Origin of the sequence: Nocardia araoensis NBRC 100135 (assembly GCF_000308435.1) — a bacterium.
GTDB lineage: Bacteria > Actinomycetota > Actinomycetes > Mycobacteriales > Mycobacteriaceae > Nocardia > Nocardia araoensis.
On record NZ_BAFR01000168.1, the window covers coordinates 1 to 57,671 of the forward strand.

The 57,671-nt window shown below is 69.2% G+C and carries 42 protein-coding genes (1 of these 42 running past the window's edge); 22 read left to right on the top strand and 20 right to left on the bottom strand.

The genetic code is table 11. From position 1 onward, the window contains the following. The coding region (locus tag ON21_RS23350) for a hypothetical protein (protein WP_218004136.1) at positions 1-1,247 on the top strand (1,247 nt) is incomplete at its 5' end. Further along, positions 1,244-1,984, top strand: a complete 741-nt coding sequence (locus tag ON21_RS36025) for an ESX secretion-associated protein EspG (RefSeq protein ID WP_051021254.1) — start codon at positions 1,244-1,246, stop codon at positions 1,982-1,984. The genes ON21_RS23350 and ON21_RS36025, both read left to right, overlap by 4 nt. 13 nt (positions 1,985-1,997) lie before the next feature. Here the strand turns inward: ON21_RS36025 and ON21_RS23360 are convergent, their stop codons facing one another. Beyond that, entirely contained in the window at positions 1,998-2,588 is a 591-nt protein-coding gene (locus ON21_RS23360) for a TetR/AcrR family transcriptional regulator (protein WP_051021255.1), read from the bottom strand. 69 nt (positions 2,589-2,657) lie between these two features. Here ON21_RS23360 and ON21_RS23365 point away from each other — a divergent pair, with 69 nt between their 5' ends. Continuing rightward, entirely contained in the window at positions 2,658-3,410 is a 753-nt protein-coding gene (locus ON21_RS23365; protein WP_039800774.1) for an MBL fold metallo-hydrolase, read from the top strand. Between the two features lie 46 nt (positions 3,411-3,456). Here ON21_RS23365 and glyA read toward each other — a convergent pair whose 3' ends face one another. Then, entirely contained in the window at positions 3,457-4,752 is a 1,296-nt protein-coding gene (gene glyA / locus ON21_RS23370) for a serine hydroxymethyltransferase (RefSeq protein ID WP_039800776.1), read from the bottom strand. Positions 4,753-4,867: 115 nt separating this feature from the next. Beyond that, entirely contained in the window at positions 4,868-5,446 is a 579-nt protein-coding gene (locus tag ON21_RS23375) for a TetR/AcrR family transcriptional regulator (RefSeq protein ID WP_051021256.1), read from the bottom strand. A gap of 93 nt (positions 5,447-5,539) precedes the next feature. Between ON21_RS23375 and ON21_RS23380 the strand changes: the two genes are divergently transcribed. Together ON21_RS23380 and ON21_RS23385 are read left to right on the top strand one after the other, a co-directional pair. Then, a complete protein-coding gene (locus tag ON21_RS23380) occupies positions 5,540-5,998 on the top strand; it encodes a PaaI family thioesterase (protein WP_039800778.1) in 459 nt (152 codons plus the stop codon). An 11-nt stretch (positions 5,999-6,009) separates the two neighbouring features. After that, positions 6,010-6,459, top strand: coding sequence for a nitroreductase family deazaflavin-dependent oxidoreductase (locus ON21_RS23385; RefSeq protein ID WP_039800779.1), 450 nt, complete (start codon positions 6,010-6,012; stop codon positions 6,457-6,459). Between the two features lie 122 nt (positions 6,460-6,581). On the opposite strand, the gene ON21_RS23390 is transcribed toward ON21_RS23385, so the two are convergent. From ON21_RS23390 to ON21_RS23405, 4 genes are all read right to left on the bottom strand, one after another. Then, complete coding sequence (locus tag ON21_RS23390; protein WP_039800872.1) at positions 6,582-7,781, bottom strand: hypothetical protein; 1,200 nt, start codon at positions 7,779-7,781, stop codon at positions 6,582-6,584. A gap of 49 nt (positions 7,782-7,830) precedes the next feature. After that, positions 7,831-9,201 (bottom strand): wax ester/triacylglycerol synthase domain-containing protein, encoded by a 1,371-nt coding sequence (locus ON21_RS23395; RefSeq protein ID WP_039800781.1) that lies wholly within the window; start codon positions 9,199-9,201, stop codon positions 7,831-7,833. 79 nt (positions 9,202-9,280) lie between these two features. Next, positions 9,281-10,210 carry an aldo/keto reductase gene (locus tag ON21_RS23400; RefSeq protein WP_039800783.1) on the bottom strand — a complete coding sequence of 310 codons (930 nt, stop codon included), beginning with the start codon at positions 10,208-10,210 and terminating at the stop codon, positions 9,281-9,283. 26 nt (positions 10,211-10,236) lie between these two features. Then, positions 10,237-24,399 (bottom strand): non-ribosomal peptide synthetase, encoded by a 14,163-nt coding sequence (locus ON21_RS23405; RefSeq protein WP_169332725.1) that lies wholly within the window; start codon positions 24,397-24,399, stop codon positions 10,237-10,239. An 809-nt stretch (positions 24,400-25,208) separates the two neighbouring features. On the opposite strand from ON21_RS23405, the gene coaA reads away from it, so the two are divergent. Then, the gene (gene coaA / locus ON21_RS23410; RefSeq protein ID WP_039800785.1) at positions 25,209-26,141 is read left to right on the top strand and encodes a type I pantothenate kinase; all 933 of its coding nucleotides are present in this window, start codon (positions 25,209-25,211) and stop codon (positions 26,139-26,141) included. Between the two features lie 6 nt (positions 26,142-26,147). Here the strand turns inward: coaA and ON21_RS23415 are convergent, their stop codons facing one another. Next, positions 26,148-26,747, bottom strand: coding sequence for a hypothetical protein (locus tag ON21_RS23415; RefSeq protein WP_051021258.1), 600 nt, complete (start codon positions 26,745-26,747; stop codon positions 26,148-26,150). A gap of 61 nt (positions 26,748-26,808) precedes the next feature. Continuing rightward, positions 26,809-27,588, bottom strand: a complete 780-nt coding sequence (locus ON21_RS23420; RefSeq protein ID WP_039800787.1) for an isoprenyl transferase — start codon at positions 27,586-27,588, stop codon at positions 26,809-26,811. A 248-nt stretch (positions 27,589-27,836) separates the two neighbouring features. Between ON21_RS23420 and trhA the strand changes: the two genes are divergently transcribed. Both trhA and ON21_RS23430 read left to right on the top strand, forming a co-directional pair. After that, the gene (gene trhA, locus ON21_RS23425) at positions 27,837-28,487 is read left to right on the top strand and encodes a PAQR family membrane homeostasis protein TrhA (RefSeq protein ID WP_039800878.1); all 651 of its coding nucleotides are present in this window, start codon (positions 27,837-27,839) and stop codon (positions 28,485-28,487) included. Positions 28,488-28,599: 112 nt separating this feature from the next. Beyond that, positions 28,600-30,237 (top strand): adenylate/guanylate cyclase domain-containing protein, encoded by a 1,638-nt coding sequence (locus ON21_RS23430; RefSeq protein ID WP_051021259.1) that lies wholly within the window; start codon positions 28,600-28,602, stop codon positions 30,235-30,237. 17 nt (positions 30,238-30,254) lie between these two features. Here ON21_RS23430 and ON21_RS23435 read toward each other — a convergent pair whose 3' ends face one another. After that, positions 30,255-32,306 (bottom strand): thioredoxin domain-containing protein, encoded by a 2,052-nt coding sequence (locus ON21_RS23435; protein WP_039800789.1) that lies wholly within the window; start codon positions 32,304-32,306, stop codon positions 30,255-30,257. Positions 32,307-33,438: 1,132 nt separating this feature from the next. Between ON21_RS23435 and ON21_RS23440 the strand changes: the two genes are divergently transcribed. Continuing rightward, positions 33,439-33,894: a hypothetical protein gene (locus tag ON21_RS23440; RefSeq protein ID WP_157170933.1), complete on the top strand. Its 456-nt coding sequence runs from the start codon at positions 33,439-33,441 to the stop codon at positions 33,892-33,894. A 96-nt stretch (positions 33,895-33,990) separates the two neighbouring features. Here ON21_RS23440 and ON21_RS23445 read toward each other — a convergent pair whose 3' ends face one another. The 3 genes from ON21_RS23445 to ON21_RS23455 form a co-directional block, all read right to left on the bottom strand. Beyond that, positions 33,991-34,737 carry a hypothetical protein gene (locus tag ON21_RS23445; RefSeq protein ID WP_157170934.1) on the bottom strand — a complete coding sequence of 249 codons (747 nt, stop codon included), beginning with the start codon at positions 34,735-34,737 and terminating at the stop codon, positions 33,991-33,993. Positions 34,738-34,778: 41 nt separating this feature from the next. After that, positions 34,779-35,138, bottom strand: a complete 360-nt coding sequence (locus ON21_RS23450) for an ester cyclase (protein ID WP_039800795.1) — start codon at positions 35,136-35,138, stop codon at positions 34,779-34,781. Between the two features lie 600 nt (positions 35,139-35,738). Further along, a complete protein-coding gene (locus ON21_RS23455) occupies positions 35,739-36,314 on the bottom strand; it encodes a TIGR03086 family metal-binding protein (protein ID WP_039800798.1) in 576 nt (191 codons plus the stop codon). Positions 36,315-37,222: 908 nt separating this feature from the next. Between ON21_RS23455 and ON21_RS23465 the strand changes: the two genes are divergently transcribed. Continuing rightward, positions 37,223-38,827, top strand: coding sequence for a TROVE domain-containing protein (locus ON21_RS23465; protein ID WP_039800799.1), 1,605 nt, complete (start codon positions 37,223-37,225; stop codon positions 38,825-38,827). Between the two features lie 140 nt (positions 38,828-38,967). Here ON21_RS23465 and ON21_RS23470 read toward each other — a convergent pair whose 3' ends face one another. The 3 genes from ON21_RS23470 to mca form a co-directional block, all read right to left on the bottom strand. Then, positions 38,968-40,278 carry an FAD-binding oxidoreductase gene (locus tag ON21_RS23470; protein ID WP_039800801.1) on the bottom strand — a complete coding sequence of 437 codons (1,311 nt, stop codon included), beginning with the start codon at positions 40,276-40,278 and terminating at the stop codon, positions 38,968-38,970. 156 nt (positions 40,279-40,434) lie between these two features. Beyond that, positions 40,435-40,713, bottom strand: coding sequence for a hypothetical protein (locus ON21_RS23475; RefSeq protein ID WP_039800802.1), 279 nt, complete (start codon positions 40,711-40,713; stop codon positions 40,435-40,437). After that, positions 40,710-41,594: a mycothiol conjugate amidase Mca gene (gene mca, locus ON21_RS23480; protein WP_245562698.1), complete on the bottom strand. Its 885-nt coding sequence runs from the start codon at positions 41,592-41,594 to the stop codon at positions 40,710-40,712. The genes ON21_RS23475 and mca overlap by 4 nt, the downstream gene beginning before the upstream one ends. A 102-nt stretch (positions 41,595-41,696) precedes the next feature. On the opposite strand from mca, the gene ON21_RS23485 reads away from it, so the two are divergent. Then, on the top strand, positions 41,697-42,161 hold the full coding sequence (locus ON21_RS23485; protein WP_039800885.1) for a DUF4307 domain-containing protein: 465 nt from the start codon (positions 41,697-41,699) through the stop codon (positions 42,159-42,161). Between the two features lie 297 nt (positions 42,162-42,458). After that, positions 42,459-42,953: a transcription elongation factor GreA gene (gene greA, locus ON21_RS23490; RefSeq protein WP_028477722.1), complete on the top strand. Its 495-nt coding sequence runs from the start codon at positions 42,459-42,461 to the stop codon at positions 42,951-42,953. Positions 42,954-43,050: 97 nt separating this feature from the next. On the opposite strand, the gene ON21_RS23495 is transcribed toward greA, so the two are convergent. Then, entirely contained in the window at positions 43,051-44,193 is a 1,143-nt protein-coding gene (locus ON21_RS23495) for a cystathionine gamma-synthase (protein WP_039800806.1), read from the bottom strand. A gap of 228 nt (positions 44,194-44,421) precedes the next feature. On the opposite strand from ON21_RS23495, the gene ON21_RS23500 reads away from it, so the two are divergent. The 3 genes from ON21_RS23500 to ON21_RS23510 all read left to right on the top strand — a co-directional run bounded on the left by ON21_RS23500 (position 44,422) and on the right by ON21_RS23510 (position 48,245). Next, on the top strand, positions 44,422-45,597 hold the full coding sequence (locus tag ON21_RS23500; RefSeq protein WP_039800808.1) for an acyl-CoA dehydrogenase family protein: 1,176 nt from the start codon (positions 44,422-44,424) through the stop codon (positions 45,595-45,597). 277 nt (positions 45,598-45,874) lie between these two features. Further along, positions 45,875-47,491, top strand: a complete 1,617-nt coding sequence (locus tag ON21_RS23505; RefSeq protein WP_039800888.1) for an HD domain-containing phosphohydrolase — start codon at positions 45,875-45,877, stop codon at positions 47,489-47,491. Positions 47,492-47,765: 274 nt separating this feature from the next. Continuing rightward, positions 47,766-48,245, top strand: a complete 480-nt coding sequence (locus ON21_RS23510; protein WP_039800812.1) for a DUF4254 domain-containing protein — start codon at positions 47,766-47,768, stop codon at positions 48,243-48,245. Positions 48,246-48,332: 87 nt separating this feature from the next. On the opposite strand, the gene ON21_RS23515 is transcribed toward ON21_RS23510, so the two are convergent. Next, positions 48,333-49,721 carry a cystathionine beta-synthase gene (locus tag ON21_RS23515; protein WP_039800814.1) on the bottom strand — a complete coding sequence of 463 codons (1,389 nt, stop codon included), beginning with the start codon at positions 49,719-49,721 and terminating at the stop codon, positions 48,333-48,335. A gap of 103 nt (positions 49,722-49,824) precedes the next feature. Here ON21_RS23515 and ON21_RS23520 point away from each other — a divergent pair, with 103 nt between their 5' ends. The 3 genes from ON21_RS23520 to ON21_RS23530 all read left to right on the top strand — a co-directional run bounded on the left by ON21_RS23520 (position 49,825) and on the right by ON21_RS23530 (position 52,545). Continuing rightward, positions 49,825-50,286, top strand: a complete 462-nt coding sequence (locus ON21_RS23520) for a hypothetical protein (protein ID WP_039800817.1) — start codon at positions 49,825-49,827, stop codon at positions 50,284-50,286. A 109-nt stretch (positions 50,287-50,395) separates the two neighbouring features. Next, entirely contained in the window at positions 50,396-51,283 is an 888-nt protein-coding gene (locus tag ON21_RS23525; RefSeq protein ID WP_051021262.1) for an SGNH/GDSL hydrolase family protein, read from the top strand. A 41-nt stretch (positions 51,284-51,324) separates the two neighbouring features. Then, a complete protein-coding gene (locus tag ON21_RS23530; protein WP_039800819.1) occupies positions 51,325-52,545 on the top strand; it encodes an acetyl-CoA C-acetyltransferase in 1,221 nt (406 codons plus the stop codon). Between the two features lie 56 nt (positions 52,546-52,601). Here ON21_RS23530 and ON21_RS23535 read toward each other — a convergent pair whose 3' ends face one another. Together ON21_RS23535 and ON21_RS23540 are read right to left on the bottom strand one after the other, a co-directional pair. Continuing rightward, a complete protein-coding gene (locus ON21_RS23535) occupies positions 52,602-53,465 on the bottom strand; it encodes a Bax inhibitor-1/YccA family protein (RefSeq protein WP_039800820.1) in 864 nt (287 codons plus the stop codon). A 134-nt stretch (positions 53,466-53,599) separates the two neighbouring features. After that, positions 53,600-54,751, bottom strand: coding sequence for a class I SAM-dependent methyltransferase (locus tag ON21_RS23540; RefSeq protein WP_039800823.1), 1,152 nt, complete (start codon positions 54,749-54,751; stop codon positions 53,600-53,602). 309 nt (positions 54,752-55,060) lie between these two features. Here ON21_RS23540 and ON21_RS23545 point away from each other — a divergent pair, with 309 nt between their 5' ends. The 4 genes from ON21_RS23545 to ON21_RS23565 all read left to right on the top strand — a co-directional run. Continuing rightward, positions 55,061-55,636 carry an AMIN-like domain-containing (lipo)protein gene (locus ON21_RS23545; protein ID WP_039800825.1) on the top strand — a complete coding sequence of 192 codons (576 nt, stop codon included), beginning with the start codon at positions 55,061-55,063 and terminating at the stop codon, positions 55,634-55,636. A gap of 53 nt (positions 55,637-55,689) precedes the next feature. Beyond that, the gene (locus tag ON21_RS38640; RefSeq protein ID WP_157170935.1) at positions 55,690-56,361 is read left to right on the top strand and encodes a hypothetical protein; all 672 of its coding nucleotides are present in this window, start codon (positions 55,690-55,692) and stop codon (positions 56,359-56,361) included. Positions 56,362-56,448: 87 nt separating this feature from the next. Then, on the top strand, positions 56,449-57,060 hold the full coding sequence (locus ON21_RS23560) for a DUF305 domain-containing protein (protein WP_039800828.1): 612 nt from the start codon (positions 56,449-56,451) through the stop codon (positions 57,058-57,060). A 167-nt stretch (positions 57,061-57,227) separates the two neighbouring features. Beyond that, a protein-coding gene (locus tag ON21_RS23565) for a non-ribosomal peptide synthetase (protein WP_083880832.1) crosses the window boundary here: on the top strand, positions 57,228-57,671 show its 5' end (the start). Its footprint extends 5,724 nt past the window's final position; only the first 444 of its 6,168 coding nucleotides appear in the window; it begins with the start codon at positions 57,228-57,230; its stop codon lies beyond the right edge, outside the window.

The window sequence follows — 57,671 nt, forward strand, 5'->3', positions numbered from 1 at the left end:
AGACAATCATGAGACAGACCGACGGCCGCGCGATCACGAATCCGGAGAACGCGCAGAGTTTCTCGCACGCGGAGATCAAACAGGCCGCCGACGCGATGAATCCGGCCGCGCTCGACGGCGCGTTCGCCGCCTGGTCGGCCATCGCGGCGGCGGTGACGAACGCGGGCCAGCGATTCGAGGACGCGATCAAGAACGCGGTGGAGCAGCACTGGGAAGGGGCGGCCGCCGACAGCGCGGTCCGCGGCGTGCGAGAGTACGCGGCGCGGGTGGGCGAACTCGGCGAGGCCATCGGCGCGCAGAGTCTGCCGCTGTCGGCGGCGGCGGACGCGGCGGCCAAGTTCAAGATGTCGGTGCCGGAGCTGCTGGACGCCGCGGGCGCCACGGCCGATCCGGCACAGCGCAACTCGCGGGAGGAGCAGGCCCGCGACGAGATGAACACCCAGTACATCCAGCCGTACGGGGCCACGGCGCCGGGTATTCCGACATTGCCGCCCCCGGTCGCTCCGGCCGCCGCGGTCCCGACCGGTGTAGAGCCTGGCACGGGTTCGGGAACCGACCCCGGCTCGGGAACCGGTTCGGGCACCGGCACGGGCGTGGAAACCGGCACGACCGTGGACTCCCAGGCCGTGGCGGCCACCCGCTCCACGGACAACTCCTCCTCCGGCGACGCACCTTCCACTGCGGACACCACCTCCCCTGCCGGTTCGGCGGACGACGGGGAGCCGGAGGACCAAGCGCAGCCGACCGCCGAGGGCACGCCGCAAACCATGCCGTCGCAAGCGGTTACATCGACCCAGGACACCGCGGCGACCACTCCGGCATCAATCGCGACGACGCAGACAGCCACACCGTACGCGCCCATCGTGCCCTCCTCGCCGCCGCAAACGGCGCCCACCGCCGTCATCCCGACCTCGTTCGGCAGCAGCCCGAGCGGCACGCCGAGCGGGCCCGGCGCCCCCGGCGCGGCCGGAACGCCGAGCGCCCCGGACAACCAAGCACGACCGGGCACGTCTCGGCCCGCCCAACCCACCGTCCCCGCCGCGGCGAACGGGCAACCCACCGCACCGGTGCGCGCGGGAGCGACGGGCGCAGCGGGCTACTCGGGCATGGTGCCGCCGGGGCTGCGCGGCAGGCGTACGGACGACGACGAGCACAAGTCGCCGAAGTACCTGCGCACCGAGGAGCATGCGAAAGAGCTGCTCGGCGAGGTGAAACCGACGGTGCCACCCGTACTCGGTGAGCAATGATCGCGCAGTGGTCGCTGTCGGCCGAGCAATTCGCCGCGGCATGGTTCGGGACAGGCTTGGACCGCATGCCCTTCCCGTTCCGGTTCACCAGCCGCTTCCCCGGCCTGAACGAGTATCAGGCGTATCAACAGCAGTTTCGCGCCGAACTGGGCCGGGACGAGCGGCTGCCGCTGCGCAACGCGATCACCACGCTGGCCGTTCCGGACTGGCGCATCGAGCTGGTCGGCTACGACAACACGCGGGAAGGCGTCGAACTGCGGGCCGTCGCCTGCGGCACCCGTACCGGCTCGGGGGTGCTCGCCGTGCAGTCGCCCGCGCCGGACGGCGGACGAGTTCGGTTGCGCCGCTGCCGCATCGATCAGCTCGCCACCGAAGTGGTGCGTTTGCTCCCGGACGCGCAGGCCGGAACGGTGGGTGAGAAGAGCTTCCTGCTCGACGATCTCAACGATGACCGCCCCGATGTGTTCGGCAACGCACCCGCCAGCCAGGCGAAGGAGCGCTACCGGCGTTTCTGGCGGCAGTCGTGCACCACCCGCGGCACCATCGTCGTGCTACTGGGCCCGCGCAACGCCGAACCACTGCGCACCGGCCGCCTCCGCTGGATCGACACATCGGACGGCCGCTACTGCGAGGTTCCCGCGAACCGCGCCTTGATGATCCGCCCGGGGACGAGCGCGGATATCGCCCGCTACCTGGACGAGTCGATCGTGCGGGCCAAGGCGCGCCTGGACAGATAGTTCCGGATCGCCGCTACGCGCGGGCCGCGGCGAGGTGAGCGGTGACGAGAGTGTCGAGCAGCACGTCGAGATCCGGCCACGGGAAGCTCGGGCGATCCTGACGCAGCAGCACCAGGCCGTGCAGCGCCGCCCACAGGCACGCCGCGGTCGCGGTGGGATCCGCGCTGCCGGTGGCCGCCACCGCATCGACCAGGTGACGGAAGACCGGCAGGCCGGGCAGTTGCGCATCGGTCGGCTCCCAGCCGGGGGTGCCCGCGGTCGCGAACAGCACGCGGTAATGACCGGGGTGGCGCAAGCCGTACGCGCAGTAGGCGCGGCAGATCTCGCGCAGCCTGGTGCCCGCATCGCCGTCCGGCACCGCGGTCAGCACGGCGCCGAACTCGGCGAAACGGGCCGCGTAGACCGCGGTCAGCAGTTCCCGCCGATCCGCGAAGTGCAGGTAGACGCTCTGCGGTGCGATGCCGACCGCGCGTGCGACGGCGCGCATGGACAACGACTCCTGACCGTCCAGCGTCTCCAGCAGGCGACTCGCGGCCTCGATCAAGTCGTCGCGCAGTTTGCTTCCCGCTCCGCGCGGGTTTCGATTCCTCTTCGGCGGCGGCACCTTGACAGGTTAACAAGACGGGTGTCCACTAACAATTGTCAGCAGACACCCGTCTTCATAGGAAATTCCATGTCGGTCACCGTGACTCGCGTTGTGCACGCCAGCGTTCTGCTCGATTTCGGCGGAGCGAGAATTCTCACCGATCCTTGGCTGTCCGAGCGGCCCTTCTATCGACAGGGCGAGCCGCGCAGCATCGCCACCGCCGCGGACCTGCCCGAACTGTCCGGCATCGTGATCAGCCACGGCCATTACGACCACTGCGATCTCGGCGCGTTGGCGGCCTACCCCGACAAGTCGGTCCCGTTCGCCGTCGTCCGCGGTCTCGCGGCACGGGTCCGCGCCGCCGGATTCCGCGATGTGGTCGAGCTGGATCCGTGGGAGCGCACCCACCTCGGTCCGGTCGAGGTCACCGCGGCGCCCGCGCGCCACGGCGTCCCGGAGATCACCTTCGTCCTGCGCGCCGACGGCACGAGCGTCTTCTTCGGCGGCGACACCTTGCGCATCGCCGAGTTGGACGAGGTGGCCGTGCGCTACCCGGAACTCGACCTGGCGCTGCTACCGGTCAACGGACTGCGCATCCGCCCCGCGTTCAACCGGCAGGTCGTCATGGATGCCGAGCAAGCCGCGGATCTCACCCGGGCGCTGCACCCGCGCCTGGCCGTTCCGATCCACTACGCCTTCACCAGCGGTCCGATCGGCGACCGGGTGATGACGAAGGCGCAGCGCGACCCTGGGCTCTACGTCGACGCGTCCGCGGCTATCGCGCCGGACACATCCGTGCACGTCCTCGCCCCTGGACAACCGTTGACCGTATCGAACTGAGCGCTCCGGCGGAGCAGCGGCGAGCCGGGGCGGCCACCTCTCGGCGTCAGCCCAGCAGGCGCCAGTCCTCCAGGCCGTCGTACAGCGGAACGTCCTTGGCCAGCTTGCTGACCCGGGCGCGCAGCGCGTCCAGGTCGGCGCCACCGGCCAGCGCGCTCGCGATGATGTCGGCGACCTCGGCGAATTCGGTGTCACCGAAGCCGCGGGTAGCCAGGGCGGCGGTGCCGATGCGCAGGCCGGAGGTGACCATCGGGGGACGCGGGTCGAACGGAACGGCGTTGCGGTTCACGGTGATGCCGATCTCGTGCAGCAGGTCCTCGCCCTGCTGTCCGTCGAGTTCGGAGTTGCGCAGGTCGACCAGCACCAGATGCACGTCGGTGCCGCCGGTGAGCACGCTGATGCCCTTGTCCTTGACGTCGGCGGCGGTCAGCCGCTCGGCCAGGATCTTCGCGCCGGACAGGGTGCGCTCCTGGCGATCGCGGAACTCCTCGCCAGCGGCGATCTTGAACGCGACGGCCTTGGCGGCGATGGCGTGCATGAGCGGCCCGCCCTGCTGGCCCGGGAACACCGAGCTGTTCAGCTTCTTGGCGTACTCCTGCTTGGCCAGGATCAGGCCGGAACGGGGACCGCCGAGGGTCTTGTGCACGGTCGAGGACACCACGTCGGCGTGGGGCACCGGCGAGGGGTGCAGACCGGCGGCGACCAGGCCGGCGAAGTGCGCCATGTCCACCCACAGGTAGGCGCCGACCTCGTCGGCGATCGAGCGGAACGCCGCGAAGTCCTGGTGGCGCGGATAGGCCGACCAGCCTGCCACGATCACCTTCGGACGCGCCCGCAAGGCGATGTCGCGCACCTCGTCCATGTCGACGCGGTGGTCTTCCTTGCTCACCCCGTAGGAGTGCACTTCGTAGAGTTTGCCGGAGAAGTTCAGGCGCATGCCGTGGGTCAGGTGACCGCCGTGCGCGAGATCGAGACCGAGCAGCTTGTCGCCCGGGTCCATCAGCGACATCAGCACCGCTGCGTTCGCCTGCGCGCCGGAATGGGGCTGCACGTTGGCGAATTCGGCGCCGAACAGCTCCTTGGCGCGGTTGCGCGCCAGGGTCTCCACCACGTCGACGTGCTCGCAGCCGCCGTAGTAGCGCCGCCCCGGGTAGCCCTCGGCGTACTTGTTGGTCAGCACGCTGCCCTGCGCCTGCAACACCGCGCGCGGCACGAAGTTCTCCGAGGCGATCATCTCGAGCGTGTCGCGTTCGCGGGCGAGCTCGCCTGCCATCGCGGCGGCGAGTTCCGGATCGAGCTCACCGAGGGACTGGGAATTGACAGAGGCGGTCGTCTGCGTCACGACCTTCAGTCTATGGGCCGGGGGCCCGGCCCTCGAGCAGGGGGTTCTTCCCTCCGGTCGCACCGGCGCGCCGCACGGTGCGGCCGTGACCTGCGACACGCCTGTGCGGCACCGGTCAGCGAGATCCGCCGTCCTCCGGCAGATAGTGCTCCAACAGCATCGTGAGATGCCGCTGCGCGTCTTCCAGCGGCTGCGTGGATTTCATGGCCCGCGCCTGGACGATGGCCCCCTCCATGGCGCTGAACACGAAACTGCTGAACGACCGCGCCTCCGGCGCGGGCATGCCCGCCTCCAGCAGTGCCGCGCCGAGCCTTTCGTGCCAGGCGTCGAAGACCTCGCCCGCGGCGGCCTGCACCCGGGGCTCGGACTCGGCCAGCGCCGCGCCGACGATCGGGCACCCTGCGCGATAGCCGGTCTTCTCCAGCGCGCCGACCCACCACCCGATCAGCGAATCGAACCAGCGGCGCGGCGGCGCGGCGGTGACCTTGTCGATCACCTCGCCGATCCGCGCGCCCGCCACCCGGGTCGCGGCTTCGACCAGCTCGCTCTTGCCTGCGGGGAAGTGCTGATAGAGCGAGTTTCGCGAGGCATTGCCGCGTTCGAGCAGAGCGGCGAGCCCCGCGGCGTGCACGCCTTGTTCGCGAACCAGTTCGATGGCGCTCTCGATCAGCCTGGTGCGCGGCCCTGCGGTCATGGGCGTTCCTTGCTCGAGGGTTGCGTGAACCGATCGGTCCATGTTGCAATCATGACAGATGTGGACCGATCGGTTCATCGAAAGGATGGATTCATGTCCGAAGCCACCGTGGACCTGGCTCAGCTGTCCGGTCTCGAACTCCTGCGCATCGCGATGACCAGGACGGACCGCCCGCCGTTCATCGGGGATCTGCTCGGCATGGAGGTCGACGAACTCGAACACGGCAAGGTGGTCTTCGCGCTGCGCACCCGGCCCGAGTTCGCCAACCCGCTCGGCACCACGCACGGCGGCATCTGCGCCACCCTGCTCGACTCGGTGATGGGCTGCGCCGTGCACACCACGCTGGAACCCGGCGTCGGGTACACGACACTGGAACTGAAGACCAACTACATCCGCTCCGTGCCCACCGACGGACAGCGCCTCACGGCCACCGGCACCACGATCCACGTCGGTCGCACCACCGCTACCGCCGAGGGGCGGGTGGTCGACGAGCAAGGCCGCCTGGTCGCGCACGCCACCACCACCTGCGCCATCTTCCGCCCACAACCCTGAGGAGCACTGTCATGGCGGGACGAACACCGAGCGCCGCGGTACGCAAATTCCGGCGCGAACGCCTGATCGGCCGCTACCTGGTGAATCCGGCCGTCGGTCTGCTCGACCGGCTCGGCATCCGGTCGCCGCTGATCGCCGAACTGGAGACGGTCGGCGCGAGATCTGGTCAGCCGCGGCGGGTGCCGGTCACCGCGTCGATCGACGAGACCGGCGCGTGGCTGATCTCCCAGCACGGCCGCCGGTCCGGCTGGGCACGCAACATCACCGCCGATCCGCACGTCCGGCTACGGCAGGGCAGCCGATGGCGCACCGGCACGGCCGCCTTCGTACCGGACGACGACGTGGCGGCCCGCTCGCGCACGTTCGCCAAGGGACGCGTCTCCGCCGCCGTCGCGGAACGGACGATGAAAGCGCTGGAGAGCGATCCGATCTCGGTGCGCATCACCTTCGCGGGCGCCTGACCGCGCACCGGAAATCCGCGCCCGCGTGATCCCGGCAACGCCCGGACACGGCGGCCGTACGGCGACCATCGCGCCGCCGCGGCCACCGGTTTCGGCCTGTGCGTGGCCCAGGCCGCGTTCGCTCACGCCGCCGCGCGCACCGCGCCCGGAGTGAGTGGCTCGTCGAGGAGCCTGCGAAAACGGTCGGCCCGGTCCTCGGCATCGGCCGCGCGATCGAGCCAACCACCCAGCAACCGGTATCCCTCGACGTACGTGGAGATGTAGGCCCGCCACAGCGGCGAGGACAGGAAGCGCAGCGACTGGCGCGCCCGCTCCGGCGTCGTCAGGCTCCAGGTCTGCAAGAACTCCGCCACCTCGTCGTGCGACCGTCCCCGGTCGTGCAGCAGCAGCGCGGCGTCCTGGCGCACGGCCAGCAACTTGGCCGACGCGTTCGAAAGGCGTTCGGCTCGTTCGCCGTCGAAGCGCAGCCCGAGATCCGCGTAGATCTCCTGCGCCCACTTGCCCCAGCCGGGCCCGACGATCGAGCGCAATGCCAGATCGGCGAGCCCCTCCGCCATCAGGCACTGTGGCGTGTTCACCAGGAACAGCGTCTGCTCGGCCTGCCCCGCGGCGACCAGCCCGGCCTCCTTGCGGCAGTGCTCGGTGTGGTGTCCCGGGTAGGACTCGTGCGCGATCAGCTGCGGCAGGTGCGCCATGTGCTGCTTCAGGTCGGAGTTGATCGCGACCCGGGAGTGGTAGTTGCCCAGGTAGTAGTTGAACCCGGACCACGGCTTGTCCCCGACCACCTCGTAGGTGACGTGCTCGTGATCGGGCAGCGGGTAGCGGGCGCGGACCAGCTCGCGCAGCGCGCTGGAGAACGCCTCGACGCAGACCGGCAACCGCTCCGGCGGGATCTCGTCGGCCTTGCGATGAGCGGCCACCCGTTCGGCCAGCGGACCGTCCCCGGCGAGCACCTCGTCCATCTGCCGGTGCGCGTCGCGGTAGTCGTCCACGTCGCCGGGCGCGATGTCGACGTCGAAGTAGGCGCGCACCTCCTCGACGAAGCCGATGTCCTCGCCCGCGAACTTCCGTCCGGAGCACTCCAACGCGCGCAGGTGCACGTCGAGGAACTCGGCGCGCTCGGGCGCCAGCCCGGCCTCCGGCACCGCGGCGCGCAAGTCGGCGGCGCGCCGAGCCAGCTCGCGCGGCTGCGGGGCGGGCGCGTTCTGCACCTCGCGGCGCAGTGCGGGATCACCGGTGTAGGCGTCGACGAATCCTTCCTCCAGCCGGTCGAAGGCGAGGCCGAGGCGCAGGTATTCGGTCACGAGCGGATGCGCTTCCATGCCAGCCGACATTAGCGGGGCCGGCCCGCGACGGCAGCACCGCCGATCGTCACTCCGGAACGCCGAGATCGGCTATCTCCCGCAACGACTCCGCCAGCAGATCGCAGTAGCCGTCCAGGTCGGGGAAGATCTCCGGGTCACACGCCACCGACACGGTGAAACTGTCGCCTACGCCCACGAACGAGTGCGCCGAGGCGATGTCGGGGAATACCGGCGGCAGCATGCCCGCGAAGCGAAACGGCGCGCCCAGCAGGGACCATTCGGCGTCCGGCTCGCACCGGATACTGGTCAGGATCGTGTGCGCAGGCACCGGCACCCCGCCCTCTGCCGACGGGAGCGTGCCGTAGACCGCCCGGTAGATGCGGCTGGGCAGCCGGTCGACCAACGCCAGGCGGGTGAGTTCGCGGCGGCTCGACGCCGACCGGCGGCGTACCCGCAGGGTGGCGTCGACCGCCCGGGCACGACCGGCGAGGTCGACCTCTTCCGGAAACAGGTCGACCACGTCGGCGCCCACGTGGTTGACGCCCATCACCGGCGCATCGGGTACCGCGATGGTCACGTAGGCAGCGAGATCGTCCGGACAGCCCGCGTCCTGTTTCTCCAGATGGCGCTGCATGGCCCGGGAGATCGCGGCGAGTCCGGCGGCCGTCACCGTGACTCCCGGTACCCGGACCGCCGGTAGCTCCATGGATATGGTTCGCACGGCGCGTCGCCGGCCGATCCGCTGATTGAGCACCGTCCGGCTGCGCGGGGAAGTCGTCGGCCCGCCGTCGTCGCCCTCACGAACGATCCGCCGGTTCTCGATCCAGACCCCGATGTTGAAACGAAGCACCTGGAACGGCCACTTCAATACGCCGGAAACCGCTGCGGCTCCAAGGCGCACACGCAGACGCCGCGCGGCAGGCCCGATGCCCTCGATCCGCACCGGCGTGGGCGCCGCCGCGAACAGCGCTTCCGACAGCGAGGTCATTGCCGGGCCCGCCATGAGGGCATGACTGACATGCATCAGCACCACGGTGCCCGCGCCGTCGAGCCCCGGTATGCCGGTGACTCCGGGGAACAGGTGCAGTCGCCACGCGCTGTCGCGGGCATCCAGCGGTTGCTCCAGGATTCGCCCGATCCGGTCGAGGCACCCTGCCCAGTCCAGGCCCGCCACGTGGGTCTCGAGGTGATTTTCGATCGGACTGTCGTCGACGCCCCAGAACGGATGGCCGAGCCCGCCGGGCACCTCGTGGATCCGGCGGCGGAGCGGTTCGAGCAGATGCGCTCGCTCGCCGATGTAGCGGGCGAAATCGGCGGCCGACGGGGGCGACCCGTCCGCGTTGTCGAATACCCACCACATCGGCCAATCGGTGACGCGACCCGAGCGGGCGAAGTAGTAGTAGGAGGCGTCGTTGGCCACCAGCTGCGCTGTGCGCATCGTTCTGCTCCCGTCGGTCCCGCCTCGCGGCTGGACTCGGCTGTCGGCGGGGGAAATATTCGCGAGTTGAATCGCTCGATCAGGCACGGATCAATTTCGGCAGCCGGGATCGCCAGCCTCGAACCGACTTTCGCGCGGGCGCGCTGATCGCGCACAAGGTCGCGTACTCGTCGTCGGTGAGTTCGATGGCGGCCGCGGCCGTGTTCTCTTCCAGGTGGGCCACGCTGGACGTACCGGGGATGGGCAGCAGAACCGGCGAGCGCCGCAACAGCCAGGCCAGCGCGAGCTGCGACGGAGTGGCGTCATCCCGCGCGAAGGAATCCAGGACGCCGCCCGGGCGGGCGAGATCGCCGGTCGCCATGGGGAACCACGGTATGAAGGCGATGCCGTTCGCCTCGGCGTAGTCGAGCAGGTCCTCGGCCTCCCGGTTGGCGAGGTTGTACATGTTCTGCACCGAGACTATGTCGGTGATCTTCCGGGCCTGCTGGAGCTGGTCGACGGTCACCTGGGACAGGCCGATGTGCCGGATCTTGCCTTCGTCGCGCAGCAGCACCAGTTCACCGAGTTGGTCGGCCAGCGGCACTTTCGGATCGATCCGGTGCAGCTGATAGAGATCTATGCGGTCCAGTCCCAAGTGGCGCAGGCTCAGTTCGAGCTGCTGGCGCAGGTATTCGGGGCGACCACAAGGACGCCACTCCCCTGGCCCCGGCCGGGTGAAGCCGCCCTTGGTCGCGATGACCAGGTCGTCGGCGTACGGGTGCAGCGCCCGGCGGATCAGCGTTTCGCTGACGAAGGGGCCGTAGGAGTCCGCCGTGTCGATGAAAGTGATGCCGAGTTCCACGGCGCGCCGCAGCACGCGCACCGCCTCGTCCGGATCCTCGGGATCACCCCACACTCCGGGGCCGGTGATCTGCATCGAGCCGTAACCAAGGCGATGGACCGGGAGGTCGCCGCCCAGGGCGAAGCTGCCCGAACGGGAGGCCGGACGTGACTCGGCTTGTGTACTCATACTTCCTTTCGATTCCAGGGGTGTGCTCACCGCGCGTGCGCCATTTCGTTCGGGATGGGAAAGAAACCCGAGTCGACGAAGGACGCGACATAGGCATCCAGCGCGGCCGCGTCGATCGGCGGGCAATGGATATCGTGCCCGGCGAGTTCGGTGCGAGTCAGGATGTCGTCCACGGGAACCGCGGCCCCGCCGTAGTTGCCGCTGACCAGAGCGGCCCGTACCAGGGAATCGTCTCCGGCCGCGTCACGCGCCGAGGCTTCCTCGGCCAGTCTGGCGGCGATCTCCTCGATCGAAGCGGTCACGATCGGGATACCGGATCTGCGCATGGCCTCGAAGATATCGCTCACGGCCACCGGCTGAGCGTTCACCAGGTGATAGACCGCGGCGCCGGTGGGATCGCCGGACAACGCCACGATGGCGCCTGCCACGTAGTTCACCGGTACCAGCGTCGTCTCGGCAGCGCCGGTATCGGGGGCGAGCCCGAGAATCGCGGCGGCCCGGATCATGTTCCAGAACGAGTCGTCTTCGCTGTTGACGCCAACCCGGGGGTCGCCGCTGACGACTCCGGGCCGGTAGATGCGAACGGGCACACCACGTTCGCCCGCCTGCCGCACGAGTTGCTCGGCAACCCATTTACCGGCCACGTATCCGTTCCCGGATACCTCGCTCGCCCGCAGTTCCACATCCTCGCTCGCACGAAAGTCCGGTGCGGGAGCAGCCGGTATCACCGCGCTGACGGTGGACACGAAATGCACGGGTTTGATCCGGGTGGTGGTCGCCAAACGCAACACTTCGCGTGTGCCTTCCACATTGGCCGCGCGCAGCCGCGAATAGGGCTCGATGTGGTTGACCCTGGCGCCGTTGTGGTAGATCACCTCGATTCGTTCCGCCAGGAGGGCGTAACCGGACTGGTCGAGCGCGAATCGGGGGGCTGCCAGATCACCTGCGACAGCGAAGATGCGGGCGTCGAAAGCGTCGTCCCAAAGACGATATTTCGTCAAAGCGTTCCGGATCCGGTCGCGCGCTTGTTCGTCGTCGCTGCCGCGCACCAGGCACCAGACACGCGCCCGGGTGCCGGACAGCAGTTCCGCGAGCAGGTGCGCGCCGACGAACCCCGTCGCACCGGTGAGCAGCACCTCCTGCGGCGGCCCCGAGTGCGCCGGAGCGGCACCGGCGCCGTCGATCTCCGCCTCCAGGACGGCATCGGCGGCGATCATCGCGGAATCGTCGCCCGGTAGGGCCTGCTGCGCCGGGTCGTCGATACGGGCGGCCAGCCCGCGCACGGTGGGCGTGGTGAACAGCGCCGCCATCGGCACATCGATGCTGAGCCGGGCGGCCAGTGCGCGCTGCAAAGTGAACGCGAGCAGCGAGGTGCCGCCGAGATCGAAGAAATCGTCCTCGGCGCCCACCTGGGCGACGGCGAGCACGTCGGCGAATACCTCCGCCACCGCCCGCTCGGTGGCGGTCACCGGCGCGACGAAATCGCGGACCCGGAACACCGGCCGCGGCAACGCTGCGCGATTCAGCTTCCCGCTGTCGTTCACGGGCAACGAGTCGAGCACCATGATGGCCGACGGGACCATATACGACGGCAGCACCTGCGCCAGCGAACCGCGGACAGCGTCCACCGCGAAGCCTGCGGCCGCCACCACATAGGCGACCAACTGGTCGCCGGTGTCGGACGCCCCCACCACGACCACGGCCTGAGCGATCGACGGATCGGCCAGCAGCGCGGCCTCGATCTCCCCCAGCTCGACGCGGTGGCCACGTATCTTCGCCTGGAAATCGCTGCGTCCCAGATACTCCAGAACTCCATCGGCGCGGCGGCGAACCAGGTCACCGGTGCGGTACATCCGGGCGCCCTGCGGTCCGTACGGGTCGGCGCTGAACCGATCCGCGGTCAAGTCCGGACGCCGCAGGTAGCCGCGCGCCAACTGGTCTCCCGCCAAATACAGTTCGCCGACGACGCCGGGCGGTACCAGGTGCAATCGCGAATCGAGGACGTAGGTACGCGTATTCCATTGGGCCACGCCGATCGGCACGGCTGCCCGGTCGTGCACGGACGTCGCCCAATAGGTCACCGACACCGCCGCTTCGGTCGGGCCGTACAGGTTGTGCAGTTCCGCGTCCGACAGCGCGGCGAAGTCCGCGACGGTGCTGGGCGGCAACGCCTCACCGATGGCGAAAACCGCGCGCAGCGAGGCCAACTGTTCCGTCTCGGCGCCGGCGAGGAACACCTGCAGCACGGAGGGGACGAAATCGGTCACCGTCACCCGATGGTCGGCGATCAGGCCCGCGATATAGCGCGGATCGCGCTGACCGCCGGGCGCTGCGAGCACCAGCCGGGCACCCACCGACAGCGGAACGAAGAAGCCCCACAGCGAGACATCGAACGTCGTCGCCGTCTTCTGCAGGTAGACGTCGTCGGGTCCGAACGAATACCGCGCCACCATCCACGCGATCTGATTCGCGATCGCGCCGTGCGATACCAGGACACCCTTGGGCCTGCCGGTCGATCCGGACGTGAACAGCACGTACGCCGGATGTTCCGGGTGCAGGGGCGCGCGCAGTTCGTCCGGGGCGACGGGGTCGGCGGAGTAGGCCGCCAGGTAGAGCAGGCCGGTATCGATCACCCGGACACCTTCGGCGTGCACCGGATGGTCCTTGTCCGTGAGCACGAACACGGGCTTCGCGACGTCCAGCACATAGGCGATGCGTCCGGCCGGATGATCGAGGTCCAAGGGCAGATACGCACCGCCTGCGGTCAGCACCGCGTACATCGCGACCAGCAATTCGGGTGAACGCGGCATTCCCAGGGCGACCACGGACTCGGGTCCGATGCCCTGCCGGATCAGGTACCGGGCCAAGCGGTTGACCCGCGCGTCGAATTCCCGGTAGGTCCAGACGGTCTCGTCGTGGACCACGGCCACCGCGTCCGGCGTCGCGGCGACGGCACGGCGGTAGCCGGACAGCAGGAACCGGTCCGGCACCGGGTGCGCCGTGTCGGCGGCTTCGGACAGCAACCGTTCACGTTCGGCCGCATCCGTCAGCTCGATATCACCGACCGCCGCGGCCGGGGCGTCGGCGATCGCGGCCAGCAGCCGCACGAACCGGTCGACGAAGCCCTGCACGGTGTCGTGATCGAACATGTCGGTGGCGTAGCTGACCACGCCCCCTATTCCCGTCGGCACGCCCGCGTCGTCGTAAGCGTCGCCTACCATCCAGTGCAGGTCGAACTGCGAGACCTCGGCACCGATGTCCAGGCCGGAGACGGTGAGTTCCGGCAGGTCCAGCCTGACGGGCGCCAGGTTCTGGAACGACAGCGCCACCTGGTACAGCGGATGCCGCCCCGCCGACCGGACCGGCTTCAGCGCTTGCACCAGCTGCTCGAACGGTACGTCCGCGTGCGCGAAACCCTGGATATCGGTGGTCCGCTGGCGCGCGAGCAGGTCGGTGAAGGACTCGCCCGCGTCGTATCGCGTACGGAACACCAGGGTGTTGATGAACATCCCGATCAAGTCGTCCAGCGCCGCGTCGCCCCGACCGGCGACCGGTGCCCCGATCGCGATGTCGTCGGTGCCGGACAACCGTGCCAGCAGCACGGCCAGCGCGGTATGCACGACCATGAACAGCGTCGCGTTCTCCGACCGCGCCAAGTCGACCAGGCCACGGTGGGTTTCGGCCTCGATGCGCACCGTGACCCGGCCGCCCGCCGTGGAGCGCGTCAGCGGACGCGGCCGATCCGATGGCAGGTCGAGCTGGTCCGGCAGCCCGGCCAGGGCTCGCCTCCAGTAGGCGATCTGTTCGGCGGCGAGCGAATCCGGATCGTCCTCGGCGCCGAGCAGGTCCCGCTGCCAGATGCTGTAGTCGGCGTATTGGACGGGCAGCGGCGCCCAGCCGGGCGCGGCTCCGGCACAACGCGCGGCGTACGCGGTCATCAGGTCCCGGGTCAGCGGGCCGATCGACGACCCGTCGGCGGCGATGTGATGCACCACCATCGCGAGCACATACTCGGGCGTGGCCGGGGAGCTCACGGCCGGATCGCGCAGCACGAACAGCACACCCCGGAACGGCACCTCAGTGGCGAGATCGAAACTCGTGGACGCGAGGGCCAGCACGGATTCGGTCACGTCCTCCGGGGCGATGGTCCGGATCTCGAAAGGCGTGCCCACTCGCTCGACAGGCAGGATCACCTGCATCGGCGCAGGCTGGGAGTCCGGTTCGGCGGCCGCGGAGTGCGGATAGATCGTCCGCAGAATCTCGTGCCGGGCTACGAGATCCGCGACCGCGGTCCGCAGCGCCTCCGTGTCGAGTGCGCCGCTCAATCGCACCGCCATGGGCACGTTGTAGGCCACCGAGGTGGTGTCGAAGCGGTTGAGGAACCACATGCCGCGCTGGGATGCCGACAGCGGGATGCGCTCCGGGCGCGGTCCCGCGGTCACCGGTCGCCGAGCAGTTCCGCCCGCGTCCGCACCCAACCGCGCCGCGAGCGCCGCTACCGTCGACGCCTCGAACAGCAGTCGCACCGGAATGCGCGCGTCGAGCGCAGCACCCAGTCGCGCGACGAGCCGGGTCGCGATGAGCGAGTTGCCGCCCAGTTCGAAGAAGTCGTCGTCGGCGCCGACCCGCGCCGCGGGCCGCAGCAGCTCGGTGAACGCGTCGGCGACCGATTCCTCGAGTGCGCCGGACGGCGGCCGGTAGGCCCTGGTGTGCAGCACCGGCGCGGGCAAGGCGGCGCGGTCGAGTTTGCCGACCGGGGTCAGCGGGATCGCGTCGAGCACCACGACGGTGGTCGGCACCATATGCGCGGGCAGGCTGCGTTCGGCCGACGCGACCAGCTCGTCCGGCCGGACGGTCGCACCGGCGACGGCGTGCACGTACGAGACGAGAATGGTCGCGCCACTGTCGAGTTCGTGACCGATGGTGACCGCGAAGTCGACATCGGCGTGTGCGAGCAGGACCGCGTCGATCTCACCGAGTTCGATACGGAACCCACGGATCTTGACCTGGAAGTCGTTGCGTCCGAGATACTCCAGCCGACCGTCGACGGTCCGGCGGACCAGATCCCCGGTCCGGTACATCCTGGCGCCGTTCGGATCGAACGGGTCGGCCACGAACCGGGCGGATGTCAACGCGGGTCGGTCATGGTATCCCCGCGCCATCTGCGCGCCGGTGATGTAGAGCTCGCCGACGACCAGATCCGGCACCGGCGACATCCGCTCGTCGAGCACGTACTCGGCGACGCGCCGGATCGGCCCGCCGATGGTGACGGTCTCCCCGGGCAGCAGCGGCGCGCTGATGTTGGTCATGATCGTGGTCTCGGTCGGCCCGTATCCGTTGTAGAACTCGCGGGTGCGGCGTCCGGCGATCGGAATCGCCCAGCGCTGCACCAGGTCCGGCGGGCACGCCTCGCCACCGGCGATCACGACGCGCAGCTTGTCCAAGCCGGCCGGATCGACCGACGCCAGAGCGGTGGGCGTGATGAAGGCATGCGTCACCCGCTCGTTGCGCAACAGCGCGGCCAGTTCCGCGCCGCCGTACACGGTGGGCGCCGCCACGACCATGGTCGCGGCTCCGCCGACCGCCAGCAGCAGTTCCAGCACCGACGCGTCGAACGACGGCGACGCGAAATGCAGCGTCCGGGAACTACTGGTCACCCGGTAGCGATCGCGCTGTTCGTCGCAGAAGCTCGACAGCCCGGCCTGGGTGACGACCACGCCCTTGGGTTTTCCGGTCGACCCGGACGTATAGATGACGTAGGCAGGGTGCTCCGCGCACAGCGGCCGGATGCGCTCGGCATCGGTGACCGCAACGGCCGGGTAGTCGTCGAGCTGTCGATCGACCTCGTCGGCATCGATGACCAGCCATTCGACCTGCGCGGGCAGATCCGCGCACACCTCGGCGACCGTGAGGCCGAACACCGCACCCGAATCCGCGATCATGTGCGCGACTCGCTCGGCGGGATAGTTGGGGTCCACCGGCACGAATCCGGCGCCGGTCTTCGCGACCGCCCACACCGCGAGCACCGAGTCGAGCGAACGCGGAATACCCACGGCGACCAGGTCTTCCGGACCGATACCGCGGCCGATCAGCAGTCGGGCCAGCCGGGTCGAGCGCTCGTCGAGGTCGATGTACTCCACTTCGGCCAAGCGGTGGGAGGCATCGGCGTAGACGACGGCGACGCCGTCCGGATTGTTCTCCACCGCCGCGGCCAGCAACTCCGGCAGCGTCGCGCCGCCGTCCCGCTCGACCGGGCCCGGCGCAGCCGACGGGACCGGCGCGCTCAGCACTCGGTCGCGTTCGGTGGCGTCCAGTATGTCGATATCACCGACGACGACGTGCGAATCGGCGGCGACCGCGGCGAGGATCCGCTCGAACCGCCGGCCCAGCGCGGCAATCGTGTCCGGAGCGAAAATGTCTGCCGCGTAGGTGAATACGACGACGAGTTCGTCCGGCGCGCCGTCCGCACGATACCGCGGCTCGACGGTTACCTGCAGATCGAATTTCGCCGCCACCTCGTCGGTCTCCAGCACCGAGACGGTCAGCCCCGGCAGCTCGAGCGACGGCTGCTCGACGTTCTGGAACGACAGCATCACCTGGAGCAGGGGACCACCGGCGGCGACCGGCGCGACCGCCTCGACCACCCGCTCGAACGGAATGTCCGCGTTGGCGAAGGCGGACAGGCCGGTCTCCCTGGCCTGTGCGACGAGCGCCGCGAACGCGGCGGCGCTGTCCACATCGGTGCGCAGGATCAAGGTGTTGACGAACATGCCGACCAGATCGTCCAGCACGGCCGCGCCACGACCGGCGATGGGCGTGCCGATCGCAATATCGGATCCGCCGGACAGCCGAGCCAGCAGCGCCGCCAGCGCGGCATGGACGACCATGAACAACGACGCGTTGTGCTCCCGCGCGATGCCCGCCAAACCCGCGTGCACCTGCGCGGGCACCGCCAGCGCGGTCGACGCGCCGCGCATCGACCCCAGCTGCGGACGGGGGTGATCCAACGGCAGCCGCGCCGCGTCGGCCACCCCGGCGAGTTGCCGCCGCCAGTACGCCAACTGACGCGCGGCCACGGAGTTCTCGTCGGCATCGGTGCCGATGACCGCGTGCTGCCAGACCGCGAAGTCGGCGTACTGCACCGCCAGCGGGGTCCAGCTCGGCGCGGCGCCCGCGCTGCGTGCCAGATAGGCGGTGACCAGGTCGCGCGCCAGCGGCGCCAGCGAGGAGCCGTCGGCCGAGATGTGATGCACGACCAGCACCAACAGGTGCTCGTCCGTGCCGGGGTCGGAGAACAACCGGATGCGCACGGGCGGACGCTCGGTGACATCGAATCCCGCGGAGGTCAGCTCGGTGACCCGGCCGTGGACGTCGGCGGTGACCGTCTCCACCGTCAACCCGTCCGGCAGCGCCTCGCGCACCGGCAAGATCTCCTGACACGGCGTTCCGTCCGGCGCATGCACAGGGAATCTCGTGCGCAGCGCTTCATGCCTTTCCAGCACGTCCAGCACGGCCTGCCGCAACGCGGGCACGTCGAGGGCTCCGGCCAGCCGGAGGACGAACGGCATGTTGTAGACCGGGGATCCGGTATCGACCTGGTTGAGCACCCACATGCGCTGCTGCGCCGGCGACAGCGGCACCGGGTGCGGCCGCTCGGCGCGGACCAGTGGCGGACGCACCGTGGCCGCGGAGCCCGGCACGATACGGGCCGCCAGGTCGGCGACCGTCGGCGCGTCGAACAATGTCCGCACCGACACGCGCGCATCCAGCGCCGTGCTCAACCGCGCCGCGACCTGGGTGGCGACCAGTGAGTTGCCGCCGAGGGCGAAGAAGTCGTCGTCGGCGCCCACCCGGTCCGCCCCGAGTACGCCGGCGAACACCCCGGCCACGATCTCCTCGAGCGGGGTGGACGGCGCGCGGAACTCCCGGCCGGTGAACGTCGGCCGCGGCAATGCCTTCCGATCCAGCTTTCCGCTGGTATTGAGCGGGAACTCGGCCAGCTCCACGATCGTGGCCGGAACCATGTAGGCGGGCAGTGTCCGCCCCAGCGCGGCCCGCAGGTGCGCCGAATCGATCCGAGCGCCCGGCGCGGGCACCGCGTAGGCCACCAGTTGGTCGCCGAGGCCGGACGACAGCACCACGACCACGGCCTGGGTCACCGACGACTGCGCCAGCAGCGCCGATTCGATGTCGCCCAGTTCGATGCGCTGACCACGGAACTTCACTTGGAAGTCGATGCGGCCCAGGTATTCCAGCACACCGTGCGCCGTGGTCTCGCCGGAACCGGCCGGTTCGCCGTTCGCCGCGCGACCCGGCGCACGCCACCTCACCAGATCACCGGTCCGGTACATCCGCTCGCCCGTGCCGAATGGGTCGGCCACGAAACGATCGGCGGTCAGATCCGGGCGGGCCAGGTAGCCGCGGGCCAGTTGGTCACCGGCCAGATAGAGTTCGCCGGGCACCTCGGCCGGAACCGGCCGCAAGCGCGCGTCCAGCACATAGACGCCGCTGTTCCACTGCGGCGATCCGATCGGCACCCTGGGCAGCTCACGTCCGGACGCCTGCCATGCGGTGATCGATACCGCGGCCTCGGTCGGTCCGTACAGGTTGTGCACGGCGGCGGCGGTGACCGCCCGCAGCGCGGCGACGGTTTCCGGTGGCAACGCCTCGCCGATCACGAACACCTGCCGCAGCGTCGCGAGCGCGTCCGCCGAGGCGTCGGCCGCGAACACCGCCAGCATCGAGGGAACGAAGTCGGTGACGGTAACGCGCTGCGCCGCGATGGTATCCGCGAGATAGGCGGGGTCGCGGTGGCCGTCGTGGGTGGCCACGACGAGTTTCGCACCGACCCGCAGCGGCATGAAATAGCCCCACAGCGATACGTCGAACGTGGTGGCGGTCTTCTGGAAGTACACGTCGTCGACGCCCATCGGGTACTCGGCGAGCATCCAGGCGATCTGGTTGTGGATCGCGCCGTGCGACACCGCGACACCCTTCGGGCGGCCAGTGGAGCCCGAGGTGAAGATGACATAGGCCGGGTTGTCCCGGCGCACCGGTCGCAGCAGTTCCCCGGCGCGCAGTGGACTGCCGTCGACGCCGTCGAAACCTTCCGCGTCGAGACGCAGCAGCGCGATCGAGTCCGGCACGGCGACGGCGTCCGCCGTCGTCGTGATCACGCACACCGGATTCGCGGTGCGCAGGACGTGCTCGATGCGCTCGTCGGGATGATCCGGATCAAGCGGCACGTACGCGGCGCCCGCGGTGACGATCCCGTACATCGCGACGACCAGGTCCAGCGAACGGCGGATCGCGAGGCCGACCAGCGATTCCGCACCCACGCCACGCGAGATCAGCAGGCGGGCGAGCCGGTTGACCCGCTCGTCGAACTCGCGGTAGGTCAGCTCACGGCCCTCGTACACCACCGCGACCCGATCCGGATACGACCGCACCGCACGGCGGTAGCCGTCCAGCAACAACTCCGGTTCGACCGGATGCCGGGTGTCGTTCCACTCCCGCAGGATGCGATCGCGTTCCGCGGCAGTGAGCATGATGTCGATATCGCCGACCGGCGCGCCGAGGTCGCCGAGCAGGGCCTCGATCACCCGCAGCAGTCGTGCGGCGAGCGCGTCCACCTCGTCGGCGGTGAACCGGCTGCCGAAGAACTTCCAGGTCAGTTCGAGCGTCGACGCCGAGTGCACCAGCAGGGTCAACGGATAGTGCGTGTCGTCCTGGAGACCGACGCCGGTCACCGACATACCGTCCACCGAACTGGCGGCGGCGATGGCGTCCCGGTCGATCGGGTACGACTCGAAGATCAGCAGGGTGTCGAACAGGGCGCCCGCGCCGACGGTCCGCTGGATATCGGTGAGACCCACGTAGTGGTGATCGAGCAGGTCGGCTTGCTCCTGTTGCAGGCGGCGCAGCAGCTCGCCGATCGTGCCGCGGCCGCCGGTGCGCACCAGCACCGGCAGCGTGTTGATGAACAAGCCCACCATGGACTCGACGCCGGGCAGCTCGCCGGGGCGGCCGGACACGGTCGCGCCGAACACCACGTCGTCGCGACCCGTCAGCCGCCCGAGCAGAATGCCCCACGCGGCCTGCACCATCGTGTTCACCGTGACGCCGAGTTCGGCGGCGCGGCTCGTGATCCGGAGGGTGGTCTCGGCGTCGATCTCGGTGACGAGCTTGCCCACTTCGTAGTGCTCGACGGCCTTCGCCTGCGGGGCGAGCAGCGTCGGCTCGTCCACACCCGACAGCGCGTGCGTCCACACGCGCAGCGACGCCTCCTGGTCGCGGGCCGCGAGCCAGGCGAGGAAGTTGCGATAGGAGCTGACCCGGGGCAGCGCCGACTGGTCGCCCCGCGTCGCGTACAGCACCAGCACATCGCGCAGCAGCAGCGGCATCGACCAACCGTCGAGCAGGATGTGATGGCTGGTGATCACCAACCGCCATTGCCGCTCGGCGCTCGCATCCCCGGTTCCGGTGCGGTACAGGGTGAATCGCATCAGCGGCGGCGCCGACATATCGAAATGGGTCTCGCGCTCGAGCACGACCAGCCGGTGCAGCTGCGCCGCGCGCTCGGACTCGGGCAGGTGCGTCAGATCGACTTCCCGCCAGGGCACCTCGATCCGGTCCATGACCACCTGGACCGAGCGTCCCTCGGTGTCGGTGACGAACGCGGCCCGCAGGTTCGGGTAGCGGTCCAGCACGGCCTGCGCCGCCGCCCGCAGTCGCTCGACGTCCAAGGCGCCGCTCAGGTCGACCCGTGCCTGCGTGATGTAGACGTCCACGCTCGACTGGGCCAGCTGCGCGTGGAACAGCAGACCGGATTGCAGGGGCGACAGCGGCCACACGTCGGCAAGGGCCGGGTAATCGCGTTCCCAGGCTTCGATCTCCGCTTGCCCGACCGTGACCAGCGGCAGGTCCGACGGCGTCCGGCCACCCGCGTCCGGCTGCCGCGCGTGGCGCGCGAGGGCGGTGAGCGCGGCGACCCAGAGATCGGCGAGTTCACGCACCCGTTCCCGCGACAGCAGTCCGCTGGGGAAGGCGAACGACGCGCCCAGCTGCGGACCGTCCGCGCCCTCGGTGACGATCGCGTTGATGTCGACCACGCCGTTGGCGGGCATGTCCGAATCCAGGTCGGCATCCAGTTGCCCCAGGTCGGCGACCGGCGCCCAATCCAGCTCACCGAGTCGCCCGGCGAGTTCTCCGGTCGCGACCCGGCCCAGGTAGTTGAAGCTGATCTGCCCGGCATCTTCCAGCTGTGCGGCGGTCCGCGGGTTCAGGTAGCGCAGCAAACCGTAGCCGAGGCCGTTTCCAGGTATCGCCAGCAGCTGTTCCTTCACCGATTTCACGATGTCGGCCAACGGCTTCCCGCCGTCGAACGCCGCGGCGACGTCGACGCCTGCCAGCTCGAGCCGGACCGGATAGGCGCTGGTGAACCAGCCGATCGTCCGGGCCAGATCAGCACCGGCGACGAGTTCTTCCGCGCGACCGTGGCCTTCCAGCTCGACCAGCACCGCACCGTTGGACGCCGCACCACGCCATTTGCTCACCGCCAGGGCCAGCGCCGACAACAGCCCGTCGTTGACGCCGCCTCGATACCGCTCCGGGAGCACGGTCAACACCGCGTCGGTCACGTCCGCGGGCAACGTCACCCGGACCTGGTCGACAGTGGCGAGCGTGTCCACCACCGGATCGAAGGCCCGGCTGCCGAGCGGTGTCTCCGGGGTCGCCGTGACCTGCTGCCAGAACGGCAGTTCCGCGACCAGCGCCGGGTCGTTCGCGGCATCGGCGAGAGCGTGCGCCCACCGGCGCATCGAAGTTCCGTTGGCAGGCAGCGTCACCGCTTGCCCCGCCGGCTGCGACCAGGCCATCGCGAGATCGGGAAGCAGGATCCGCCAGGACACACCGTCGACGACGAAGTGGTGCGCGACGATCAGCAATACGTCACGACGCCGACCGGCCGTCTCGGACCCGGTGAAGGCGAACCAAACGAACTGCGCCATCACCGCATTCGACGGATCGAGCCTGCCCAGCGCCGCGTCGTATGCGGCGCTCGCCCGCCGCGTCAAGTCCGCGTCGTCGATCCCGGCAGGCAGTTCGACCCGGTGCACCAGCGCGTCGGCATCCACCGCGCCGCGTTCCAGCGCTTCGAACACCCAGGCGCTGCCCGGCGTCGCGTCCACGGAGGCGGGGACGCCTTCGGCGCGACGGCGCAGGCGGGCGCGCAGGATGTCGTGATGGTCCAGAACCGCGCCGATCGTCGCGACCAGAGCGGCACGATCGACGCCTGCGGGCAGCCGCACCGCCATCGACTGCGAGTATCGCTGGTAGGACGAACCACTGGCGAGGGTCGCCGCCATGATCGGCGTCAACGGGATCTCACCCACTCCGCCGCCCGGCAGTTCCGCCAGCTGGTGCTGCGAAGCATCGGCGAGCGTGGCGACCTCCGCCAATGCCTCGACCGTGCGGTGGTCGAACACATCCCGCGCGGTGAACACGACGCCCCGTGCTTTGGCCCGCGAGACCAACTGGATCGACAGGATCGAATCGCCGCCCAACGCGAAGAACGAGTCGTCCAGACCGACTCGCTCGACGCCGAGCACAGCGGCGAAGATCTCGGCGATGATCTCCTGCAACTGTGTGGTGGGCGCACGGAACTCGCGTACGGCGAACACCGGCTCGGGCAGAGCCGCACGATCCAGCTTTCCCACCGGCGTCAACGGAATCCGCTCCAGCACCATGATGGAAGCCGGAATCATGTACCCGGGCAGCGACCCACCCACGAACTCCGCCAGCACACCGGTGTCCACACCCGCACCCGGCCGCGGCAGCACATAAGACACCAACGCAGTCGCACCCGACGGCAACGTCTTGCCGATGGTCACCGCGAAATCGACATCGGGATGACCGGTCAACACATTGTCGATCTCGCCCAACTCGATGCGGAAACCACGGATCTTCACCTGGAAATCCGACCGTCCCACGTACTCGATGACGCTGCCGGATTCGGCCCGGCGCACCAGGTCCCCGGTCCGATACAGCCGCCCGCCAGGAGTGCCGGTCTCCGCGCCGAACGGGCTGGCCACGAACCGATCCGCGGTCGATCCGGGCCGACCCGCATACCCCTGCGCCAACGCGGCACCCGACAGATACAACTCACCGACCACCCCGGCGGGCACCGGAGCCAACCGCGAATCCAGCACGAACGCGCCCACGCCCGCGATAGCCGTGCCGATCGAGATCGGCTCCCCCGGGGCCAACGGAGGCGTGCTCGTAGCCAGAATCGTCGCCTCGGTGGGTCCGTAACCATTGAAGAACCGACGACCACCCGCCCACCGGCCGACCAGCTCCGGACCGAACCTGTCCCCCGCGACCACGACGACCTGAAGATCATCGAGGCCCGCCGGCTCCACCGACTCCAACGCGGCCGGAGTGATCAACATGTGCGTCACCCGCTCGCGCCGGAGCAGATCCGCCAACTCTTCCCCGCCGAAGACCCCCGGCGGCGCGATCACCAATGTCGCGCCCGACGAAAACGCCAGCAACAACTCCAATACCGATACATCGAAGTTCGGCGAACACACGTGCAGAACGCGCGACTCCCCGGTCACGCCGAAATGCTCACGTTCCGCGGCCACCAACCCCGCCAGACCGCTGTGCGTAACCACGACACCCTTGGGTCGTCCCGTCGACCCGGAGGTATAGATCACGTACGCCGGATGCCGCTCGTCCAGCGGGCGGACCCGATCGGTGTACGACAGCGGGTGGCCCGGGTGCGCGGCGATGCGCGCGGACCGTGCCGGATCGTCCAGTTCGAGCCAGTCCACCGCCGTGCCCAGCGCCGGCCGGTATGCCGAAGTGGTCAATCCGAGCACCGCACCGGAATCCGAGATGATGTGCGCGATCCGCTCGGGCGGGTACGCCGGATCCACCGGCACGTACGCCGCGCCCGTCTTCGCGACCGCCCACACCGCCAGTACCGATTCGACGCTGCGTGCGATACCGATCGCCACGGTGTCTCCCGCGCCGATCCGGTGTCCGACGAGTTCGCGCGCCAGTCGGGACGACAATTCGTCCAGCTCGCGATAGGTCAACTGCCGGTCGTCGGACGGATCGCCGGTCGGATTGAACCGAACGGCGACGGAGTCGGCCGCGGATTCCACAGCGGCCGTGAGCAAACTCACAAAAAGAAGACCGACCCGCCGACGACCTCGCGAAGCACGACGATCCCTACCCATGGCTGTATCTCACCTCTCGCCGCCGATTCGCCCGATACAGCTGCAAATCGTCTTCCCACTACCCACATGCCGCGACCAGCGCCGGATCGGAGCGACCGGAATTTTACCCGTGAGTTTTCTCAGACTATTCCCAATGCTGAAAATATGCCGATTTGCTCGAACGTGGTTGCCGACGTCGGCGGCGCTACGTGGAAAAATTCCACCAGGTGCACGCAGTAGGACGTTTGCCCAGGTAGGTGCGGCGGCGAGGCCGAACAAGCCCACTCGATCGATAAATCGAAGTCCGTCGAATAATTCAATCGACTGCCGCAGTTATGTTTCCGAGATCGTGCCGAGCGATCGCCTTGGGGAAGGAAAACGCGATGCGACTTACAGCCTTTTTAGATCGTTGTACACGATAAGAGGCAAGATCATTTACTCAAGAATTGCTTACAGATTGCCAACCGTTTACCTTGGTACGGACAGAATTTGCTCGACGATTCCGGGAATCCGGCGCATATCCCCTGCGGGACGGGCGCGACGCGTCCGCACTCGCACAGCCGACCGAGCGCGCATCCTCGCTGCGGACGCGGCCACCGAGCGCGGCCACGACACCCACAGCGCAGGTCATGACCCGTTACCAACAGGTAGGGGTACCCCGGTCGTCCGGCGACGGCGAGGCAGAGCAGAATTCGGCTATGCGGCGACAGCTGGACCTGATCTCACCGGATACACGACGCACCTGTGCGTGTTTGCCGAAACGGAGCGCCGGGTAAATGGCACGAATGAGCGAGCCGAGTCCCTACGTGGAATTCGACCGGAAACAGTGGCGGACCCTGCGTAAATCGACTCCCCTGGTGCTCACCGAGGAAGAACTGATCGGCCTGCGTGGTCTCGGGGAACAGATCGATCTCGAAGAAGTCGCGGAGGTGTATCTCCCGCTCGCTCGTCTCATCCACCTCCAGGTGGCCGCGCGTCAGCGGCTGTTCGCCGCGACCGCGACATTCCTCGGTGAAACCCATCCCGACCAGCAGGTGCCGTTCGTGATCGGCGTCGCGGGCAGCGTCGCGGTGGGCAAGTCCACCACCGCGCGCGTGCTGCAAGCACTGCTGGCGCGCTGGGACCACCACCCGCGGGTCGACCTGGTCACCACCGACGGATTCCTCTATCCCACCGCGGAACTCACCCGGCGCGGCATCATGCATCGCAAGGGTTTTCCGGAGAGCTACGACCGCCGCAAGCTGTTGCGATTCGTCACCGAGGTGAAATCCGGTGCGGCCGAAGTCTGCGCCCCGGTGTATTCGCACATCTCCTATGACATCGTGCCGAGCAAGCTGCACTGCGTGCGCCAGCCGGACATTCTGATCGTGGAGGGGTTGAACGTGCTGCAGACCGGTCCGCGCCTGATGGTGTCGGATCTGTTCGACTTCTCGATCTACGTCGACGCGCGCATCGAGGACATCGAGAAGTGGTACGTGCAAAGGTTTCTCACCTTGCGCAAGACCGCTTTCGCCGACCCGAACGCGCATTTCCACCACTACTCCGGATTCACCGACGAGCAGGCGACCGCGGCCGCGCAGGAGATCTGGAACAACACCAACCGGCCGAATCTGGTCGAGAACATTCTGCCCACCCGTCCCCGCGCGACCCTGGTGCTGCGTAAGGACGCCGATCACAGCATCAATCGGCTTCGGCTGCGGAAATTGTGATCGCGCTCACAATTTCCACGCCTCGTCGAGCCGCTGCGCGACATCGATATCGCAGACCGCGGCGATGTGCGGCTTACGGATCTCGGCGCGGATGTAGCGGGCGACGAAACGTCTGATCTCGTGATCGACGCTGGCGAGAACGCGCAGCAGTTGTCCGCGCCTGGTGGCGGCGGCGACGCTGACGCGTACGTCAGCGGGCTGCGGGTCGGCGATATCGATCACCACCCGCAGGGGCGCCGCCGTGCGCACCGTCAGATACAGATGGACGGTTCCCTCGACGTGGAACCGGTGCCGGTCCACCGCCAGGTCCAGCAGCAGGTCGACGTCGAGCGGGATGATCAGCTCGAAGGCGATGGTCTCGCCGTCGCGGCGGCGCAGCCGGGACGATCCGAGCTGGACCTGCGCGGTGACCTTGGCCAGCCGACCGGGGCCGACCCCGATCGGACCGAAATCGAAAGCACTGCCGGTCAACTCGGCGAACGCCCCCGCGATGCGCGCTTCGGAGGCGGCGTACTCCAGGAAGCGCCTACCGAACTCCACATAGCTGATCGAGTCGTCCGGTTCGCCCCGCGCGGCTCCGGCGCGCCGGTGGTCGAACGAGCTCATGAGACCGCACGGTACGCGACAAGATCGACACCGGCGCGGAATTCAGCGAACCAAGATCGAATCAGACGCCGAAACGGCGATGGCGCGCGGCGAAGTCGCGCAGCGCCCGCAGGAAATCCACCCGGCGGAACTCCGGCCAGTACGCCTCGGTGAACCATATCTCCGAGTATGCGCTCTGCCACAGCAGGAACCCGGAGAGGCGCTGCTCGCCGGAGGTGCGAATGACCAGGTCCGGGTCCGGCTGACCGGAGGTGTAGAGATGCTGGCCGATCGCGTTCACGGTGATCGACTGCACCAGGTCCTCACCGGTTTCGCCCGCGGCGATCTCCTGGCGGACCAGCGAGCGCACCGCGTCGGTGATCTCCTGCCTGCCGCCGTAGCCGACCGCGACATTGACGTGCACTCCGTTGCGGCCGTCGGTGCGCTCGGCCGCGGTGCGCATCCGCTTGGCGATCAGCTCGGGAAAGCCGTCGAGCGAGCCGACGATGCGCACGCTCCAGTTCTGCTCCGGCGCCGACAGCTCCTCGACCACGTCGGTGATGACCTCGAACAGCGTCTCGAGTTCCTCCGGATCGCGCTGGAGATTCTCGGTGGACAGCAGGTAGACGGTCACCATCTCGATGCCCTCGGCCTCGCACCATCCGACCAGCTCGGCGATCTTCAGCGCGCCGACCCGATGGCCGTGACTGACGTCGGTGAAACCGTTCTCCCGCGCCCACCGGCGATTGCCGTCACACATCACCGCGACGTGCCGGGGATGCTGTTTGCCGGCCAGCTGCCTGGACAGCCGGGCCTCGTAGATGCGATACGGCAGACCCCGCACCTGACTCGGAAGTTCCACGCGGGCAACCCTACGCCTCGGCGACGCGAACGCGGCATCGACCGCGATACGCCGGTACAGTGGCCGGGAGCACGCAAGTTACGGTTGCGTAGGTTACTGACGGGTTCAACTACCTCGTCTGCACTCGGTCCGTCTTGGGCCGCGGACAGACTGCTCCAGCCGTCCCTTAGGAGGTACACGTGTCCGAATCGGTCGGCGCCGCCGATGCGACCGCCGTCACACCGGTCCCCGCTTCGTCAGGTGAAGCGCTGGCCGATGCGCTGGTCAAACCGCGCCTGCGAGGCTGGATCCACACCTGGGCCGTCGGCGTCGCGGCGATCGCGGCCGTCGTGCTGATCGCCACCGCCACCACGATCTCGGCGACCGCCGGATGGTCGACGCTGGTCTACGGGCTCACCGTGTGCGGACTGTTCGGCGTCAGCGCGGTCTATCACCGGGTGACCTGGCCGACCGCGCGCGCTCGCGTCCGGATGAAGCGAGCGGATCACTCGATGATCTTCCTGTTCATCGCGGGCAGCTACACCCCGTTCGCCCTGCTCGGTCTGCCCGGGCGCACCGGACAGACGCTGCTGGCCGTGGTCTGGGCGGGCGCGCTGGCCGGAGTGGCGCTGAAACTGCTGTGGCCCGGCGCGCCCCGCTGGGTCGGCGTTCCGCTGTATCTGCTGCTCGGCTGGGCGATCGTGCCGGTGGCCGGACAACTGAACGACCAGATCGGCATCGCACCGCTGATTCTGCTGCTGATCGGCGGCCTGTTCTACAGCGGCGGCGCGATCCTCTACGCCACCAAGTGGCCGAACCCGTGGCCGGGGGTGTTCGGGCATCACGAGTTCTTCCACGCGGCCACGGTGCTGGCGGCGCTGACCCACTACGCGGCGGTCTGGCTCGTCGTCCTGCGCTGAGCGCATAGAGTCGACGGGGAGGTCGAACGAGAGGGGCGGCGCAGACGATGGAACAGAGCTCGTTCGTGTTCTTCGTCGGGATCACACGCCGGTCAGCGGAATCGCGACCTCGATGATCGCGAAATTCGTCCTCTGGGCGCTCAAAGCGCGGGGTGGTCTGGCCGTATTGGTCACCACGGCGAATCTCAGCGGGCTCGCGGTGATCGTCACCCAACTGTGGCTGAACGGGTTCCTCGGCAGGCTGGGCGCGGATTGGCTGCGGGCGCTGGCCTTCGTCGGCATCTACCCCGCGGTGGGCTTCCTGGCGGGCATCGTGCTGGCGGTGCGCGACCGCAAGGTGTACTTCGGCTGGCTCGACGCCGGTCGCAAACCGACGAAGGTGGAGGCGCGGCGCTTACTGCACCTCCCCGCCGCGATCAGCATGCGCGCGATAGCGCTGTGGATACCCGGCGTGATCGTGGCGACCGCGGTCTTCGCGCGGCTGAGCCCGGACAACGATCCCGGCGTGACGGCGTCGCTGTTCACGATCGGCGCTTTCGAGTCGGCGGCGGTCACCTTCCTGATCGTGGACCGGTTGATCCGGCCGACGATTCCGGTGGTCGCCGGGGTGCTCGGCTGGACCATGCACTGGAGTTCTTCGGTGCTGGTACGGGTCGTGCTGACTTGGGCGGTGGCGGCGGCGCTTCCGCTGCTCATGCTGATCGTCGTGCTGGCCGACCCGGCGGCGGCCGCGCCCGACCGGGTCCGCACCGCCATCTACCTGTCCGGGGTCGGCATCGGGGTGGGCGCGCTGGCCACGGCGCTGCTCGCCCGCGCGGTCGCCGCGCCGATGCGCACCCTGCGTCGCGCGCTGGACCGCATCGCGCAGGGCGATCTGGGCGCGCGGGTTCCGATCGGCAGCACCAGCGAGATCGGCCGGTTGGAGCACTCGGTCAACGAGCTGGCGGCGAATCTGCGCGAGCGGGAGCGGATGCGGGAGGTGTTCGGCAGGCACGTCGGGGCCGAGGTGGCCGAACGCGCGCTGGCGCGCGGGGCGGATCTCACCGGCGACGTGCGCGAGGTGTCGGCGCTGTTCGTCGACGTGACCGGGTCGGTGGAATTGTCCACCGGGCTGCCGCCGCAGGAGTTCGTGGACAAGCTCAACCGGTTGCTCGCGATCGTGGTCGCGGCGACCGAGGAGAACAACGGCCTGGTCAACAAGTTCGAGGGCGATGCGGCGCTGTGCGTCTTCGGAGCGCCGATCGCCCTCGGCGACAACGCGACCCCGGCGTTGCGGGCGGCGCGCCGCATCCGGGACGAAGTGCTCGCCACCGGGGAGCTCGACATCGGTATCGGCGTCGCGCGCGGACCGGTCTTCGCCGGCGACGTCGGCTCCGACACCCGGCTGGAATTCACGGTGATCGGCGACGCCGTCAACGAGGCCGCCCGCCTCACCACGGCGGCCAAGGAGGTGCCACGGCGCATCCTGGTGAGCCAAGCGCTGATCGAGGCCGGTACCGAACACGAACGCGCCAAGTGGACGTTCTACGACACGATCGTGCTACGCGGCATGAAAGACCCGACGTTCTGCTGGACCGACATCGACACCTCCGGCGACCGACCCGACCGCATCGAGACCCGCACCGATCAGCTCGACCGCGACGACCTGCCCGCCGACACCAACCCGGTCATCGAAATCCACACGGCCGCAGCGCCGTCCGACGATGCCGAGCGCCCGGACGCCGAACTGGACGCTCCGCCTCGCCGCTAGACCCGAGCGGGCACCCCCTAGTTGCGCAGGAGCGCCGTACGGAGCTGGTCGGGGGTGGAGACCGGGAGGTCGCACACGGAGCCGCGGCAGACGTACGCGGCGGCGGCGTTGCGGACCAAGGGCCGATCGGCCAGCAGCGGTACGGCATCCGGGGCAGCGGCGAGGACGACAGAGCCGCCCGGGGCGGCCGAACGGGCCGTGGCGAGCAACTCGGTCGGGTGGGCCGCCGGTTCGGTGGCGATGGCGACTTGCAGCGGGCCGCGCAGGGCCGCCTCGGCGACGGTGAGCCACTGGCCCGCCGATCGCGGCGCGCGCGCCAGCACGATCGCGCCACGCTCCAGGGTGCGGTCGGCGAGTTCCCGGTAACGGACGGCCCGCTCGGGATCGCTCGTGGCCGCCGCGGTGAGCAGCGCTTCGGCCAATGCGGAGGCGCCAGCGGGCGTGGCGCCGTCGATCGGGTCACGCGGGCGGGCGACCAGAGTTTCGGCGTCGTCGGCGGTGTCGAACCAGCTGCCGGGTTGGTCCGGGTCGGCGAAATGCTCGATCGCGATGTCCAGCAAGCGTTGGGCCTCGTCCAGCCAGCGGATTTCTCCGGTGGCCTGATGCACTGCGAGCAGGCCGGTGACCAGCCAGGCGTGGTCCTCCAGGACGCCGGGCGCGGCGCCGACGACGCCGCCGAGCGAGGCGCGCCGCAACCGCCCATCCACCACGTGCTCGGCCAACAGGAACTGCGCGCACCGCACGGCGGCGGCGGTCCACTCCGGCTCGTCCAGCGCGCCCGCGGCCTCCGCGAGCGCGGTGATCGCCATGCCGTTCCACGCGGTGACCACTTTGTCGTCCCGGTCCGGCTGTGGGCGGCGGTCGCGGGCGGCGATCAACGCGGCGCGGATGTGTTCCAGCCGCGCTGTGTCCTCGGCCGTGGCCGGCTCGGCGTACCTGGTCAGTACCGAGGTGCACTGTTCGAAGTTCCCCGCCGTGGTGACGCCGAAGAATTCGGCCGCCCACGCCCCGTCGATCGCACCGAGCACCCCGGCCAGCTCGGCGGGCGTCCACACGTACGTCGCGCCCTCGACGCCGGGCTTGCCGGGTTCCAAGTGGGTGTCGGCGTCCAGCGCCGAGGCGAAACCGCCCTGCGGGGTTCCGAGGTCGTCGAGCAGGAACCGCACCGTCTCCCGGGTGACCCGGCTCGGCAACGATTCCGGAAACTCCGACTCGCTGCGCCGGGCCAGATGCGCGTAGGCGCGCAGCAGCTGCGCGTTGTCGTAGAGCATCTTCTCGAAATGGGGAATCACCCAGGCGGCGTCCACCGAGTACCGCGCGAACCCGCCGCGCAGCTGGTCGTAGATGCCGCCGCGCGCCATGGCCTCGGCGGTGCGGGCCACCACGTCGAACACCGCGGAGTCGCCGGTCCGCTCCCAGTGCCGCAGCAGGCCCTCCAGCAGCGCCGACGGCGGAAACTTGGGAGCGCCGCCGAAACCGCCGTGCTCGGCGTCCTCGTCGCGCAGTACGGCGGCGACGGCATGGGCGAGCAGCTCGGGGGTGATCGTCAGGTCCGCGTCGGGCAGTCCCGCCGCCTGGTCGCGCAGCGCCGCCGCGACCTGTGCGGAGGCCTGGTTCACTTCGTCCCGGCGGTTCTGCCAGGTTTCCGTGACCGCGGTCAGCAGCTGGGTGAACGACGGCATGCCGCCGCGCGGTAGCTTCGGGTAGTAGGTGCCGCAGTAGAACGGTTCACCGTCCGGGGTCAGGAAGCAGGTCATCGGCCAGCCGCCCTGCCCCGTCATCGCCACCGTGGCGTTCATGTAGACCGCGTCCAGGTCCGGCCGCTCCTCCCGGTCGACCTTCACGCAGACGAAGTCCGCGTTCATCTGGTCCGCGGTGGCTTGGTCCTCGAACGACTCGTGCGCCATCACATGGCACCAGTGACAGGACGCGTACCCGACCGACAGCAGGACGGGCACGTCCCGCTCCCGCGCTTCGGCCAATGCTTCGGCATCCCACTCCCGCCAGTGCACCGGGTTGTCCGCATGCTGACGCAGGTACGGGGACGTCGCCTCTCCGAGCCGGTTCATGGCTCCACCGTACGACCCTTCCCCGACCCGTGCGGGTAACCCCATCGAACGCCCGGGCCTTTCTCCGCGACCGCCTCGCGGCCGGATCGAGCCAACGGCCCCGCACACGAACGTGCGGACGCTCCCCCTGCGGTTGCGCCGCCGGAGGGCCGGTGATGGAATCCGGCTTTCGATGGAACCGGTCGTCGGGCCGGGGCGTCCGAGGTCGAGCTCGACCACAGCAATAGGAAGGTCAACGCGCTGAACGAGCGCGGACGTCGGCTCGATCGAACGTGGCTCGGCTGGATTCTCCGGGTAGGAGGGCGACGCGGGCAACACCACACGCGGCCGTGATCTTCGCCCGGGACGGGTAGTTACCGGCCGACGGCGAAATCCGCTGTCACCCTTGGAGAGTGGGCGGTCGGCAGGGTGGAGGTACGCATCCCCGGCCAGTTCGGCTACGAGTGAGTCGGACGGCGAGTCCAGCCGAGCATCGAAAAAGGACATCAATGGCAACAACGTCTTCGAGACCTTGCAGAACACTCCAGGAACGTAGGTCTGGAATTCAATATCGAGTTCATCAGCTTCCTTCGACCCATCCGGATGCACGTTTCGTAAGCAGTGGAATGGTAGATCCGACTTGGGTCGACGGGGCCGGGGGACGCTCGGCCCCGCGCAACTGTTGCAGCCTCTCCCTGAAACCCCTTTCCAGATACGCATTGCCCTCTTCCCGCTCCCATTCACGATCCCCTGGCCGCCAAGCACTCTCGTGGCCTTCGCCGAGCCGACTGAGCTCTACAGCCGAATCCAGGAAGTAACGGTGGCCCGAAATTCTCGGGCGGTGACCTCGGCGCGGAACCCTCGGGCGGTGATCTCGATGCCCGAGATCATCTGGACCATGTTGTTGCAGAACATAATTCAACTCGCAGCAGGCGTCGCAGCTGATCACAGCATCCGAGAGCGGAATTGCTCCGAATGCGAGAAACGAGTAGATCTTGCGCAACGTGTCTTCGCCAGGGAGAAAGGGCCTGGATCTATGCGCGATATGGAGTAGCGCAAGGCGCGCGCAGGTCATGGCGTCGGCTCGTCGCGGAAAGCTGACGTCTGCCGGGTGCAGACGCCGCAGAGGTTCCTGGCGAAGTCGCATAACATCATGATGGCCACTGAGACTGCGGGTTTCGCAGATCTTCTTCAGGTCCGTCTCTTCGCGGTCACGATGCCAGTACGCACCGTCATATTCTATGACGAGAAGATGCCCCGCTCGTTCACCGATCTCAAAAAGCATGTCAGCTCGGAGCTCGTAGCGGCCCCCGACTCTGTGGTTGCGAACTCCCGTTCCGAACACGAAATTGAGGATCGCGAAGATACTGCTTTCGGCAACAGATTCGCCCGGCGCACTGTCACCTGGTCTGAGGAAGCGCCCTGCGCCGTACCAACTCATAGTGCGAAGGTAACCAGCGGCACCGACATGTTCACGGTTCTGGAGTTGCTCTCCGACTGCGACCGTGCAGCGAGGCAGAGCGCCGAGCAAGTTGCGGCCCTCTGGATGTGTCGGTGGTCGCGCGAAATCGGCCGCCGTATCTCACGGATTAGCGATCTAACTGCGTAAATATGCTCTACCCCAGGGCGAGGAGAACGCTCTACCGCGCCGCGCACGAAAGCCGCCGGGCAGGATTTCGGCGTGCCGTAGCTGGATGGCTGAGTCTCAGTAGGGACCCGGCGTGCTCGGCTCGGCACGCCAGGGCCCCGACGGACCGGGACCGAACGTGAGGGCCAGATCGAACAGGTGCCGGTTCCACGAGCGGACCGCGAGGTCGGCCAGAACGCCGGAAACCGTGATGGTGTCGCGCCTGGCCGGCGCGGCCAGCGTCTGGTTCTCTCCGTGCTGCGGCTGCTCGTTCCAGACCGGTACGCCGAACGGGACCGGACTGGTCTCCAGCAACGACACCCATGTCCCGTCGGGCGCGCGCGTCACCGTCGTGAGTGCGTACGGCGCGAAAGGCACCTGCCACCCGCCCGTCTCCAGCACCATGACTTCACCGCGCTCGGCCGCCGCGAGCGCCATCTCCCCGAACCAGCGGGCGAAGGCGCTTCGCGCGTCCTCGCTCACCGCAGCTTGCGCGGTGGATTCTTCCACCCGGGTCAGTTCGACCGCGTCACCCGGTACACCCCCTTGCGGATCGCGGAAGCGGGCCGCCAAGAACAAGGTGCCGAACCTGCCGGTCGGATGGAGGTGCAACAAACCGGCTTCCCGGAAACGCGTCTCCCCTATCGGCATTCGCGCCAACCGACCGATACCGGCACACCCGCGCACGATCTCCGGCTGGTGCACTCGCCAGTACGACACCCCTTCGCCGTCCCGCCACAGCGGCATATGCCCGCCGATCATCGGCCCGAGCATCGTCGTTTCCATAACATCCCCAGGCGAGACCGCCGCCCCCACGTTCGTCATGCCGACGATGCTATCGCCACAGGAGGATTCGGCCGGAGCGACTACCGGCCGACGCGGGGTCCTTCGGTGATCCCCCACATCTCCGCGAGGCGGTCGTCGGCGACACGGAAGATCTCGAGCAGCATCGGCCGCGAGTCGTCCGGCCCGCCGGTTCCCTCGATGGACGAGCGAACAGCGACCTTGTCGCCGTCGACCAGGATGTCCTCGGCGACGACGCGCATGCCGGGGAATCGGTCCACGAGTTCGCGCCAGGCAGCCTTACCCGCCTCGACCCCGGTCGCGTGGAGCGCGTGGCTGTAGAAGTTCGGGGCCGCCAGGTCGTCGAAGCGGTCGAACTGCCGGGTGTTGAAGCACTCCTGCATGCGCAGTATCAGGGCGCGGATGTCGTCGGGTGTGGCCATCGGCGGAATCTCCCACAAGCAACCGATCGAGGTAGGGCGAGCGCCGAACACAAGCGGTGTGTCGCCCCGTTTACCGGAGCACTATACGGTGCTGTGCGCCGGTTATGCGTGCGGTGTGCCCGATCCCTCCGCCGAACACCCTCCGGCACTGCCGTCGCCGGCGCATTCACCGCAATCGCCATGCCGGGGCCGAGACAACCGCGGGACCCTCGGCGCACACAGCCCAGATCATCCTCGGCGGAATACGCTGCGGCGAAATCGAGCTGCGCCGATGGGAGCGGACCGATTACAGTCTTATCCGCGCCCGGTGCGCAGGCAACGGATACTTCCGATTCACGGGATTGGTTGCGGGTTCGAGTCCCGTCCGGATCGTTTCGATCCGGTAGCTCAATTGGCAGAGCAGTCCACGGCAGGGTTTTCGGACCCGCAGGGCTCGATTCGCTCGAGCCGGTACTCCCGTCGCCGACCATAACTCGGGTGTCCAACCTTTGCGCGGAAAGCGGCGAGGTATCCGCGCTTCCCGTAGGAATGCATACCGGAGTGGCTCGTCGAATTTCATCGGCGACAGAGGTATCCGCGTACCCGCCGGAACTCGGCACACTACGTGCGGGCCAGTACCTCGCGTCCGACATACGCCAACAGTCTGCGGTGTGCCGGTTCGTCGTCGGCGACGAGCACCTCGGGACCGAATATGCCGGGCGCGCGGAAGGAATCGATGCCGCCCTTGGTCTGCATGGTGGCGAGCAGTTCGCCGCACAACTCGTCGTCGGCCAGATCCGGGCGATCAATCGCCACCGCGATATCGATGCCGTGCACCAGGATCTCGGTGAGATGCACCAGCGCGGCCGCGGGGCCGGGCAGTTCCCCGAGTGAGATGCCCACCGTGCCGTCGAGCGCGTCGGGCCGGTGCCAGGCGGCGCGGCCCACCTCGGCCGCCGCGGCGTACGCACCTTGCGGATCGCCGCCGAGCCAGTCGGATTCGTGTTCGGCGCCGGCGTCCGTGCCGCTCAGCGCCGCGGCGAAGATGTGCATACCGCCCACCGTGTGGTTGAGCACGGCGCGGACATCCCAGTCCCGGCACGGCGTCGGCGCTGTCAGACCCGCTCCTCCCACGGCGGCGACGATCGCTCCGGTCGCGTCCAGTGCGCGGTCGATCTGTCCGATCACGTTGTCCATGAGCTTCCTTCGGTCGAGCGGTTTGGCTGAATTGGTAACACAGGACACCGACAAGCGCGCGGCAATGCGAACTCCACCTTGCGCGGAAATAGTTGCTCACAGTGTGCTTCTCGAGACCGCGACCGAAAAATCGGATGCGCGGGCCGGGACCGCCCCGCTAGCCTCGGTGGTGCGCCCGGTGCGCAGGCAACGGATACTTCCACTTCTAATGGACAGGTTGCGGGTTCGAGTCCCGCCCGGACCCCATGGTCCGGTAGCTCAACGGTAGAGCGGTACGTTCCGTCGCCGATTTCCATCTCGGGCGCGCTACAGACGAATCGCGCACGCGCGAATCGGCCCGGTGCGCCGACCACGGTTACTTCCGGACCCACGAGTTCCGGTTCGAATCCGGACCGCCCTCGCGGCGGTGGTGTAACGGCAGCACAGAGGGCATGTCCGTGGTCCGATCGTGATCTCGGGCCGGTTCGCTCGGGCGGAGGAACGGCGCGTGTCCGGTGCGCAGGCGACGGCTACTTCGGGTTCAACTCCTGCCGAAACCATTTCGGTCGCTCGATACGGCGAGCATGCCGTCACCGAATTTTCTCGGACACTCCGCACCCGAAAAATCAGATGCGTCAGTTCAATTCGTCTCGCTACAGTTTCGGTGCACCCGGAAAAGAACACCGGGTGCGCCACAACTACATCGCACCTCCCGGTGCGAAGTCCGCGGCTACTTCTCGACCACGACCTTCGGGAACACCGCGGACGAACGACATCTCGGGGGGCATCGCGCGCACCGGCCCGGTGCGACTGCACGGCTACTTCCACGAGCAGGTCTGACACGCCTGCGGCGACTGGCGCGCCGCGACAGGTTCAGACCTCGGGCCGGGGCACCCGCGGCTGTCCCCGAAGCACAGCTGGGGAACCCCATGAGCAAGTTCAACCTCGCGCGCCCTGGCGCGACCTCACCGGTCACCACCGAGACCCGCCCCACCGGCCGCACCTTCGAGGGCGGCCCGGGATACGCCCGCACTCCGCAGAGCGAGCTGTTCCTGCTGGCCGTCACGAACATGGTCGGCGAGCACACGTTCTACGAGTCCGCCGGTCAGCGCGACGACCGCTACGCCGCGCTGGTGCACCGGGCGACGATCGCCGACCCGGAGTGGACCGCTCGCTTCCTGCGCTGGCTGCGCGCCGAGGCGAACATGCGCAGCGCCGCACTCGTCGGCGCCGCCGAGTTCGCCAAAGCGCGACTGGACGCCGACGCGGCCGGGATGTCGAGGCAGGTGATCGACTCGGTGCTACAGCGCGCCGACGAGCCGGGAGAATTGCTCGCCTACTGGACCGCGACCCACGGACGAGCGCTGCCCAAGCCCGTCAAGCGCGGTATCGCCGACGCCGTACGCCGCCTGTACGACGAGCGCGCACTGCTCAAGTGGGACAGCGCCGCGCGCGCCTTCCGGTTCGCCGACGTGCTCCAGCTGACCCATCCCGCCCCCGCGGCGGACAAGCCGTGGCAGGGGGCGCTGTTCACACACGCACTGGACCGGCGGTACGGCCGCGAGACCGGACTGCCCGCGACGCTGGCCGTGCTGCGGGCCCGTGCGGAGTTGATGACGCGCCCGGTGGAGCAGCGCCGCGCCCTGTTCGACGACCCGGAGCGAGCCCGCGCGACGCTGCGTACGGCGGGCATGACCTGGGAGGCGGTCGCAGGCTGGTTGCAGGGTCCGATGGAGGCGAAGGTGTGGGAGGCGCTGATCCCGACCATGGGCTACATGGCCAAGCTGCGCAATCTGCGCAACTTCGACCAGGCCGGGGTGAGCGACGCCGTGGCCGCGGACGTGGCCGCCGAACTCGCCGACCCGAACCAGGTGGCTCGCTCGCGGCAGCTGCCGATGCGGTTCCTGTCGGCGTACCGGGCCGCGCCGTCGCTGCGCTGGGGTCACGCGCTCGAGCAGGCGCTCGGTCACTCGCTGGCCGCCGTGCCCGCGCTCCCCGGGCGGACGCTGGTGCTGGTGGACACCTCGGGGTCGATGCGGGCCGGGTTCGCCAAGGACGGCTCACTGGCACGCTGGGATGCCGCGGCGCTGTTCGGCCTCGCGCTCGCCCGGCGCTGCGCACACGCGGACGTGGTGTCGTACTCCAGCCCCGGCGGCACCTGGAAGGGCCGCGCTCGGCCCGCCAGCCTGGTGTTTCCGCAGCGACGCGCCGAGCCGGTGCTCGCGGCGGTGCGGCGGTGGCACGAGGAGGGCTACTTCATCGGCTGGGGAACCGACACGGCGGGCGCGGTGCGTGAGCACTACGCGGGTCACGACCGGGTCGTCATCCTGACCGACGAGCAGGCGCACGACGGCGACGTCGGGTCGGCCCTGCCCGGCCGGGTGCCGCTCTACACCTGGAATCTGGCCGGATACCGCTACGGGCACGCCCCCAGCGGCACCCCGCACCGGCACGCCTTCGGCGGCCTGACCGACGCGGCGTTCCGGATGATCCCGCTGCTGGAAGCGGGCCGCGACGCCGACTGGCCGTTCTGAACGGCGGCGGGGCCGAGACCACTCCCGGTCTCGGCCCCGAGGTCTACGGAGCACCGTCGGCGGCCTGACCGACGCGGCTTCCGGAGCAGGCGCTGCCGGAAGCGGGCCGCGACGCCGGACTGGCCTTTCCCCCTCGTGGCCTACCCGAGCACCGGATAGTTGGCCCGGATGACGCCGTGCGGGTCGCGGGCCCGCTTGATCTCGCGCAACCGGGTCAGCGTCCCGGTATCGAAGACGGCGTCGGCGGACTCGCCGGGCGTGAGGAAGGTATACGGCTTGCGGCCGCTGATCTGCCCGCTCACCGCGTCCACGATGGCGGTGCGTCGCGCCGTGACCGCATCGCGCAGGTGCGGCAGCCCGAGACCAAGGCAGTAGAGCAGGTACGGCTCGGCGATCGGGCCGCGTGCGCCCCCGTCCGGCCGGGCTTCGGCCAGGGCGCCGCCGAGGTGCCGGATCTGCACATTGGCCAGCGGGGCGACCGGTTCCTCGATCAGGGTCTTGACCACGGCATCGCCGAGATCGGTGAGCTGCTCCGCCCGCGACAGCGACGGGCTCGGGTCCGTGGGCTCGGCGGTGACGGCGCCGATGTCGGCGGCCCCGAAAACGCCGCGCCTGTCCAGGATGGGATCTCCGATGGCGTCGAGCGCTGCCAGCAGCGCCCGGCCGCGATCCGGGTCGCCCAGATACACCGCGTCCACGCCGACCATCGGCGGCGCGTCCGGGATCTGCAGACGCTGGAACCACACCGACAGTTCGTCGGGAGCCCCGGCGGTGATCTCCTGGAAGGCGTCGAATACCTCGCGGATGCGCGTTTCCGGCCACAACATGCGGCCGCCGAAGAGCTCCGGCGCGGGGAACAGCTCGAACTCGAGCGCCGTCACGACGGCGAAATCGCCACCACCGCCACGCAGCGCCCAGAACAGGTCCGGATCGTCCTCGGCCGTGACCCGCCTCGCGACGCCTTCGGCGTCCACGATCTGGAAGGCGCGCACCGCGTCGGCGGCCCAGCCGTGCTTGCGGCCGAACCAGCTCATGCCGCCGCCGAGGGTGTAGCCGGTCACGCCGACAACCGGGTTGCTGCCCGCGAGGCCGGTCAAACCGTGCCTGGCCGCGGCCGCTTGCACCCGGCCCCACGGCACTCCGGCGCCGACGCGCGCCACCCGGCGCTCGGGGTCGATCTCGATGCCGTCCAGAAGCCCGGTGCGCAGCAGGATCGCCTCGGGCACCCCGCCGGACGCGCCGTGGCCGGTCGGCTGGGTGACAACCGGCACGCCCACGCGGGCCGCGTACCGGACCACGGCCGCCACGTCACCGGCGTCCACGGCCCGCACCACGGCGGCCACCGGTTGGTCGACGGTCGTCGTCCACGGCCGCGCCGCGGTCTCGAAGCCCTCGTCACCGGCCACCAGCACGCGGCCGGGCAGTGCGGCCCGCAGTTCGTCGAATGTCATCGCTCTGTCCTGACTCTCAGCGTTCGGAAGCAGACGCGCGCGACGAACTCGGTGTCGGCCTCTGGTGAAAGGCCGTGGTTCGCGCCGCGACTACCTCATTGACGACAGAGAGCGCGGAAAGGTAACAACGAGCAGGTCAGGGAAGGTTTTCGCCGGTCAGCCGGACTCCGGTCGGCCTTCAGGGTCGGCGCCCTCGGGCTCCTCGGCACGACGGGTGATGCCGTGCTCGGTGCCCTCGTCGGCCTCCTGATCCGGTTCGGGATGCTCGGGCTCGAAGGTGGCGGGCAGCCCCTTGATGTGCCGGTTCATCGACCGGATCAGCAGGAAGGTGCCCGCGAGCAGGATCAGGACGATGACCAGGCCGAGCGGCGACGCCTTGCCGAACTCGGGGCCGGTCGGCGTCCCGGGTGTCTGGGCGAGCAGGACCAGCGTCACGACCGCTCTTCCTCGATGCCCGCGAACAGGTCGGTCTCGGGCAGCTCGGTGCGCACGCGAGTCTTGGCCAGCTCGAACTCCTCGGTCGGCCACAACCGCTGCTGCATCTCCATCGGAATGGCGAAGAAGGCGCCGTTCGGATCGATCTGCGTCGCGTGCGCGCGCAAGGCGTCGTCGCGCTGCGGGAAGTACTTGGCGCAGTCGATCTGGGTGGTGATCCGGGAGAACACGTCACCGCGCTCGGCGGCGTACTTGCGCATCCGGTCCAGCCACTCCTGCAGCGGGAACGGCTCGCCGATGCGCTCGTACTCCGCGGCGAAGATCTCCATCCGCTTCATGCTGAAGCCGTGGTCGTAGTACAGCTTGAGCGGCGTCCACGGCTCGCCCGCGTCAGGGAAGCGCTCAGGGTCGCCTGCCGCCTCGAACGCCGCCATCGAAACCTCGTGGCAGCGGATGTGGTCGGGGTGCGGGTAGCCGCCGGTCTCGTCGTAGGTGGTCATCACATGCGGCTTGAACTCGCGCACCACGCGCACCAGGGCCTCGGTGGCCTCCTCCAGCGGAACCAGCGCGAAGCTGCCCTCGGGCAGCGGCGGCAGCGGATCGCCCTCGGGCAGCCCCGAGTCGACGAAACCGAGCCAGTGCTGGCGCACGCCGAGCGCACGGGCCGCGGCGGCCATCTCCTCGCGGCGGATCTCGTGGATCCGCTCCAGGACGCCGGGCGTGTCCATGGCCGGGTTCAGGATGCTTCCGCGCTCTCCGCCGGTCAGCGTCACGACGAGGACGTCGTGTCCTTCGTCGGCGTAACGGGCGGTCGTCGCGGCACCCTTGCTGGATTCGTCGTCTGGGTGGGCGTGCACCGCCATGAGGCGAAGGCCACTCACGTCTCGTTCTCCGTCGCTCTCGGTCGCGGGTGTCGGGGCTTCGTTACCTATAGTTCCATTCGACCCACTTTTGTTCCGACGTACCCCCCGGGAGCGACCACCATGAGCCAGCCCGCGCCGGAGAGCGGCGGTGACGCGAAGGCGGCGTCTCCCGGCGGCCCTCCGCCCGACCGGTACGGCACCGCGCCACGCAAGCCGCGCCGCTGGATCGTGCCGCTGCTGGGCGTCGCGGTCGTGCTCGCCGGGCTCGGCGTGGCCTACCTGGGCTATCAGAAGTACGGGCCGGAGGACATCGAGGCCGAGCAGCTCGGCTACGTCGTCGTCGACGACTCGATCATGACCATCCACCTCAAGGTCACCCGGGCCGACCCGCAGCAGCCGGTGGTGTGCTTCGTCCGCGCGATGGCGCGCGACGGCTCCGAACTCGGCCGCAGGGAAGTGCTCATCGAGCCGTCGAGCAGCGGGACGGTGGAGTTGACCACCGTCGTGCGCTCGTCCGCACGTCCCGTGTCGGGCAGCGTGTACGCGTGCAGCGATCGGGTACCCAGCTATCTGCGAGTTGGCTGATTTCCGCGCATATACCGGCGATTTGCCCGCGAAATCAACTCCGACCTGCACATTTGTGAATCATGCTAAAATGGCGTGATACACGGTTCCGGAGCTCGGAGCCGTGTTTGCTGCATTGGCGGCCAGCGCTGAGGGTTCGGGCATGCGATTTCGCCCGTGACCGGGGCCTGTCGGGGTTCGATGAACTTCCCAGGATCGCTCTAGCCGTCGACTGGCGCGTGCCCGCTTTCGGGTGGGTACACGCCGGTGCTCAGGGAATCCCGGCCTGCCGGGAACAACTACTAGGGAGTGATCGAGATGACTGAGACGCAAGTGACCTGGCTGACCCCGGAGTCGCACGACAGGCTCAAGAGCGAACTCGACGCGCTCATCGCCAATCGTCCGGTCATCGCCGCCGAGATCAACGAACGCCGGGAAGAGGGCGACCTCAAGGAGAACGGCGGATACCACGCCGCCCGCGAGGAGCAGGGTCAGCAGGAGGCGCGCATTCGCCAGCTGCAAGAGCTGCTGAACAACGCCAAGGTCGGCGTCGCACCGACCAAGTCCGGCGTCGCGCTTCCCGGGTCGGTCGTCAAGGTCTACTACGACGGCGACGAGACGGACACCGAAACCTTCTTGATCGCCACCCGCGAGGAGGGCTTGCGCGATTCCAAGCTGGAGACGTACTCGCCGAACTCCCCGCTCGGCGGCGCGCTCATCGACGCCAAGGTGGGCGAGACCAGGGAATACACCCTGCCCAACGGGAACACGATGAAGGTCACCCTGCTCAGCGCCGAGCCCTACCACAGCTGATGCTCTCGGCCGCGCCACCACGGCAGGCCGATACCCCCGCGGACACGAGCGGCCGCGCCCGATCATCGGGTGCGGCCGCTTCCTCATGTCCGTGAACCTAGCTCAACGCCTGCTCGATGTCCGCGAGCAGGTCGCTGACATCCTCGATGCCGACCGAGAGCCGCACCAGATCCGCGGGCACCTCCAGGTCGGAACCTTCGGTGGAGGCGTGCGTCATCGCGGCGGGATGCTCGATCAGCGACTCGATACCGCCCAGGGACTCCGCGAGGGTGAACACCTCGGTCCGCGCGCAGAACTTGCGCGCCGCTTCCACGTCGCCGCCCAGGCGCACCGAGATCATCCCGCCGAAGCGCCGCATCTGCTTGTCGGCGACGGCATGGCCCGGGTGCTCCGGCAGGCCGGGGTAGATCACCTGCGAGATCGACGGGTGGCCGGACAGGAACTCCGCGATGGTCTCGGCGTTGTCGCAGTGGCGTTCCATCCGCAGGGCGAGGGTCTTGATGCCGCGCAGCGTGAGGAACGCGTCGAACGGGCCGGGCACCGCGCCCGCACCGTTCTGCAGGAACGCGAACGCCGCGTCGAGTTCCGGGTCGTTCGTGATCAGCGCGCCGCCGATGACGTCGGAGTGGCCGCCGAGATACTTCGTGGTCGAGTGCACCACGATGTCGGCGCCGAGCAGCAGTGGCTGCTGCAGATAGGGCGTCGCGAAGGTGTTGTCGACGACCAGTTTCGCGCCCGCCGCGTGCGCGACGTCGGCCAGCGCGGGGATGTCGCCGATGCTCAGCAGCGGATTGGTCGGGGTTTCGATCCACACCAGCTTGGTGTTCGGCCGGATCGCGGCGCGCATCTCGTCCACGTTGAACACGTGCGCAGGCGAGTGCTCGATCCCCCACTGGCTGAAGACCTTGTCGATCAGCCGGAAGGTGCCGCCGTAGGCGTCGTCGGGGATCACGATGTGATCGCCCGGACGCAACGTGGCCCGCAGCGCACAGTCGGTCGCGGCCATGCCGGACGCGAACGCCCGGCCGTAGCGGCCTGATTCCAGCGCGGCGAGGTTCGCCTCCAGCACCGACCGCGTCGGGTTGCCGGTACGGGCGTATTCGAAACCGCCGCGCAACCCGCCGACGCCGTCCTGGGCGAACGTCGAACTCGCGTAGATGGGCACATTCACCGCGCCGGTCTGCGGATCGGGTTCATACCCGGCGTGCACGGCCCGTGTGGAGAATCCCAGCTCGCTCATGGGGTCAGCCTAATCGGGGCGATTCCCGGGCAACTTCCCGGTGTGTGCATATCGCCGTCGGACGCGCAGGCGAATCGGACGAATCCGGCGGATGACGGTCGCATAGCGGGATCGCGTCCCTCGATCCGATCGAATTCCACCGACGCCGCCACCAGCTCGGAAATCTTGCGCCGAGGCAACCGGCGTGAGTTGGGTCTCACTATTTCACCGCCCCTTTAGGCTGAGTCCATGGTCACTGTGGAAGAACTGTTCGCCACCGACGCGCTGCTGTCCGACGACGAGCGCGAGATCCGGGACACCGTCGCCGCCTTCGCCACTCAGCGACTGCGCCCGTACGTCGCGGACTGGTTCGAGGCGGGCACCTTCCCGGCCCGCGAGCTCGCCCCGGAGCTGGGCGCCCTGGGACTGCTCGGCATGCATCTGGAGGGGTACGGCTGCGCGGGCATGTCGGCCACCGCTTACGGCCTGGCCTGCCAGGAGCTGGAGGCTGCGGACTCCGGCATCCGCAGCATGGTCTCGGTCCAGGGTTCGCTGGCGATGACCGCCATCCACAAATACGGTTCGGAGGAACAGAAGCAGCAGTGGCTGCCGGAGCTGGCCGCGGGCCGCGCGCTCGGCTGTTTCGGACTGACCGAGCCCGACTTCGGCTCGAACCCGGGCGGCATGCGCACCCGGGCGAAGCGCGACGGCGCCGACTGGGTGCTGAGCGGCTCGAAGATGTGGATCACCAACGGCTCGGTGAGCGATGTCGCGGTGGTGTGGGCGCAGACCGAGGACGAAGGCAAGCAGGTGATCCGCGGGTTCCTGGTCCCGGCCGGGACGCCCGGCTTCACGACGCGGGAGATGCACCGCAAACTGTCGCTGCGCGCGTCGGTCACCGCGGAGCTGGACCTGGACGAGGTTCGCCTGCCCGCCGACGCGGTGCTGCCGGGGTCGAGGGGACTGGCCGCGCCGCTGGCCTGCCTGAGCGAGGCGCGCTTCGGCATCGTCTTCGGCGCGCTCGGCGCGGCGCGCGAGTGCCTGGCGGCCACCATCGAGTACGCACGGACCCGTGCGGTTTTCGACAAGCCACTGGCGGCCTACCAGCTCACCCAGGCCAAGCTGGCCGACATGGCGCTGGAGTTCGGCAAGGGCCAGCTGCTCGCCCTGCACATCGGACGGCTGAAGGATCGCGGCGCGGTCACTCCGGAGCAGGTGAGCGCGGGCAAGCTGAACAGCACGCGCGAAGCCATCGCCATCGCTCGCGAGTGCCGAACCATATTGGGCGCCAACGGCATCACGCTCGACTACCCGGTGCTGCGCCATGCGAACAATCTGGAGTCGGTGCTCACCTACGAAGGCACCGCGGAGGTGCACCAGCTCGTACTCGGCCGGGCGTTGACCGACGCGAACGCTTTCCGCTGACGAACCGTTCGGCGCGCAGACGCGCGGTGAACGCGTTCCCGGCAGAGGCTCCGCCTGGCCCACCCGGCCGCCAACCCGAGGGGCTGGGAACGCGGCGAAAAGGTGCGGATGAATTGCCGAGTGGCGCGCGCCGACGGCAATACCTCGAGTCCGCCCTCTCAGCGCCGGAAACCGTCGGTGTAACCCAGCGGACGCCGACCGGTAGGCAATGTGGATCACGGTCTCCGCGAACGGATTCGGGTCTGCGCGAGCCGCGCACGGACACTACTGTCGGTGCATGTCGTCGATCCGCGCCGCCGAGCTCTACGCGGCACTGTCGCTGACCACCGATCTCGCCACCGGGATGCCGTTCGAGAAAGGGCTGGCCACCTGCCTGGTCGCCACCGACCTGGCCGAGCGGATCGGGCTGCCGGAAGCCGATCGCCGTGCGGTCTTCCATGCCGCACTGCTCGGCGACCTCGGAGGTACCGGCCGCGCCTCGGAGAACGCGGAGTCGTATGCCGACGACATCGCCTTCCAGCGCGCGTGCCACGTGCTCGATCCGGGCGACTCCGCCGTCTTCACCGAGCAGTTGCGCCGATTCGGCGGTTGGGCGCCCGCCGCCCAATCGGCGCTGCGCAATCGGTTCGTCGCTCGGCTGCGGGCCGGCGCGCCGCGGGCGCTGCGCTCGTCGAACGAGGTCGTCCAGGCGCTCGGCTCGCAGCTGGGACTGCCGGAAGCGGCCGTTCGCGCGCTGACCGAGGTGGAGGAACGCTGGGACGGACTGGGCGCGCCGAACGGGTTGCGGGGGGAATCCATTTCGCTCGTGGGCCGCATCGTGCACGTGGCCGAACAGGCGGTGCTCGCGCTCGACGCGGTAGGCGAGGATCTGGCGACCGTCCCTGGCCACGGCGACGCGGATCCGGTGTCCGCGACCGCCTCGCACCGCACGCCACGCTCCGCTCTGCGCACCGTGGCGAGACGGCAAGGCGTCGTTGTCGACGAGTTGCGGCGCCGAGCCCGCGGGCACCTCGACCCCGAGCTGGTCGCCGTCTGCGACGCCGATGCCCTCCGAGCGGTGCTCGACGTTCCCGACCTGCTGGCCGCCGTCCTCACAGCGGAGCCAGGGACGCCGGCTACGCTGCCGGCCGCCGAACTCGACCGCCCCGGCTCGGCGCTGGCCATGGTCGTCGACTTGAAAGGCCGTTACCTGCTGGGGCATTCGGCGCATGTGGCCGGACTGGCCGATGCCGCGGCAGTGCGGATGGGCGTGCCCGCCGACGAAAGGGCGGCGTTGCGCGCCGCCGCGCTGCTGCACGATCTCGGCCGGGTCGCGGTGTCCAGCGCGGTCTGGGATCGCCGCGGTCCGTTGGGACCGTGGGACTGGAAACGGGTTCGGCGACAGGGCTATTGGACCGACCGCATCTTGCGCCGCTGCCCCGGGCTTGCGCCGCTGGCCGATCTCGCCGCGGGCCACCGGGAACGACTCGACGGCAGCGGCTATCCCCGGGGCAAGCGCGACCTCGCACCCGGCACCCGATTACTCGCGGCCGCAGACGTTTTCGCGGCCTGCACCGAAGCGCGGCCCTATCGCCCCGCCGCCCGGCCCGAGGAGGCCGCCGCCCAGCTGGCAGCCGAGGTCGCCGCGGGCCGCCTGGACGGCGACGCCTGTGCCGCCGTCGTCCGGGCCGGCGCGGAGCACACCGTCCCCGCCGCCCACGGCCTGTCCGAGACCGAGACCGACATCCTCCGGCTGAGCGCACGCGGCCGCTGCGGCCGCGAGATCGCCGCCGAACTGCTGATGTCCGAGCGCACCGTCACCCACCATCTGGCCGAAATCCGCGCCAGAACCGGCCACCGCACCCGAGCGGGCGCGGCCGTCTTCGCGATGGCCAACCAGATCCTCCCCGGCTGACTCCCGCACACCCTGACGAGCTGCGCGAAGATGTACCGGACGGTCGAAGCCGCGCCTCACACGGAGGCGCGGGCGGCGGCTAGCGCATTGTTACGTCTTGTCATTCAAGTGCCACGTGGGTGTCACCGGTAGGCCAGCGAAATCGCCCATCATTCAAAGGGACCCGGCATTGGGGCGATGCCTCCACCACCACACCATCGGAGGTGCACGATGCACAGTTTGTCGATCGACCGCGGCGCACGGCGGTCAGTTCCGAACGCACTGGGAGCCGGCCATGTTCGTGCGTGACCATCTGCCGCGGCGCGCACACGGCGTCGCACGGCCGCTGCCGGATCAGCGTGAACTGGTCGCCGCCTTCGGCGGGCACCCGAGCGAGTCCGGCGAAGACCATCCCCTGGTCGGCTGGGCCGCGACACTGGCCGCGCTGCACCGGCAGCGCCATGCCGATCCGCTGGCCGCCGCCGGGATAGATTGCCGCCGTGCCGAACTGGTGGCCAGGATCGATGCGTGGGCGGTGGACCAACTGCCCCGCAAGCGTGCGACCGACCATCTGCGCAGCGAATCCATCGGCGCCACGGTGGATCGGATGGCCGCCGCCCACGTCCACGCCAGCCACCTGCTGCACACCGCCGAGAAAGTGTCCGACGCCCGGGTGCACGCCGCCTGGTACCGGCTGGCGCTGCTGGCCGACGAATGGACCGACCTGATCACCGGCGGCGTGCGCGAAACGGCACGCGTCAGGAGACCGGCCTAGGCGTCCGGCCGGAAGTCGCCGTAACTCGCCGCACCGATCCGTGCGGTACGGCGAGTCGGCTGGATCGCCGCTGGAGAGCGGTCGCGTCTACTTCCCGATGTTGCCCGTGCTGAGGAAGCCGAGCAGGTCGTGGCGGGTGATCACGCCGACGGGCTTGCCGTCCTCGACGACCATCAGCGCGTCGGTGTCCGAGAGCGCCTTCGTCGCGGCGGAGATGGGCTCGCCCGAACCGATCAGCGGGAACGACGGACTCATGTGCTGGGCCACCGAATCGGTCAGGTTGGCCCGGCCCTCGAAGACCGCCGACAGCAGGTCGCGCTCGGACACGCTGCCCGCGACCTCGCCCGCCATGACGGGCGGCTCGGCGCCGACCACGGGCATCTGGGAGACGCCGTACTCGCGCAGGATCTCGATCGCGTCGCGCAGCGTCTCCGACGGGTGGGTGTGCACCAGGTCCGGCAGCTCGCCGGACTTGCCGCGCAGCACGTCGCCGACCAGCGGCTCGACGGTGCCGTCCAGCCGTTCGCGCAGGAAGCCGTAAGAGCTCATCCACTCGTCGTTGAAGATCTTCGACAGGTAGCCGCGGCCGCCGTCGGGCAGCAGCACCACGACCACCGCGTCCGGATCGCGCCGTGCCACCTCGACGGCCGCGACGACCGCCATGCCGCACGAACCGCCGACCAGCAGGCCCTCCTCGCGGGCCAGCCTGCGCGTCATCTCGAAGGAATCCGCGTCGGAGACCGCGATGATCTCGTCCGGCACGGCGGGGTCGTAGGCCGACGGCCAGAAGTCCTCGCCGACGCCCTCCACCAGGTACGGCCGCCCGGTGCCGCCGGAGTACACCGAACCCTCCGGATCGGCGCCGATGATCCGCACCTTCCCGCCGGAGACCTCCTTGAGGTAGCGGCCGGTGCCGGTGATGGTGCCGCCCGTGCCGACACCCGCCACGAAGTGGGTGACCTTGCCGTCGGTGTCGCGCCAGATCTCCGGGCCGGTGGTCTCGTAGTGGCTTTCCGGGCCGCCCGGGTTGGAGTACTGGTCGGGCTTCCACGCGCCGTCGATCTCGCGTACCAGGCGGTCGGAGACGCTGTAGTAGCTGTTCGGATGGTCCGGCGGCACGGCGGTCGGGCAGACCACGACGTCGGCGCCGTAGGCCCGCAGCACGTTGCGCTTGTCCTCGCTGACCTTGTCCGGGCAGACGAACACGCACTTGTAGCCGCGCTGCTGCGCGACCAAGGCGAGGCCGACGCCGGTGTTGCCGGAGGTGGGCTCGACGATGGTGCCGCCGGGCCGCAGCTTCCCGGACCGCTCGGCGGCGTCGATCATCTTCACCGCGATCCGGTCCTTGGAGCTGCCGCCCGGGTTCAGGTATTCGATCTTGGCCGCGACCAGCCCCGCGTTCGGTCCCACGACCGAGTTCAACCGGACCAGCGGCGTGTTGCCGATGAGATCCACGACATGATCCGCGATGCGCATGGACCCCATAGTTGCAGACGCACTAACTGTGAGTTCGCGCACGCCGTGCGCAGCGGCCACGGACTACCGGCGAACACGCGCCCGCGGCCTTAGGATCGCTGCCATGAGGCAGCCGAACATCGCCCGCGCCGCAATGCTTCTGGCCGGATCGGCGGTGGCCCTAGTGGTCGGATCCGGCGCTCCGGCGGAGGCGGCGACCGTCGAATTCCCGCAGGTGCCGACGCTCGCGCGCGGTGGTCTGTGCTGGACCAGCATCCGCACCTGGGCCGACACCGGCCCGGAATGGCCGGGGCGCGCCATCCTGAACGTGCGCGCGCTGCCCGTGAGCGGCATCGGCCCTGGCATCTATCCGCTGGCGCCGCTGTGCGAGGTCCGCACCACCGTGGCGTGGCGCAACGTCACCACCGGCGCGACGGGCAGCTACGACAACATCGTGGTCACCGGCATCTACGGCAGCATCCAGTACGCGCTGTTCCAGGACACCGGCCCCGGCCTCGTGGAAGTCACCATCACCACCGACGCGGCGAGCATCCCCGCTCGCGGCACGTTCGTGGTCCCGGGCTGATCCCTGCGGATCGGGACGCGCGCATTCGATCCGCTGAAAGCTCGGGCGCGTGGCCGATGCTCCGATGTTCGCCGCTGGTCGACTCGACGGATTCTCGTAAAATTCTGGCGTGAGCGCACCTCAGTTTCGCTGGCGCGCGGCCGCGCTGACCGGGGCCGCGGCCGTAGTCGCCGGCTCCGGCGCCGGGACCGCTTGGTGGGCGACCTACCGCCTGCTCATGGCGCAGGCGGGCGTAGCGCGTGGAGTGATCGGCCGGGACACTTCGAAGCCACCCGAAGCGGACGGTATCTACACCCCGGGCTGCGCGGAGCCCGAACCGTGGCGTGCGGGCAAGCATGCCGACCTGCATCTGATGATCTTCGGCGACTCCACCGCGGCGGGCCTCGGCTGCACGGTGGCCGACGAGGTGCCGGGCGTGCGCCTGGCCCGAGGACTCGCCGAGGCGACCGGGCAGCGGATCCGCCTGAGCACCAAGGCGATCCCCGGCGCCACGTCCAAGGGCCTGGCCGGTCAGGTGGACGCGATGTTCGTCGCGGGTCCGCCGCCGGATGCCGCGGTCATCCTCATCGGCGCCAACGACGTCACCAAGAAGCATTCGATCCGCGCCTCCGCGCGCAGGCTCGCCGCTGCGGTTGCCCGGTTGCGCCGTGCCGACGCGGTGGTGGTGGTCGGCACCTGCCCGGATCTCGGCATGGTCGCGGCCATTCCCCAGCCGCTGCGCACCGTCGTGCAGAACTGGAGCGTGCGGCTGGCCAAGGCGCAACACGTGGCGACGACGGTCGCGGGCGGGCAGCCGGTGCGCATGGGTTACCTGCTCGCCCCGGAGTTCCGCGCCGCGCCGGAGTTGCTGTTCGCCGCCGACGGTTTCCATCCGTCGGCCGCGGGCTACGAACTGGCCGCCGCGCAATTGCTCCCGGTGCTGCTGGAGGCACTGGGTGGGACAGGCGCTTTCGGTACTCCGCGACGAGACGTAGATTCGGTACGAACGCGCGAGTAACAACTCCGGTTCGACACAACCGTCCGACCCAAGGAGTCCTCATGCCTGAGGCCGTCATCGTTTCGACCGCACGCTCCCCGATCGGCCGGGCCCGCAAGGGTTCGCTGGTCGACCTGCGGCCCGACGATCTGACCACGCAGATTGTGCGGGCAGCGCTCGACAAGGTGCCTGCCCTGGACCCCGCTCAGATCGACGACCTGATCCTGGGCTGCGGCTCGCCGGGCGGTGAGCAGGGCTTCAACATCGCCCGTGTCGTCGCCGTGCAGCTCGGTTACGACTTCGTGCCCGGTACGACGGTGCACCGGTACTGCGCGTCGTCGCTGCAGTCCACCCGGATGGCCTTCCACGCGATCAAGGCCGGTGAGGGCGATGTGTTCATCTCCGCGGGTGTGGAGACGGTGTCGCGGTATGTGAACGGCTCGGCCGACAGCTGGCCGAACACACAGAACCCGCTGTTCGCCGAGGCGCAGCAGCGCACCGCGAAGACCGCCGAGGGCGGCGCGGGCATCTGGCACGATCCGCGCGAGGACGGCCTGATCCCCGATGTCTACATCGCGATGGGGCAGACCGCCGAGAACGTGGCCACCTCCACCGGCATCACCCGCGAGGACCAGGACCGCTGGGGCGTGCGCTCGCAGAACCGCGCCGAAGAAGCGATCAAGAACGGTTTCTTCGAGCGGGAGATCACCCCGGTGACGCTGCCGGACGGCACCGTGGTCAGCAAGGACGACGGCCCGCGCGCCGGGGTCACCTACGAGGCGGTCTCGGCGCTGAAGCCGGTGTTCCGCCCGGACGGCACCGTCACCGCGGGCAACTGCTGTCCGCTCAACGACGGCGCCGCCGCTTTGGTGATCATGAGCGACACCAAGGCCAAGGAACTTGGTTTGACGCCGCTGGCGCGGATCGTGTCCACCGGCGTGTCCGGCCTGTCGCCGGAAATCATGGGCCTGGGCCCGATCGAGGCGTGCAAGCGGGCGCTGGCGCTGGCGGGCAAGACCATCGACGACATCGATCTCGTCGAGATCAACGAGGCGTTCGCGGTGCAGGTGCTCGGCTCGGCCAGGGAGCTGAAGATCGATGAGGACAAGCTGAACGTCTCCGGCGGCGCGATCGCGCTCGGCCACCCGTTCGGCATGACCGGCGCCCGGATCACCACCACGCTGATCAACAACCTGCAGACCCACGACAAGCAGTTCGGTCTGGAGACCATGTGCGTCGGCGGCGGCCAGGGCATGGCGATGGTCATCGAGCGTTTGAGCTGACCCGCAGACGAAAGGGCGGTCGCCGGATATCCGGCGACCGCCCTTTCGCGTATCGACTAGTCGTTCTGGAAATAGCTCAGCAGCCGCAGGATCTCCACGTACAGCCAGACCAGGGTGACGGTGAGGCCGAGGGCGACGCCCCAGGCCGCCCGCTCAGGAGCCTGCGCGCGGATCAGCTGATCGGCGGCGTCGAAGTCGAGCAGGAAGCTGAACGCGGCGATGGCGATGACCACCAGGCTGAACACGATGGCGAGCGGTCCGCCGTCGCGCAGGCCGAGGCCGCCGTCGATGAAGAAGCTCGCGACCAGGTTGCCCAGCATCAGCACCAGGATGCCGATCATGGCGCCGACGATGATCCTGGTGAATCGCGGCGTCACGCGGATGGCGCCGGTCTTGTAGACCACCAGCATGCCCGCGAAGACACCGAAGGTGCCGAGCACCGCCTGTCCGATCAGCGCGCTACCGCCGACCCCGCCGAACTCGATATTGGTGAACATGAACGACAGCGCGCCGAGGAAGAGGCCCTCGGCGACGGCGTAGGACAACACGATCGCGGGGTTGTCCATCTTGTTCGCGAAGGTCGCGATCAGCACGAGTACCAGGCCGACCAGGCCGCCGCCGATCACGAACAGCGGGGCGAGCGAGGTGTTCGCGTTGGTGAGGCCGTAGGAGATGATCGCCGACAGGGCGAGCACCGCGAGGGTGATGCCCGTCTTCGTCACCACGTCGTCGATGGTCATCGAGCGCGTGGTGGGGGGAGCCTGCTGGTAGGGCTGGGGGTACTGGCCGTACTGCTGCGGGTGCTGGCCGTACTGGTTGCCGAACTGGCCCGCGGAGGTCACGCCGGAACCGAAGCTGGCGTATCCACCGCCCTCCTGCCTTGGCAGGTTCCTGAAAACCGGATTGCTCGTGGTACGCATGTGAACGGCGTCCCTTTCTGGAGTCGTTGCCGCTGTTCATCGAGTTGGTTCACTCGATATCCAACTGCCATGTCCAACGTTTGTCATCCGTCGCGAGTTCCCGGGGAGTCGCGGAGAGCCGGACAATTCGGACTCTACCGTTGCCGCGGATCGTGCAGGCCACGCACCGACCGAGTCACGGTGAATTTCCGGTTGCGGCCCATCACCTCGGTCCGGCCCACCATCCGTTCGACCACGGCGCGATAGTTCAGATGCGAGTTGTACACCGTCCACAACTCTCCGCCGGGACGCAGCACCCGCCCGGTCTCGGCGAACATCTTGATGGCCGATCCGGTGTGCACGGCAGCGCCGATATGGAACGGCGGATTGCACAGCACCAGGTCGGCGCTGTTGTCCGCCGCCGAGGACATGGCGTCGTCGCGCACCACGCACACCCGATCGGCGACTCCGTTCGCCTCGGTGGTGGCGCGCGCCGATGCGACCGCGGCGGCGGATTGATCGGTGGCGATCACTTTGATGCCCGGCCGCGCCGTGGCCAGCGCGACGGCCAGGATGCCGGTGCCGCAGCCGAGATCGATCGCGTCGCGCGCGTCCGGCTTCATCAGTTTCAGATGCTCGAGCAGGAACCTGGTGCCGATGTCCAGACGGGCTCCGGAGAAGGCCGCGCCGTGCGCGACCACGTCGAAACCGAGTTCGTCCAGCCGATCGCGCACCGGGAACGGCCGCCCGGCGACGGGTTTGGGTCCGGCCACGAGCAGGGTCCGCGACTTCTGCCTGCCGCGGCTGGCCCGAACCTCGGAAAAGGATTGCGCCAGAACGTCGTTCATCGACTTGGTCAGATACTTGTCCCGCCCGCCCGCGAACACCTCGACGGCCGGATCCGCGTACCGCGCGATGGCGTCGGCCACTTCGGCCAGCCCGGCCAGCATCCGGGGCAGGCGAAGCAGGACCACCCTGGCATCACGCAGCAACCCGGGGCCGAGCGGGTGCGCCGTGTAGCGATCCGACAGGCCCGCCGCGCGGGCGTTGTTGGCGAGAGCGAGCTCGCCGGTGAGCAGGTCCTGATGCACCCGGACGTCGCGCAGATCGTGCCCCGCGATGGCGCCGAGAGTCAGCGCGCCATAGGCGTCGCCAATGATGGCTACTTTCCCGCTATCCACAGTCGCGAGGGCGTCGGCCGCGACGTCGAGGATCAGCCGATCGGCAGCGTCCACGGCGTAGAGGTTCAGCGCCTCCACGTCCGGATACCGCCGCAACCGGCTCAGTACGTCCTCGACATTTCCCACACCTCAAGTGTGCTAGATCGTTGCCCAATGGTCGCGCCCACCCCGCCGTATCGATCTCGGCAGCTTCCGCTCGCGCGCTGAACTCCATCGTGACAAGCGCTTTCGCGGACACTTCGGGCAGCGACCCTGGACAACACCCGATCGCCGTCGAAGACGTTGCAATACAGCGGACTACGGCATCCCTACGGCCGCCGACTCGCTCGGAACTCCGAAGGGCGATGCACGCACCTCGCCACCGGCCGATGGCGAATGCCCCGCAACGCCCTCCGGTTACGCCGTCCCAGGCCTTCGGCTGAGTAGCATCGGGCCATGCGCAACAGGATGGTGCTCATGGTCGCGGTCGCGGCGGCACTGCTGGCGGGGTGCGGTGACAGCGAGTCGGCGCCGGGTCTCCCGGCCGCGTCGAACACCGCTACGCCGGCCGAGGTAGCGCAGGCCCCTACCCCCGGGGACACCGCACCGAAGCAGGGCAAGCCCTCCGGCGATGCCGCGCTCACGGTGACCGACGTCCGCCTGGGCGGTCAGCCCGGCTTCGATCGCGTGGTCTACGAACTCGGCGGGACCGGCACGCCCGGCTGGATAGTCCGGTACACCGACCGCGCGACGCAGGACGCCAGCGGCAATCCCGTGGACGTGGCGGGCCGGTCGATCCTGGAAGTGCGCATCCTGGGCTCCGCTTACCCGTTCGACAGTGGCGTGACCCCGTACGAGGGCCCGGACCCCGTCGTCGATCCCGCGGTCCCCGGCATCGCGGGCGTCTACCGGACGACCGTGTTCGAGGGCGTGACGCAGTCGTTCATCGGCGTGCGGGCCGACCGGCCCGCCTTCACCGTCACCACGCTGTCCAACCCGACCCGGCTGGTGGTCGACGTCACGACTTCCTAGATACCGGTACCGCCAACGGGTATCCCGGGCAGCGGCGGCTAGACTCGGTACTCGTGGTCGAACGCCGCATACTCCCCGCCGCCGGGCTCGCCCGGCTCCTCGGGGTGCTGGCGTTGCTCGCCGGGGTCGTCGCGATGCACACGGCGGTCTTCGGGTTTTCCGGCCACGCCCATGCGGCCGGAGCACACGGCGCCTTCGCGCCCGCTTCCGAAGCAGTACCCGACCAACTCGGACGAGCTGTCGCCGGGCATGCGACCGACTCTCCGCACCGACACGCGACACCACCCCCGGCCGACGCTCCGACCGGCGACGAGCAACTCCGGCCCCGGAGCGGGGTGCACCGCGACGGCGGGGAACTCACCGGCGACGGCCGGGGGTTCTTCGGCCCAGCGAGCACACCGGTGATCGCTGATGGCGATTCGTTCACCCTGCGAGCCGTCGGGACGACGACCGCAGGCGCGTCATCGCCCCCACACTCGGTCGTCGCGACGCGGATCTCCCACTGCTCGAGCGGCGGGTGCGACGGCGCGCACAGCGCGCTTCACGGCTGCGTGTTCATCTTGGTCGCCGCCATCGCGTTGGCCGCGTTGGTGCTGCTCGGCCGCTTGGCGGTCGATCGCCCCGGCGGCGGCGCGGCACGGCCGCGGCACTGGCGGGCGCGACGGGAACGACCGCCGCCATGGACCGTGCTCACCTTGGCCGAACTGACGATTCTGCGGATCTGACAGCTCCGCCGCCCCCGTGTGTCCGAACCACGGTGGCGGCGCTGTCCACTTCCTCTCCAGATTCCGCACTTCGCAAGGAGCGACCTCATGTTCATCACTCGCACCCGATCGGCCCTCGTTCTCGCCGCCGCGGCCGCGGTGAGCCTCGCCGGATGCGGCGACGCCGACACCGGGCACACGACCGAGCACGGCACTTCGACCACCACGCCGGCGGTCACCAGCGCACCCGCCCCCGCCGTGCACAATGACGCAGACGTGATGTTTCTGCAGATGATGTATCCGCATCACGCCCAAGCCGTCGAAATGGCGCGGCTGGTGCCGAGTCACACCGACAACCAGCAGTTGCGCACGCTCGCCACGCAGGTCGAGCAAGCACAAGCGCCGGAGATGCAGCAGATCACCACCCTCTTGCAGAGCTTCGGCAAGCCTGCGCCCACCGCGGGCGAGGGGCACGGCGGCCACGCGATGCCCGGCATGATGTCGGCCGAACAGATGGCGGCGCTGGGCGCGGCATCGGGCCCCGACTTCGACCGACAGTGGCTGACCATGATGATCGAGCACCACGCGGGCGCGGTCGCCATGGCGCAGACCGAACTGGCCGAGGGCGAGAACGCCGACGCCAAGGCGCTCGCCGAGCGGATCATCGGCGCCCAGCAGGCCGAGATAGCGCAGATGCGCGCCATGCTCGGCCAGAGCTGAACCGCGGCCCCGCGCCGATATCGGTAGGCCATCGATATCGGCGCGGGCCCGCGTGGCGGGTCCGGTCGACCGACGCGCAGCCGGGTATCGCCTTCTCATCGGTGAGGAATGCCGTTGTGCGGCTATAGCATCTGGCCGTTTACTGTCACGCGGAACGGGACGATCACATGACCAGTGGTATCCGGGATACTCGTCCACCCGCCCGGAACGGCCGTCGCCGCGGTTCCGCCGAGCCGGCCACACCGACATTGGCCGCACTGCTGGCCGCCGCCGCTGAGCACAATCCCGACGGTGTCGCGGTGGTCTGCGACGACAGCGAGATCACCTACCGCGACCTCGACGCCCGCTCCTCCCGGCTGGCCCGCACGCTGATCGCCGCGGGCGCAGGCCCCGAAACGGCGGTGGTGGTGGCGCTGCCGCGTTCGCTCGATTCGGTGCTCGCGGTGTGGGCGATCGCGAAGACCGGGGCCGCATTCGTACCTGTCGATCCGGGGCTGCCGCTGTCCCGCATCGCTTTTCAGGTCACCGACAGCGGCGCCGTGCTCGGCCTGACCTGGACCGCCCACGCGGCGACACTGCCCGCCGAGGTGCGCTGGCTCGCGCTGGACGAT

What these genes read in the sequence shown, in the direction of transcription:
- ON21_RS36025 (WP_051021254.1), top strand. Translation starts at nt 1,244, where the DNA reads ATGATCGCGCAGTGGTCGCTGTCGGCCGAGCAATTCGCCGCGGCATGG.
- ON21_RS23400 (WP_039800783.1), bottom strand. Translation starts at nt 10,210, where the DNA reads ATGAGTACACAAGCCGAGTCACGTCCGGCCTCCCGTTCGGGCAGCTTC.
- ON21_RS23435 (WP_039800789.1), bottom strand. Translation starts at nt 32,306, where the DNA reads ATGAACCGGCTCGGAGAGGCGACGTCCCCGTACCTGCGTCAGCATGCG.
- ON21_RS23470 (WP_039800801.1), bottom strand. Translation starts at nt 40,278, where the DNA reads ATGACATTCGACGAACTGCGGGCCGCACTGCCCGGCCGCGTGCTGGTG.
- ON21_RS23380 (WP_039800778.1), top strand. Translation starts at nt 5,540, where the DNA reads ATGTCCGAAGCCACCGTGGACCTGGCTCAGCTGTCCGGTCTCGAACTC.
- ON21_RS23440 (WP_157170933.1), top strand. Translation starts at nt 33,439, where the DNA reads ATGATGGCCACTGAGACTGCGGGTTTCGCAGATCTTCTTCAGGTCCGT.
- ON21_RS23545 (WP_039800825.1), top strand. Translation starts at nt 55,061, where the DNA reads ATGCGCAACAGGATGGTGCTCATGGTCGCGGTCGCGGCGGCACTGCTG.
- ON21_RS23450 (WP_039800795.1), bottom strand. Translation starts at nt 35,138, where the DNA reads ATGGCCACACCCGACGACATCCGCGCCCTGATACTGCGCATGCAGGAG.
- ON21_RS23530 (WP_039800819.1), top strand. Translation starts at nt 51,325, where the DNA reads ATGCCTGAGGCCGTCATCGTTTCGACCGCACGCTCCCCGATCGGCCGG.
- ON21_RS23520 (WP_039800817.1), top strand. Translation starts at nt 49,825, where the DNA reads ATGAGGCAGCCGAACATCGCCCGCGCCGCAATGCTTCTGGCCGGATCG.
- ON21_RS23430 (WP_051021259.1), top strand. Translation starts at nt 28,600, where the DNA reads ATGATCGCGAAATTCGTCCTCTGGGCGCTCAAAGCGCGGGGTGGTCTG.
- ON21_RS23455 (WP_039800798.1), bottom strand. Translation starts at nt 36,314, where the DNA reads ATGGACAACGTGATCGGACAGATCGACCGCGCACTGGACGCGACCGGA.
- ON21_RS23390 (WP_039800872.1), bottom strand. Translation starts at nt 7,781, where the DNA reads ATGGAAGCGCATCCGCTCGTGACCGAATACCTGCGCCTCGGCCTCGCC.
- ON21_RS23445 (WP_157170934.1), bottom strand. Translation starts at nt 34,737, where the DNA reads ATGACGAACGTGGGGGCGGCGGTCTCGCCTGGGGATGTTATGGAAACG.
- ON21_RS23505 (WP_039800888.1), top strand. Translation starts at nt 45,875, where the DNA reads ATGTCGTCGATCCGCGCCGCCGAGCTCTACGCGGCACTGTCGCTGACC.
- ON21_RS23515 (WP_039800814.1), bottom strand. Translation starts at nt 49,721, where the DNA reads ATGCGCATCGCGGATCATGTCGTGGATCTCATCGGCAACACGCCGCTG.
- ON21_RS23395 (WP_039800781.1), bottom strand. Translation starts at nt 9,201, where the DNA reads ATGCGCACAGCGCAGCTGGTGGCCAACGACGCCTCCTACTACTACTTC.
- coaA (WP_039800785.1), top strand. Translation starts at nt 25,209, where the DNA reads ATGGCACGAATGAGCGAGCCGAGTCCCTACGTGGAATTCGACCGGAAA.
- ON21_RS23385 (WP_039800779.1), top strand. Translation starts at nt 6,010, where the DNA reads ATGGCGGGACGAACACCGAGCGCCGCGGTACGCAAATTCCGGCGCGAA.
- ON21_RS23375 (WP_051021256.1), bottom strand. Translation starts at nt 5,446, where the DNA reads ATGACCGCAGGGCCGCGCACCAGGCTGATCGAGAGCGCCATCGAACTG.
- ON21_RS23535 (WP_039800820.1), bottom strand. Translation starts at nt 53,465, where the DNA reads ATGCGTACCACGAGCAATCCGGTTTTCAGGAACCTGCCAAGGCAGGAG.
- greA (WP_028477722.1), top strand. Translation starts at nt 42,459, where the DNA reads ATGACTGAGACGCAAGTGACCTGGCTGACCCCGGAGTCGCACGACAGG.
- ON21_RS23560 (WP_039800828.1), top strand. Translation starts at nt 56,449, where the DNA reads ATGTTCATCACTCGCACCCGATCGGCCCTCGTTCTCGCCGCCGCGGCC.
- ON21_RS23415 (WP_051021258.1), bottom strand. Translation starts at nt 26,747, where the DNA reads ATGAGCTCGTTCGACCACCGGCGCGCCGGAGCCGCGCGGGGCGAACCG.
- ON21_RS23485 (WP_039800885.1), top strand. Translation starts at nt 41,697, where the DNA reads ATGAGCCAGCCCGCGCCGGAGAGCGGCGGTGACGCGAAGGCGGCGTCT.
- ON21_RS23365 (WP_039800774.1), top strand. Translation starts at nt 2,658, where the DNA reads ATGTCGGTCACCGTGACTCGCGTTGTGCACGCCAGCGTTCTGCTCGAT.
- ON21_RS23500 (WP_039800808.1), top strand. Translation starts at nt 44,422, where the DNA reads ATGGTCACTGTGGAAGAACTGTTCGCCACCGACGCGCTGCTGTCCGAC.
- ON21_RS23465 (WP_039800799.1), top strand. Translation starts at nt 37,223, where the DNA reads ATGAGCAAGTTCAACCTCGCGCGCCCTGGCGCGACCTCACCGGTCACC.
- ON21_RS23510 (WP_039800812.1), top strand. Translation starts at nt 47,766, where the DNA reads ATGTTCGTGCGTGACCATCTGCCGCGGCGCGCACACGGCGTCGCACGG.
- ON21_RS23495 (WP_039800806.1), bottom strand. Translation starts at nt 44,193, where the DNA reads ATGAGCGAGCTGGGATTCTCCACACGGGCCGTGCACGCCGGGTATGAA.